Annotated in this window: 45 protein-coding genes (2 of these 45 cut by a window edge); 21 read left to right on the top strand and 24 right to left on the bottom strand. The window is 50.3% G+C overall.

Going from position 1 to position 57,671, the window contains the following annotated elements; all coding sequences use genetic code 11:
- The 5 genes from J7619_RS21975 to J7619_RS21995 all read right to left on the bottom strand — a co-directional run.
- A protein-coding gene (locus tag J7619_RS21975; protein WP_291203729.1) for a glucoamylase family protein crosses the window boundary here: on the bottom strand, positions 1-378 show its 5' portion. Its footprint begins 1,293 nt before the window's first position; the window shows 378 of its 1,671 coding nt (coding positions 1-378); it begins with the start codon at positions 376-378; its stop codon lies beyond the left edge, outside the window.
- Complete coding sequence (locus tag J7619_RS21980) at positions 378-1,220, bottom strand: LamG domain-containing protein (RefSeq protein ID WP_291203732.1); 843 nt, start codon at positions 1,218-1,220, stop codon at positions 378-380. Before J7619_RS21980 ends, J7619_RS21975 begins: the two co-directional genes overlap by 1 nt.
- 20 nt (positions 1,221-1,240) lie before the next feature.
- On the bottom strand, positions 1,241-2,734 hold the full coding sequence (locus J7619_RS21985) for a RagB/SusD family nutrient uptake outer membrane protein (RefSeq protein WP_291203735.1): 1,494 nt from the start codon (positions 2,732-2,734) through the stop codon (positions 1,241-1,243).
- 13 nt (positions 2,735-2,747) lie between these two features.
- Complete coding sequence (locus tag J7619_RS21990; RefSeq protein WP_291203738.1) at positions 2,748-5,780, bottom strand: TonB-dependent receptor; 3,033 nt, start codon at positions 5,778-5,780, stop codon at positions 2,748-2,750.
- 167 nt (positions 5,781-5,947) lie between these two features.
- Positions 5,948-8,854 carry a triple tyrosine motif-containing protein gene (locus J7619_RS21995; protein WP_291203741.1) on the bottom strand — a complete coding sequence of 969 codons (2,907 nt, stop codon included), beginning with the start codon at positions 8,852-8,854 and terminating at the stop codon, positions 5,948-5,950.
- A 78-nt stretch (positions 8,855-8,932) separates the two neighbouring features.
- Between J7619_RS21995 and J7619_RS22000 the strand changes: the two genes are divergently transcribed.
- Positions 8,933-10,309, top strand: a complete 1,377-nt coding sequence (locus J7619_RS22000) for a hypothetical protein (RefSeq protein ID WP_291203744.1) — start codon at positions 8,933-8,935, stop codon at positions 10,307-10,309.
- Between the two features lie 50 nt (positions 10,310-10,359).
- On the opposite strand, the gene J7619_RS22005 is transcribed toward J7619_RS22000, so the two are convergent.
- Entirely contained in the window at positions 10,360-13,152 is a 2,793-nt protein-coding gene (locus tag J7619_RS22005) for a TonB-dependent receptor (protein WP_291203747.1), read from the bottom strand.
- A gap of 173 nt (positions 13,153-13,325) precedes the next feature.
- Complete coding sequence (mdh, locus tag J7619_RS22010) at positions 13,326-14,252, bottom strand: malate dehydrogenase (protein ID WP_291203750.1); 927 nt, start codon at positions 14,250-14,252, stop codon at positions 13,326-13,328.
- 220 nt (positions 14,253-14,472) lie between these two features.
- Between mdh and J7619_RS22015 the strand changes: the two genes are divergently transcribed.
- From J7619_RS22015 to J7619_RS22085, 15 genes are all read left to right on the top strand, one after another.
- On the top strand, positions 14,473-14,889 hold the full coding sequence (locus tag J7619_RS22015; RefSeq protein WP_409012759.1) for a YkvA family protein: 417 nt from the start codon (positions 14,473-14,475) through the stop codon (positions 14,887-14,889).
- 71 nt (positions 14,890-14,960) lie between these two features.
- A complete protein-coding gene (locus tag J7619_RS22020) occupies positions 14,961-15,161 on the top strand; it encodes a twin-arginine translocase TatA/TatE family subunit (RefSeq protein WP_015813903.1) in 201 nt (66 codons plus the stop codon).
- Positions 15,162-15,253: 92 nt separating this feature from the next.
- Entirely contained in the window at positions 15,254-16,696 is a 1,443-nt protein-coding gene (gene gatA, locus J7619_RS22025; protein ID WP_291203757.1) for an Asp-tRNA(Asn)/Glu-tRNA(Gln) amidotransferase subunit GatA, read from the top strand.
- A 252-nt stretch (positions 16,697-16,948) separates the two neighbouring features.
- Positions 16,949-18,517, top strand: a complete 1,569-nt coding sequence (locus tag J7619_RS22030; RefSeq protein ID WP_291203761.1) for a lytic transglycosylase domain-containing protein — start codon at positions 16,949-16,951, stop codon at positions 18,515-18,517.
- A 33-nt stretch (positions 18,518-18,550) separates the two neighbouring features.
- Entirely contained in the window at positions 18,551-19,141 is a 591-nt protein-coding gene (ruvA, locus tag J7619_RS22035; RefSeq protein WP_291203764.1) for a Holliday junction branch migration protein RuvA, read from the top strand.
- Positions 19,142-19,240: 99 nt separating this feature from the next.
- Complete coding sequence (sprA, locus tag J7619_RS22040) at positions 19,241-26,449, top strand: cell surface protein SprA (protein WP_291203767.1); 7,209 nt, start codon at positions 19,241-19,243, stop codon at positions 26,447-26,449.
- A 76-nt stretch (positions 26,450-26,525) separates the two neighbouring features.
- Positions 26,526-26,906, top strand: coding sequence for a glycine cleavage system protein GcvH (gene gcvH / locus J7619_RS22045; RefSeq protein WP_291203770.1), 381 nt, complete (start codon positions 26,526-26,528; stop codon positions 26,904-26,906).
- Between the two features lie 80 nt (positions 26,907-26,986).
- Positions 26,987-28,270, top strand: a complete 1,284-nt coding sequence (locus J7619_RS22050) for a dihydroorotase family protein (RefSeq protein WP_291203773.1) — start codon at positions 26,987-26,989, stop codon at positions 28,268-28,270.
- Positions 28,267-28,830, top strand: coding sequence for a DUF4199 domain-containing protein (locus tag J7619_RS22055; RefSeq protein ID WP_291203776.1), 564 nt, complete (start codon positions 28,267-28,269; stop codon positions 28,828-28,830). Before J7619_RS22050 ends, J7619_RS22055 begins: the two co-directional genes overlap by 4 nt.
- A 6-nt stretch (positions 28,831-28,836) precedes the next feature.
- Complete coding sequence (locus J7619_RS22060; RefSeq protein WP_291203779.1) at positions 28,837-29,352, top strand: DUF4199 domain-containing protein; 516 nt, start codon at positions 28,837-28,839, stop codon at positions 29,350-29,352.
- 37 nt (positions 29,353-29,389) lie between these two features.
- Positions 29,390-30,118: a gliding motility-associated ABC transporter permease subunit GldF gene (gldF, locus tag J7619_RS22065; protein ID WP_291203782.1), complete on the top strand. Its 729-nt coding sequence runs from the start codon at positions 29,390-29,392 to the stop codon at positions 30,116-30,118.
- A 243-nt stretch (positions 30,119-30,361) separates the two neighbouring features.
- Positions 30,362-30,907, top strand: coding sequence for an RNA polymerase sigma factor (locus J7619_RS22070; RefSeq protein ID WP_291203784.1), 546 nt, complete (start codon positions 30,362-30,364; stop codon positions 30,905-30,907).
- Entirely contained in the window at positions 30,904-31,797 is an 894-nt protein-coding gene (locus tag J7619_RS22075) for an anti-sigma factor (protein ID WP_291203787.1), read from the top strand. The genes J7619_RS22070 and J7619_RS22075 overlap by 4 nt, the downstream gene beginning before the upstream one ends.
- A gap of 128 nt (positions 31,798-31,925) precedes the next feature.
- The gene (locus J7619_RS22080) at positions 31,926-33,635 is read left to right on the top strand and encodes an FAD-dependent oxidoreductase (RefSeq protein WP_291203789.1); all 1,710 of its coding nucleotides are present in this window, start codon (positions 31,926-31,928) and stop codon (positions 33,633-33,635) included.
- A gap of 78 nt (positions 33,636-33,713) precedes the next feature.
- A complete protein-coding gene (locus tag J7619_RS22085; RefSeq protein ID WP_291203792.1) occupies positions 33,714-35,144 on the top strand; it encodes a DNA cytosine methyltransferase in 1,431 nt (476 codons plus the stop codon).
- Between the two features lie 33 nt (positions 35,145-35,177).
- Here the strand turns inward: J7619_RS22085 and J7619_RS22090 are convergent, their stop codons facing one another.
- Entirely contained in the window at positions 35,178-35,651 is a 474-nt protein-coding gene (locus tag J7619_RS22090) for a very short patch repair endonuclease (protein ID WP_291203794.1), read from the bottom strand.
- A 97-nt stretch (positions 35,652-35,748) separates the two neighbouring features.
- Here J7619_RS22090 and J7619_RS22095 point away from each other — a divergent pair, with 97 nt between their 5' ends.
- A complete protein-coding gene (locus J7619_RS22095; protein ID WP_291203797.1) occupies positions 35,749-36,486 on the top strand; it encodes a PmeII family type II restriction endonuclease in 738 nt (245 codons plus the stop codon).
- Between the two features lie 41 nt (positions 36,487-36,527).
- Here J7619_RS22095 and J7619_RS22100 read toward each other — a convergent pair whose 3' ends face one another.
- The gene (locus J7619_RS22100) at positions 36,528-36,944 is read right to left on the bottom strand and encodes an XRE family transcriptional regulator (protein ID WP_291203800.1); all 417 of its coding nucleotides are present in this window, start codon (positions 36,942-36,944) and stop codon (positions 36,528-36,530) included.
- Between the two features lie 147 nt (positions 36,945-37,091).
- On the opposite strand from J7619_RS22100, the gene J7619_RS22105 reads away from it, so the two are divergent.
- Positions 37,092-37,328 (top strand): hypothetical protein, encoded by a 237-nt coding sequence (locus J7619_RS22105; RefSeq protein ID WP_291203803.1) that lies wholly within the window; start codon positions 37,092-37,094, stop codon positions 37,326-37,328.
- Between the two features lie 57 nt (positions 37,329-37,385).
- Here J7619_RS22105 and J7619_RS22110 read toward each other — a convergent pair whose 3' ends face one another.
- The 15 genes from J7619_RS22110 to J7619_RS22180 form a co-directional block, all read right to left on the bottom strand.
- On the bottom strand, positions 37,386-37,679 hold the full coding sequence (locus J7619_RS22110) for a DUF2695 domain-containing protein (RefSeq protein ID WP_291203806.1): 294 nt from the start codon (positions 37,677-37,679) through the stop codon (positions 37,386-37,388).
- 261 nt (positions 37,680-37,940) lie between these two features.
- Positions 37,941-38,093 carry a hypothetical protein gene (locus J7619_RS22115; protein WP_291203808.1) on the bottom strand — a complete coding sequence of 51 codons (153 nt, stop codon included), beginning with the start codon at positions 38,091-38,093 and terminating at the stop codon, positions 37,941-37,943.
- A gap of 5 nt (positions 38,094-38,098) precedes the next feature.
- Positions 38,099-38,692 carry a Uma2 family endonuclease gene (locus J7619_RS22120; RefSeq protein WP_291203811.1) on the bottom strand — a complete coding sequence of 198 codons (594 nt, stop codon included), beginning with the start codon at positions 38,690-38,692 and terminating at the stop codon, positions 38,099-38,101.
- Positions 38,693-38,722: 30 nt separating this feature from the next.
- Positions 38,723-39,052 (bottom strand): HigA family addiction module antitoxin, encoded by a 330-nt coding sequence (locus J7619_RS22125; RefSeq protein WP_291203813.1) that lies wholly within the window; start codon positions 39,050-39,052, stop codon positions 38,723-38,725.
- 13 nt (positions 39,053-39,065) lie between these two features.
- Positions 39,066-39,344, bottom strand: a complete 279-nt coding sequence (locus J7619_RS22130; RefSeq protein WP_291203815.1) for a type II toxin-antitoxin system RelE/ParE family toxin — start codon at positions 39,342-39,344, stop codon at positions 39,066-39,068.
- Between the two features lie 138 nt (positions 39,345-39,482).
- Positions 39,483-40,868 carry a putative oxidoreductase C-terminal domain-containing protein gene (locus tag J7619_RS22135; RefSeq protein WP_291203818.1) on the bottom strand — a complete coding sequence of 462 codons (1,386 nt, stop codon included), beginning with the start codon at positions 40,866-40,868 and terminating at the stop codon, positions 39,483-39,485.
- A 45-nt stretch (positions 40,869-40,913) separates the two neighbouring features.
- Positions 40,914-41,690 (bottom strand): glucosamine-6-phosphate deaminase, encoded by a 777-nt coding sequence (locus tag J7619_RS22140; RefSeq protein WP_291203820.1) that lies wholly within the window; start codon positions 41,688-41,690, stop codon positions 40,914-40,916.
- A gap of 14 nt (positions 41,691-41,704) precedes the next feature.
- The gene (nagA, locus tag J7619_RS22145) at positions 41,705-42,895 is read right to left on the bottom strand and encodes an N-acetylglucosamine-6-phosphate deacetylase (protein ID WP_291203823.1); all 1,191 of its coding nucleotides are present in this window, start codon (positions 42,893-42,895) and stop codon (positions 41,705-41,707) included.
- A 206-nt stretch (positions 42,896-43,101) separates the two neighbouring features.
- Positions 43,102-44,424: a sugar MFS transporter gene (locus tag J7619_RS22150; RefSeq protein ID WP_291203824.1), complete on the bottom strand. Its 1,323-nt coding sequence runs from the start codon at positions 44,422-44,424 to the stop codon at positions 43,102-43,104.
- A 295-nt stretch (positions 44,425-44,719) separates the two neighbouring features.
- Positions 44,720-46,075 (bottom strand): Gfo/Idh/MocA family oxidoreductase, encoded by a 1,356-nt coding sequence (locus J7619_RS22155; RefSeq protein WP_291203827.1) that lies wholly within the window; start codon positions 46,073-46,075, stop codon positions 44,720-44,722.
- A 31-nt stretch (positions 46,076-46,106) separates the two neighbouring features.
- Positions 46,107-47,402: a hypothetical protein gene (locus tag J7619_RS22160; RefSeq protein WP_291203830.1), complete on the bottom strand. Its 1,296-nt coding sequence runs from the start codon at positions 47,400-47,402 to the stop codon at positions 46,107-46,109.
- A 47-nt stretch (positions 47,403-47,449) separates the two neighbouring features.
- Entirely contained in the window at positions 47,450-48,817 is a 1,368-nt protein-coding gene (locus tag J7619_RS22165) for a neutral/alkaline non-lysosomal ceramidase N-terminal domain-containing protein (RefSeq protein WP_291203832.1), read from the bottom strand.
- Positions 48,814-50,205, bottom strand: coding sequence for a DegT/DnrJ/EryC1/StrS aminotransferase family protein (locus tag J7619_RS22170; protein ID WP_291203834.1), 1,392 nt, complete (start codon positions 50,203-50,205; stop codon positions 48,814-48,816). Before J7619_RS22170 ends, J7619_RS22165 begins: the two co-directional genes overlap by 4 nt.
- A gap of 32 nt (positions 50,206-50,237) precedes the next feature.
- The gene (locus J7619_RS22175; RefSeq protein ID WP_291203837.1) at positions 50,238-51,242 is read right to left on the bottom strand and encodes a Gfo/Idh/MocA family protein; all 1,005 of its coding nucleotides are present in this window, start codon (positions 51,240-51,242) and stop codon (positions 50,238-50,240) included.
- Between the two features lie 336 nt (positions 51,243-51,578).
- A complete protein-coding gene (locus tag J7619_RS22180) occupies positions 51,579-52,637 on the bottom strand; it encodes a LacI family DNA-binding transcriptional regulator (RefSeq protein WP_291203839.1) in 1,059 nt (352 codons plus the stop codon).
- A 184-nt stretch (positions 52,638-52,821) separates the two neighbouring features.
- Here J7619_RS22180 and J7619_RS22185 point away from each other — a divergent pair, with 184 nt between their 5' ends.
- The 3 genes from J7619_RS22185 to J7619_RS22195 form a co-directional block, all read left to right on the top strand.
- Entirely contained in the window at positions 52,822-54,030 is a 1,209-nt protein-coding gene (locus tag J7619_RS22185) for a sterol desaturase family protein (RefSeq protein WP_291203842.1), read from the top strand.
- 389 nt (positions 54,031-54,419) lie between these two features.
- Entirely contained in the window at positions 54,420-57,518 is a 3,099-nt protein-coding gene (locus J7619_RS22190) for a TonB-dependent receptor (RefSeq protein WP_291203844.1), read from the top strand.
- Positions 57,519-57,531: 13 nt separating this feature from the next.
- Positions 57,532-57,671, top strand: the 5' end (the start) of a protein-coding gene (locus J7619_RS22195; RefSeq protein WP_291203847.1) for a RagB/SusD family nutrient uptake outer membrane protein. Its footprint extends 1,456 nt past the window's final position; only the first 140 of its 1,596 coding nucleotides appear in the window; the start codon lies at positions 57,532-57,534; the stop codon falls past the right edge of the window.

Below are 57,671 nucleotides of genomic sequence, written 5' to 3' on the forward strand. Positions count from 1 at the left end.
GGATTTCAAGGCCTTGGTGGCGGTAACCGAATAGCTCGTGAGGTATTTCAAATCGGCGGAGGGGGTGATCACTACCGAACTGTCGCCGCCTTCCAAAGCGGATGTAAACGGAATGGCTTCACCGGCAGCGGACCGGAAAGTAACCCCGCTCGCGACAGTCGCATCGCTGAGCGGGGCAGAAAATGTAAACCTGACTTTGGGTTTCAGGTTTACATCATTGTATTTGAATCCCGAATAGGCTCCATTTACTTTCAGGCTATTAAACCCGAATGAGGTTGGTATTCCCGGATTGGATGGCCCGGGGTCTTCCTTTTCCGATTTGCAGGAAACCCCGAGCCAGATGATTGCACAAACAAAAAGGAAGTGTTTGAAAGGCATTATTTTCCTCTTGATTCCAGTTTAACCAGTGCATCTACTTCGGCATCTTTCAAAGCAACGTTATAAATCCGCACTTCGTCGAGCAGGCCTGTCAGGTAGCTTGCCCAGTCCTGTGCGGAAGCGCCTGAGGTAAGGCTTGGCTTAGTCTGGAATTGCACCGTACCAAACACCATTTTGCCTGGTTTCGCCCATTTCAGGTCGCCAAAGTTCGCCACGGTGCTTGTAGCCGTTTTGGAACCATTCACATATATACTTAAAGTTGATGAAGTGGCGTCGTAAGACAATGCGATATGCGTCCACGAGTTGTAAAGGTTGACAATGCCTTCCTTTGCAATCCAGGTATCCTTCTTGTCATTCTGGATGTGGGCTTTGAAAATACCGTCGGTATCCGTGCCCCCGTTTTCAAAGAAAGTCTCAATGTTTCCCCAGAACCCGTCTGTTTGGGACAAGCCCACAAGCCCGATGATACCACCGGCGGATTTGGTCGAAGGGCTGTTTACCCAATAGGTCATAGTGAAACTTTTCAGCCCGAGAATGCTTGCGGTCGGGTCAAAAAGAACGTAACCATTCTTGGCACCTTTCATGGCCTGACCTTTCAGTCCATTCGCGAACGTGGTACCGGTATTGGTGCCGGCCGTGTTGGACACGACGTCCGAGTAGTTGCCGTCAAAAGGGAAATGCGCCACCAGATTGGCCTTCGCGATTTCGTCGGAGCTTGTAAAGCCCCCGATCGTCACGCTGGGCGCGTAACTTTCGGGATCGAACTTGTCGTAGCAAGAGGTCACCCCGAGCACCGTCAATGCACACAATGCCACGGTCAGTTTATTCTTTAAAGTTTTCATCGATAGATCGTGGTTTGGGATTAATAACCTGGGTTCTGGGTCAGCACGCCTGCGCTAAGGTCGATTTCGTTCTGAGGGATCGGCCATACTTCGTTTTTGCCGGATTTCCAGCCTTTGGGGCCGAATATCGCGGTGCCACGTCCCTGACGGATCACATCGAAATAGCGGTCGAATTCCATAGCGAGCTCCGAGTGGCGCTCATTCCAGATTGCGGTCCGCAATGCTGCCTTGTCGGTCGTTGTTACCTTGGGAAGGATCGTTTTGCTGGCGCCTCTTGCACGGGCACGCACCAATTCAAGCGAGGCGAGCGCCTGGGTACTGTTGCCGATTTCGTTGGCAGCTTCCGCATTCATCAGCAGAACCTCCGCATACCGGATCACACGTACATTTTGCTGTGAACCTTCATTGAACCCGGTTACGTAAAGCTTGAACGGCACATACGATTTCTGATTGTACATCGGGTTATCACCCGTTGCAGGGATTGCGTCGCCGGAAGGCGTTGTTTCACCGCGGAAGATGATGGTCGCATCCCGGCGCGGGTCGCCCGCTTCAAATGATTTCGAAAGCGCTTCGGTAGGGACATTGAAGCCCCAGCCGCCACCTGTTACGCCGCGTACACCTTGCACCTGCGAGTATTGCGAGTTGGATGCATCCTTATTAGACGGGATCAGCTCATTCTGGATCTCAAAAATCGATTCAGTCGAATTTTCGTTGGCCACGCGGAACAATGCTTCGTAATCGGCGAAAAGCGAATACTGGCCCGAGTTGATAACCTGGGTTGTCAGGTCGAAAACCTGCTGCCATTTGCCCTGATACATCGATACTTTGGCATGAAGCGATTGCGCTGCGCCTTTTGTTACGCGGCCGAGGTCTGCGGCGCCGTAGTTCTGCGGCAATACTGCTGCTGCTTCACTCAGGTCTTTTTCAATGGCTGCGTACACGTCCGCTTTGGGGGTACGCGGGAGGTTGTATTCGGTAGCATCTTTGGGGAGGCTCAAACGCAAAGGCACATCACCAAATGCCCTGACAAGTCTGAAATACGAGTAAGCACGTACGAATTTGGCTTCCGCCAGGTATCTCGCTTTCAGGTTTTCATCCATACTGATCGCCGGGATATTGGTGATCACCTGGTTGGCATAGTTGATGTTCTGGTATTGCCCCTCCCAGAAGCCTCCGAGCTGGCCATCCGTAGAGCCGACGGTGAAGGTATCATAAAGGTTGAAGAAAGTCGCATCCGACGGAGTGCTTCCTTTTTCAGCATCGTCGGAGCCCATGCTTTCCACCGCGATAGCCGCGAAAGCAGTATTGTTCCAGCTGCGCAAATTGGCATACATCGCGTTCACGGCCTTGGTAGCATCGGCTTCATTTACCCAGAACACGGCCCCAGCCTGTTTTCCCTGCGGATCCACATCGAGGAAGCTGTCGCTGCAAGAAGAAGGGACGATCAGGAGCGCTGCAAGCCCGAGATATAGCCCTTTCTGCTTCAAATTGGTTTTTAAATTTATATTTTTCATATCGCTTGTAATCTTAGAAAGTGACATTGATACCAAAGTTGTAGGTCGCTGAAAGCGGGTACACGTTGGCGTCGATACCGGCTTGGGTTGGTTTGTTTTCGTTAGCTCTTACCTCTGGGGACAAACCTTTGTATTTAAAGAAGTTCAGAGGGTTCTGCGCATTGGCGTACAGACGCAGCTTGCGGATTTTCAACCTTTCGTTGAATGCCTGCGGGAATGTGTAACCGATTTGCGCATTTCTAACCCGGAAATAGCTGCCGCTCTGTACGAAGAATGTGTTAGGCAGGTAGTTCTGGCCGCCGCCGATGTTGGCAGAAGGGTAGGTATTCGAAGTACCTTCACCGTGCCATCTGTTATCGTAGAAATCCTTGGTGAAGTTTTCATTACCATAACGCCAGCCCATGTTGGCATTGTAAATATCCACTTTCGCAACACCCTGGAAGTCGAGCATCAAGTCGATGTTTTTGTAATTCCAGCTGGTGTTGATACCATAGGTGAATTTCGGGTTCGGGTTCCCGATTACCTGACGGTCGAGGCCGGAGATGGTTCCGTCCGGTACGCCGTTGGTTCCGCTGATATCGCGGTATCGGAAATCACCCGGTTTTGCGCCTGGCTGTGCCGAATTCTTGATTTCTTCCTCATTCTGGAAAATACCGTCTACCACGTAGCCGTAGAAAGAACCGATCGGGTCGCCCACGCGGGTACGCGTAGCGAGCGCTCCGCTGGTAAGACCCACGCCACCATCATAAATAGGGTTGGCACCGGATGATACCGCCAGCACTTTGTTGTTGTTGACCGCGCCATTGAAACCGATGCTGTAAGAAAGGTCCTTACCGATTTCATCACGCCAGTTCAGCGCGAATTCAAACCCTTTATTCTGGAAATCGGCCTGGTTACCTACGATACGACCCGAGCTTGTGCCGATAGAAGTCAATACGGGAATGTCAAAGATCGCACGCTCGGTTTTCTTAATATAGTAGTCCAATTCCACGGTCAACCTCGATTTGAGGAAGGAAGCCTCGATACCTGCGTCGGTACCCACACCACGTTCCCAGTAAGTAGTAGGAGGGATGATGGAGTTGATACTCGCACCTGTATTCAGCTGGCCTCCGAAGATCGCCGCCAGGCCACCGCCGGTTGCCACTGTGAGCGTCGACAAGTTGGAAGGAACGGACGCATTACCAATTTTGCCCCAGCTACCACGGATTTTCAGGTTATCGAAAATCGTCTGGTCTTTCATGAAGTTTTCATTACTGATCACCCAGCCTGCACCCACCGACGGGAAATACCCCCAGGCATTGCCACCCTGGAAGAATTTGGATGAACCATCCGCACGGAGGGAAGCATTCAACATGTAGCGCTCGTCGAAAGAGTAGTTCACACGACCGAAGTAAGAAGCATATGTTCCGAGATCGCCTTCGTCTTTCACATTACGACCATCTGCACTACCCAAAGCCAGGTAAAGGTCGCCTTCGCTTGAATAAGGGACATTTAATGCGTTGGCAGTAAGCTTGTACGATTGGTCGCGTTGAGCGGACTGGCCGAGGAGGGCTGTAACGCTGTGTTTGCCGAAATCTTTGGTATATGTCAATGTATTTTCAAAGATCCAGTAGCGCGTCTGCGGGCGTACGAATTCGAGGAAGCTGGTCGTGTTACGTTGTTTGAATGTGGCAACATATTGCGGTATGTAAGTGCGGGTTTCATCCTGGCCGTAGCGTCCGCCGAGGCTGGTGCGGAATGTCAAGCCTTTCAATATGTTGAGTTCTGCATACGCGTTACCAGTAAGAAGCGTCTTCTTGGTATTCTGATTATAGAAATCAATCGTAACCTGCGGGTTGAAGTTGTTACCGTCACCGAGGTTGTAATCGGTAGGATCACCATAGGTTCCGTCGGCATAGTAAACCGGTACAACAGGGCCTGCGGCATAGAGCTGACGGAAAATGCCGCCCGCCTCATCTTTCGATTTGCTGAAAGAGCCGGTTGCCGAGTAACCTACTTTCAGGTTTTTAAGGACCTGGAAATCGTTTTGCAGACGGGCTGTGTAGCGTTTGAAATTGTTCTTTTCGACAATACCGTCCTGATCCAGATAACCGAGCGAGAAGTTGTAAGTCGATTTTTCACCCCCACCACTGATTGAAAGCTGGTGGTTAGTTACAAATGCATTGCGCAGGATCTGGTGGTACCAGTCGGTTCCTTCTCCAAACTGTGTAGGATCGAGGATATCTGATTTTCCGTTGATGCGGCTCAATTCGTTGATCATCGTCGCATATTCATTTGCATTCGCCATTTTGATCTGGTTGGTCACTTTCTGGTAACCCACAAAACCATTGTAGTCGATGATCGGCTGTCCTGATTTTCCTTTTTTCGTAGTGATCAAAACTACCCCATTTGCTGCGCGTACCCCATAGATAGACTGGCTGGATGCGTCTTTCAGGATGTTCATGCTTTCGATATCGCCCGAGTTGAGGAAGCTGATATCGTCGAACCAAACACCGTCGACCACGTACAATGGGTTGGCGCTACCATAGGCCGTTCCGACACCGCGGATACGGATCTGCGGCGCCTCACCCGGTTTACCCGAGTTATTGATCTGCACCCCGGCAACCTTACCCTGCAAACCACTTACGGCATTCATGGAAGGCTGCTTGGAGATTTCTGCTCCTTTGATCTGCGCGACAGCGCCGGTAACGTCGAGTTTTTTCTGCGAACCGTAACCCATAATGACCACTTCGTTCAGCGCCTTGGCGTCTTCCTGCATGGCAACATTAAGTGTTGTTTGGTTACCTACCGTGATTTCCTGGGTAGTCATCCCGATCATAGAGAAGACCAGGACGGATTGTGGGGACGGAACTTTTATGGCGTAGTTACCATCGGCATCGGTAGGAACACCGGTAGTAGTGCCTTTGATGAGCACGCTGGCGCCCGGCAGCGCCGAATTGTCGGCACTCGAAGTGACTTTCCCAGTCACATTTATTTCCTGCGCGTAAGAGAAACTTCCTAGCGCCAGGAAAACGAGCATGTACAGTAATCGTACAATAGTTTTCATCAGTTTCAAATTGGTGATTGAATTATTATAAGAATTTATTGACTTCAAAATTAAGTTCCAAGCGGGGGAGGAATCAAATAAAGCACTACATCACCACTACATCAATGAGAATAATGCAAGGTTTACTAGCACAATAAGGGGTAGGGTAGCGGATTAGTGCAATCGCGTCAAATGTCCATCATAAATTGGGCCAGATTGGCATCGTTGTCCAATCCAAGCTTTTTACGAAGCCGGTAGCGCTTGATTTCTACACCGCGGACAGAAATCCCCAGTACCGGGGCCATTTCTTTCGTGGAAAGATTCATGCGAAGGCACGCCGCGAGCCGGAGCTCGGAGGGAGAAATGGTAGGATATATCTGGCGCAGCCTTTTGAAGAACTGTTCGTGCACCTCGTCGAAATTTTGTTCAAATAAAACCCAGTCGTCCTTGCCGGCGACGTTCCGTTCGATGCTGTGCAGGAGTTTTTGATAATGTATATTGGGGAGCTGTTGTCCCATCTCGGCTTTTACCTGTTTCAGTTCATCGCGGATCTCTTCCAGGATCTCGTTTTTCTTCACCACGTTGATCGCCACGTTGCTCAACTGCTGACTTTTGCTCTGGATTTCACTTTGCAGTTTCTCGTTCTGGATCTGCATGATCTTCCGCTCGCTGGAAAGGCGTTGCTGGCGTAGCTTTTCTTCCTGTTCCTCGATCAGCTTCCGGCGGTGGCGCGCAAGCCGTTTTTCCTGGTACAGGATCAGCGCAGCCAAAGCCAATGCGACCAGTACAGCGAAAAGAATCTTGGCAAACAATGTTTCGCGCCAATAGGGCTTTACGCTGAAATGATAGGTGCCGATGGTATCGTTGAGGCTGCTCCTTACTTCAAAAATATAATCTGTCGATTCCAGGTTTGTAAACTCTACAAAGCTCTGGTCCGTCCATTCCGACCATTGATCGGTGAGGCCTTTGAGACGGTATTTGTATTGCACGTTCTGGCCATATACGGGTAATGCAAATGCAATGCGCAGCGAGCGCACTTCGGCCGGCAATGATGGGCTGCCCGAAATCGCGAAGGTTTCATTCAGGTTACGAAGGTTGGCTACTTTACGGACCATCGGCGGGCCGGCGGCCTCATTTTGCTCGTCGGGCGATTTGCGGTTATACAACGCGTAGCCATTGTCGAGGCAGAAGAAGTAGTAATCTTCGGAAAGCGGTACTACCGTTTCGCTATTGCGCACGAGCGTGAGCGGGAGGTTCCGCGTTTCTTTGCCAGGTTGATAGAATGCTACGCGGTTCATGAAAATCTTGAACCAGTCGCCATGCAGGCCCGTCCTGATTTTGTAATCTTCCTCTTCTTTGGTGAAGTCGCTGCTCTGGATGAACCTCCCGGATCGGTCGGGTTGGAAAAACTTGTTGCCCGAGCGCACACGTACCTGCCCGTTCAGCCACTGAACGACTTCGATGGAAAACTCGCTGGGCAGTTCCTGCGGGGCTTTAAACTCCTTCCAAGATAGGGCCGAATCCAGCGCGGGTGTCAGTTTGGCCTGAAACAAACCTTTGTAAGCATGCCCGAGCCAGAATGTGCCTGAATTGTCGTGTGCGATTTGCCGGATCGGTATGGGCGGCAACTTCTTGACGGGATAGGCGTAAGCCCAGGTACCCTTTGCGTCTTTTTTATACACATGCAGGCCCACATAGGCACCTTGAAGCAAAAGTGTGTCCTTCCCATTTCGCATCGGCACAAATACCCAGCCGCCATTGATCGGAGAAATTTTTGTAATGCCGCTTTCCGAAATGCGGTAGGTGGCGTCGTTGTGGCCGCATAGCAATTGATCGTCGATCACTTTGAGTGACCAGGTTTGCCCTTCAAGCCCCCACACAGGCCGGAATGGTTCAGGAGAAAGCCATTTCTTGACAAATACTCCCTTGTTAGACCCTACATAAAGGTTCCCGTGCCAAATCGCCGCGGCATAGGTAGAACCGAGCGGGTTATCATTGGTCTGGTAGGATATGATGGGCGACGACATTTTGACCATATCGATTCCCTGATCGAGCCCGATCCACAGCTGCTGCTGCGCATCCTCTTCCAATGCCAGTACGGTGTTGTTCTGCAAGCCGGTTTCCTTGTTAAACTGGTACTTTAATGTGCCGTTTTTGGAGATGACGTAAACGCCATTCTGTATCGTTCCGAAGACAACGCTGCTATCGCGGGCCATTACGATAGCTCGGTTGATGATGTTCCTTTTCAATTCACCCGAAATGGCGATGTTCCAGGGAGTGAGGATTCCGTTTTGCCAGATATACAGCCCGTGTTTGGTCGTGGTAATGAGGATGCCGCCGTTTGAGAAAGGTAAAATGGAGGAAATGGTAGTGGATAAAAGGCTTTCCGTTCCCGGTAATGGCTCGAATTGTTCTCCTTTTAACTCATAAATGCCCCGGCCGATCGTCGGCACCAGTACCCGGTTTTGCACAAGCCGCATAAACATGATGTTGCCCGATCCTTTGATCTCTTTCAGGTTTTTGCCGTCGTACCGGTATACATTGGAGAACGACTGGAAATAAATGTATTGGGGTGTTTTAAGAATATGCCATATTTCCTCGGTCCGCAGGCTCGCAAAGCCCGCTTTCTTGCTCAGTGAATAGTATTTCAGCTGACCATCCGCTTCTTTTTTCCAATATCCAAATTCCGAAAAGCCGCCCACGTAAATACGCTGTTCGGGTTGCGTTGTGCGTTTCAGGACTTTTCCACCGGTTGGTTCTGGTGATTGCTCGTCGTAAAGCACCGTCCGGACGATCTGGCCGTCGGGTAATGGGTATAGTTTCCAGGAGGCGCCGTCGTGTTCCAGCAAGCCATCGGAATTGGCGGAATAGATCAGCCCGTCGGTGCTCTGGCAAATGTCCCAGTTCTGGTTATGCGCCTTATAAAGAGCGGCCGGATAGTTGATCAACGGCGGCGTTTCCTGGGCCAGAGAAGGGAGGAAGATTGTCGCCCAGAAGAGTATGGCAGTAGCGCAACCCGCCTTATATTTGAAGGCCCGGCTTCGGAAAAGACTTTTTGCGAGTCGCTTTGCTGCCGTGTTTAATTTCTTTTTCAATTAACTATCAATGTCGTTTTTAGCTCTTTCAGAAGGGTTTGTGGCGATATTAGTGCATGTAACTCAATAGTACTCTTAATGAAAAAATTTCTTTCCCTGATGCTCCTCGGCACATCTGCCGTGACGGAGCCCGTTATGTCCCAGGACAACAACAAGCGAAATGATATTCGTTACAATCTTAACGAATCCGGTTCACATTATGTAAAATTCACATTCACGAATCAGGTGTGGCTGAGGCTGAATGATAACAATCCCGGAACCACTGTGCTGAGCGATCCGAAAACCAATACTTTCGATATCGGCTTGCGTCGCACCCGCATGCAGCTGTTCGGCCAGCTTACCGACAGGATATTCTTCTACACTCAGTTCGGAATGAACAATTTCAATAAGGTGAGCGCATTTCCTGCCTATAACACGGCCGGAACACCCAGCCAACGTAAGATCGCAGCATTTTTTCACGACGCTGTCGGTGAATATGAGGTGCAACGCAAAGGCAACAATTTTATCCGCTTCGGTGGTGGCCTCACTATCGTCAGCGGTTTTTCCCGCTTTTCGCAGCCTAGCATCGGCACCATTATGACCATGGACGTGCCGGTTTTTGCGCAGGCTACCGTTGATCAGACCGACCAGTTTTCCAGAAAGCTGACCGTTTACAGCCGCGGGCAGATCGGCAAGCTCAATTACCGCGTCGCTGTGGCCGATCCGTTTCCGGTTGAAACCAGTGGCTCCGTGCCTGCGGCGCTTAATCAGAACGCTGTTTTTGCGCTGCGCAAAAACAGTAAGCAATTCCAGGGGCTATTCATTTACAATGTTTTCGACACTGAAGATAATACCACGCCGGGCTACATGACAGGTACTTATCTCGGTAAACGCAAGGTTTTAAATGTGGAGGCCGGTATTACTTCCCAAAAAAATGCGACCTGGCGTAAGGAAGCGGTGGACACGCTTTACAGCAATATGACGCTCTGGTCGGTGGCCGCTTACCTGGATATGCCCTTGAATGCGGAGAAAGGAACTGCATTATCGGCTTATCTGGGCTATTTCGGGACTGACTATGGCAAGGGATATCTTCGCTATAACGGCATTATGAATCCTGCGACCGGTACCACGCAGCCCATTGCGGGCGTGAGCGGCGCGCACGGGAACGCGTACCCGATGTTTGGGACTGGGAATGTGATTTACGCACAGGCGGGTTATAAATTGAAAGATGGTTTGTTGGGTAGCCAAGGGACTTTGATGCCCTACGCTTCGTTGCAGCGCGGTGATTACGATCGTTTGCAGGATGCTGCAAATATTTACAATCTGGGCGTCAACTGGCTGATCAAAGGGCATAACGGCAAGCTGTCGCTCAATTACGAGAACCGTCCGGTATATAAATCGGCGTCGGTGGCTAATGAGTTGGAGAGAAATGGCCGCAAAGGCAGCTGGACATTGCAATATCAGATATCCATTTAAAAGTGGCTAATCCGGGTCGGAAATGGCCCGGATTAGCTTAATTAAGTATCCTAAAAACTAAAAGTAACCCTCGCGAACAGATACCTGCCGTTAAAGCCCATTTGCTGGACGCGGCGGGAATATACGAACCGGCCCGAGCTCACATTACCCGAATGGGTGTGCTTGTCCTGATACACATCCAGTACATTGTTCGCACCGATCGTCAGGCCGATGCCCTTCACTACATCATAGCTCAATGCAATATCGGTCACCACTTTGGCGCCGAAGGTCTGATCGAGCGTTTCTTTCTGCCCGGTCAATGTGTTAACCGGCCATGCATCAGGTTTGTCGGGATCGATGGTCGGATCCCAGTAAGTTACTTCTCCAAACCGCACACCACGGAGCATTGCCCCAAATTTTCCCGCCTTGTAATTGATCGTCAGGCTCTGCTTGTTACGGGGGCTTGCGATTTCAAACCTGCTTAAATCTTCCCGGTTGAAATAGGTGTTGACCTGCTTGGTCTGTACCAGAATATCCGATGCATGGATAATCGGCTTGCCATCCGCACCTTTTTTGACCTTGTTTTGAATAAATGTCCCGGCCAGTACCGCCCGCAACGATTGGTTACGGCCAAACTTGGTATTGTACGAAAGCACGCCTTCGATCCCGCGCGAACGCGTGTCGACGGCGTTGGAAAAGAAATTGGCTGTTGTAGCATTGGCTGCCGCCAGTTGGGCTTTCAGATTGGCATTACCACCGTCATTGAAATTGTTCGTTAGTACAATGCGGTCGTCGATGTCGATCTGGTAAGCGTCCACGGTCAGTTCAAACGCATTGCTGATCTGGATGGTGGTACCTACGGTAAAGCTTTGAGAGGTCTCCTGTTTCAGTTTGGGTATGCCAAGGATTTCAGCGGGTTTGCTATCGTTGGTAAAAGTACCGCTTTCCTGTGCTACCTGTTGGCCGTTTTGGGTTACGAAAAGTGTATTCGTTTTGGCATAATAACGCTGTTGCAGCGACGGCGCGCGGAACCCGCTGCTGGCCGAGGCCCGCAATGCAAAGCCTTCGGTGATTTTATAGCGGGTCGAAACTTTGTAATTAAGCGTGTTCCCGAAATCGGAATAATTTTCAAAGCGGAGGGCTGCGCTGAGGACCCACGATTTGGTAATATCCTGTTCCAAATCCAGGTAACCGGCTACGCTATGTCTTGAATGCGATCCGGCGTTCTGCGGAAAGAAGCCTGAGAACACCTGCGCACCCGCGGGTACGCCTGCCGGTACATCGTAATTTTTGTAGGAAGCCTCTTCGCCGGCAGTGATCGTATACTTCTCGCTCCGTTGCTCAGCGCCGAGCGCGACATTGAGTCCATGCAGCACGTCGAATTTCCGCCCGAAATCCAGGTTAATGGTATTTTGGGAAAATCCGTTGCCTCCCGCATTGAATTCCCGCTGAAAGTTGGCGACGGACACCGCCTGCGTGTAGTTCACGGAATTGGTAATGCGGTAATCGAAGTCATTTTTGCCGAATGTGTTGCTCAGGTCAAACCGCCATTCGCCCAGTTTGCCCCGGATGCCGGCCGCTGCTGAAACGTCGGTCACGTCGCTGTTGATTTCAGGCAAAAAGCCATTGGGATACACCGCGAACACGTTCGTACGCACGGCGGCCGGGACTCCGTTAGGGTACCTGTAAAACCCGGCTGCATTTCCCTTCTTGTTGTTGTACTGGCCGAATGCATATACATCCAGGTGCTCATTGAGCGGAATGTCCGCATTGACTACCACGCCACCGCCTTTTACTTCCGAGTTGCCGATGCGCATATCGAAATCGTTGCGTGTGAGGCCGCGTTGCGTCAGAATCTCATCGTCGACTACTTTACCGTCAACAGCGGGGAATAGCTGGCCGGTGTAGGTACCGGTACGGTTGGTCGCTCCGCGTTTTACATATTCGCCGGTGATATTCACGAAACCTTTCTGGCCTACTTTCAGCCCGTAGTTAAGGCCGACCTGAGCGGTTCCGCCATCGGAGACATTTACCGATGCATTCTTATTGTTGTTGATAATGTAGTTCTTGTCGTAGCTTGTTACGTTCTCACCATACGACACGTTCCCGCTTAACCCGGTTCGGCTTTTCAATATGATGTTGATCACCCCTGCAATGGCATCGGAACCATATTGTGCGGCGGCACCATCGCGGAGAATTTCAATTTTCTCTACCGAAGTAGCCGGTATTGCATTCAAATCGGTTCCAACCGTACCGCGGTTGACAGTCCCATTAACATTCACGAGCGATGATTGATGCCGGCGTTTTCCGTTCACCAGTACGAGCACCTGGTCGGGTCCCAGGCCGCGGAGCTGTGCGGGATCGATGTGGTCGGTGCCGTCGGAGATGGTTTGCCGCGACGACTGGAACGAAGGCGCGACGTACGTCAGGATCTGATTGATATCCACCTGTCCGACGCTATTTGTAATCTGTGAAACGGGAATGATGTCCACCGGAACGGGGGAGTCGATACGCGAACGCCCGCCGCTGCGCGAGCCTGTAACCACAATTTCCCCGAGGACTTCGGAAGATTCGGCCAAGGCAATATTCAATGGCGACGATTGCCCCGCCGTGACGACCGTGGGGACGATCTTGGGCGTGTAGCCTATAAAGGAAATCACGATGTTGTAATTTCCGTCGGCGATGCCGAGAGAAAAGTTTCCATCCGGGTCCGTCACGGTACCCGTATTGGTGCCTTGTACGAGGATCGACACGCCGGGGAGTGGCGCTCCGCTCTTTTCGTCTGTGATTTTCCCTTTCACCGATTGCGCCAGGGCCTGAAGTGAGGCGGAAATGAGAAGCAGAAGTAATAGCGTTTTTTTCATAGACTGTGTGTTTAAGGGATGAATGTTTGTTGATAAATAGTATTAAATTATCAAATTATTATACTATTTAATCATAAGTTAGAATAAGTGCCCGCGAAAACCAAATCCCGGGGCAAAGAAAAAGCCGGCCCGGAAATCCGGACCGGCCTGTATTTTAGCTATTTAAGTTTCGCTTACAAGTTCAAAGCTGCATTCATTGACCGAACGGCCTCTGCTGACTTTTCAAACGCCGCTTTTTCGGCATCGCTCAGGCGCAGGTTGATGATCTTTTCCCAGCCTCCGCGACCCAGCACAACCGGTACGCCCATGCAAATGTCCTTCTGGCCATATTCACCATTCAGGTAAACGCTGCAAGGCACAATGCGTTTCTGGTTGCGTACAATGCTTTCGACAAGCATCATTGTGGCTGCGCCCGGCGCATACCATGCAGAAGTACCGATCAGTTTAGTGAGCGTCGCTCCGCCTACCATGGTGTCGGCAGCGACTTTTTCGAGCTGGTCGGCCGAAAGGAAGCGGCTTACAGGGATACCGTTGTAGGTGGCCAGACGGGTCAATGGAATCATGGTTGTGTCACCGTGCCCTCCGATGACCATTCCGTGGATGTCGAGCGGCGAAACGTCCATCGCCAATGCGAGATAGGTTTTGAAACGCGCGCTGTCCAATGCGCCACCCATACCGATCAGCCGTTTTTTAGGAATACCTGATTCTTTCAAAGCCAGGTAGGTCATCGTATCCATCGGGTTGGACACTACGATCACGATCGCTTTCGGCGAATATTTCAGCAAATTCTCTGTCACTCCCTTCACGATTCCTGCATTGATGCCGATCAGTTCTTCGCGGGTCATGCCCGGTTTACGAGGCAGTCCCGAAGTAATCACCACTACATCCGAGCCTTTGGTCTTCTCGTAATCATTGGTAGAGCCGATGGGCTTGGTATTGAACCCCAGCAAGGCTGCTGTCTGGTACATATCCAGTGACTTACCTTCGCTGACACCCTCTTTGATATCGAGCAACACCACTTCTTCTGCCAGCTCACGACGAATGATATTATCGGCAGTGGTTGCACCTACCGCACCCGCACCTACAACAGTAATCTTCATAGGGAAATATGGTTAATTGTATAGAAATTGATGCTTTTTATATTTTTTCCTAAAAGTATGATACATAATTTGTTTAAACCAAGCGGAAATTGATTTTTTGCCGCAAACTCCCCGGCTGGAAGCCCGGCCGCCATCCCGAACGCAATTTTTTCCGTAAGTTGATAGTTATAATGGCTTTATAAACCACTTTTCCCTGCTTTGTACCATGAATGACGAGTCAATGATTTCGCGGATTTTACAGTCGATATTTTTTAAGAATGCCAAAGGGAAAGCAGGACGTTACGCCAGAAATTCTACCCGCTTGTTTGAGCTTGCCAAAGAAGTGCTGGGAAAGCTTCAGACAGTTGGCTTCAAGGGAAATTTCGCCGAATTCCAGTCGAGTGTCCAGCTGCTGCTCCGCATGGTGAAAGCCTATGCTTCCGGCGAATATAGGGAGCTTCCTTGGAAAAGTCTGGTGTCGATAGTCGCTGTGCTCATTTATTTCGTATCTCCTATTGACCTTATTCCTGACTTCCTGCCGGTTATCGGCATCACCGACGACGTGGCCCTGGTGGTATGGCTCATCAAGACGCTGGGCGAAGATATCCGGAAGTTCGCAGACTGGGAGAAGGCTGCCAAGACAATTAATATCGGATAAAAGTTGGTCGGAGGGCTGGTTGTTATTAAAAAGAATAGTTATTTTTGTAAACATTAATAAAAGAAACAGATATGGAATCAATAACCGTTTTAGGAATTATGGGGTTGGGCGGACAGGAGATCTTCCTGGTTGCTCTGTTCGTGTTGCTTTTCTTCGGAGCAAAGAAAATCCCAGAACTTATGCGCGGTTTGGGGCAAGGTATCAATGAGTTCAAGAACGCTACTAAAGACGTTAAGGAAAATATTGAAAAAAGCATGGAAGACCCCAAATAACGCTTCCATCTTATCGAAGGTTTGATCCAGAGCCATTAAGCTACCACTTAACGGCTCTGATTCTTTATTTACAACCCCACAAAAAAATTGCCTTGAAAGAGTATCTGACGCTGGCCGAAATTCAGAGAGATCTACGTGAAAAAGGTTTGACGTGCGTCAAGTTGGTTGATCACTATTTAGAAAAAATAGAGGCTAACAAGCATCTCAATGCTTTCGTTGAAGTTTATACCGAGGAAGCAAAAAAGGCCGCCCTGGCCGTGGATGCGAAGATCGCCAATGGTACTGCCGGAAAGCTGGCAGGCATGGTGATCGGTCTTAAAGATGTACTTTCGCTGACTGGCCACGGCTTGCAGGCCGGAAGCCAGATCCTTCAAAATTATACAGCACCCTATACCGCAACCGCCGTGCAGCGGCTCATCGATGAGGACGCGATCATCATCGGACGGCAAAACTGCGACGAGTTTGCGATGGGTTCTTCGAATGAAAATTCGTCGTTCGGACCGGTGCTGAATGCCGTTAACAATTCCAAAGTACCCGGCGGGTCGTCCGGAGGTTCGGCAGTAGCCGTTCAGGCGGGGCTTTGCCATGCCTCGTTGGGAAGCGATACCGGTGGTTCAGTACGCCAGCCGGCTGCATTCTGCGGTGTGATCGGCGTGAAGCCTTCCTACGGTCGCGTTTCGCGCTACGGGCTCATTGCCTATGCGTCGTCTTTCGACTGCATCGGCCCGATTACAAAAAGTGTTGCGGACGCCGCATTGCTCCTAGAAGTAATGTCCGGTGCCGATGATTTCGATAGCACCGTTTCGGAGCGTCCGGTTCCCGCTTACACTGCAAACCTGGAATGGAAAGGCAAAGCCAAAATCGGTTATATCCGAAGCGCGGTGGAGAACGAAGCCATAGCACCGGAAATCCGGCGACAAACATCCGAAGTACTCGACCGCCTGCGCGCGGAAGGGCACGAGGTGACAGGTATCGACATGCCTTTGCTGGATTCGCTTTTACCTACCTATTATATTCTGACCACCGCCGAGGCGAGTTCGAACCTGTCGCGTTTCGACGGCGTGCGGTACGGTTACCGCAGTCCCGAATCCGTGGATTTGGAAAGCATGTACAAAAAGACTCGTACGGAAGGTTTTGGCGATGAGGTAAGGAGAAGAATACTATTGGGTACTTTCGTATTAAGTGCAAATTATTACGATGCATACTATACCAAGGCGCAACGCGTTAGAAGATTGGTGCGGGAGGAAACGAGCCGGTTTTTCGAGCAGTTCGATTTCCTGATTTCACCTGTAACACCTACCACAGCTTTTACGATTGGTGAAAAGACGGAAGATCCGTTACAAATGTATCTGGCCGATATTTTCACCGTGCAGGCGAATGTCGTGGGCAACCCTGCGGTATCTATTCCAAACGGGCTGGACGACCAGGGGATGCCGATCGGGATTCAGATCATGGCCCCTTATTTCGGCGAGGAAAAAATGCTGGCATTTGCCAACTACCTTGCTGAACTGAATAAGGAAGAGGTCGTAGCGTAACAGGCATCTAAATGTGAACGCTGTGCTGATAACCAGTGTTTTAGTGAAAAATATAATGCCAGAATTACCGGCAAAATTGTTGCGTTATTCTGAATGAGGATATTGTGTGAGTATTTAAAAATGTATTAGAGATTATTCTGATTCATCTGGCCAATTCAAACTGAAAAGGACTCTTCTATCTGTAAATGGATCATCAACAGGTACAAGCCATTGAAAACCGTGAATTGATTAACCTTCAAAAAACATTTATTAATGAGGATTTCGAAAAGAGTATTGTGGCTCGGAGCCATGTGTGCAGGGTTTTGGAATGCGCCTGTGATGGCGATGGTTCCACAGGTGAGTTTGACGTCCGGGCAGGATACAGTTGAGACTATTGCTCAGGAAGAAGATGATTTGATGCCGTCACTCCCGGAAGTCGAGGAAATCGGAGCCAATCCGGCCGTACCTCAGGAACTTTTGAAAGAGCGGTTCGCGAAGCTTGAAAAGTCGATTCCGCTTACCTATCACAAATCTTCGCACGAATTTGTAGAGTACTTTATCTACAAAAAAGCAAAATTCACGCAGACGATGATGGAGCGTATGCCGCTCTATTTTCCGCTCTTCGAAAAAGCCCTGGCGAAACACGGGCTGCCTACCGAGCTGAAATACCTTTCGATGATCGAGTCGGGCCTTAACCCGACGGTTATTTCCCACGCACGGGCGGGAGGCCTCTGGCAGTTCATGCCGGCAACGGGTCGGGAATTCGGCCTTTATCAGGACAAGTACATTGATGAACGCTTCGAGCCGGCGAAGGCGACAGAAGCCGCTTGTCTTTATCTCAAACAGCTTTATAATATCTTTGGCGACTGGGAGCTTGCACTGGCTTCGTATAATACAGGTCCGGGCAACGTGAAGCGCGCCATGCGTCGCTCGCGCGGGACTACCTTCTGGACGATCTACAATGTCCTCCCCCGCGAAACCCGATCGTATGTTCCGCAGTATGTAGCGATGAACTACATGATGAACTACGGCTACGATCACGGCATTTTCCCTGAAAACACGGAGTTTCAGATTCCGAACGATACCATTCATATCAACGGCTATATTGATCTCGCTACGTTCTGTAGCAATGCCAGTATTGATTTCGAAGTGCTCAAAAAGCTGAATCCGCAGATCACCAAGACGATACTGCCGGATCAAACGCGTGACTTCGTTTTGAAAGTGCCGAGCGTACGGTTCACTTACCTGATGAGCAACCGGGCCGCGATCATGGATTCCTGCACCCGGAAATACCTTCCTTCGGGTGTGATGGTGGCCAAAGCCGACAGCACGAAAACGGATTCGCTGGGTGGCAACGGCTCATTCCCTTACGTACTCGCATCGAACGTGCAGAATGTATCGGGTGATGAAAATTATGAAGAAGACGGCGAAGAAGAAACGATCCAGCGCAGCCGTACCAAACGCGTATCGTATACCGTCCGCCGCGGCGACAATGTTGCCGGCATTGCACGAAAGTATGGCGTATCGGTAGCGGCAGTCCGCAAATGGAACCACATTCGCCGGAACAATATTCGCAAAGGGCAGCGCCTCGTGATCTACAAAGAGGTGAAGGAGGCTGTACCCGCAACCCGTATCGCCGCCAAAGCGAGGCCACAGCAAGATGAAGAGCAAGTGGCGAAGCAGCAGCGTCATACCCGGAAACGTTATCATACCGTACAAAAAGGAGATACATTATGGATTATTTCGCAGCGATACGGTCTGGAAATCGGTCAGTTGAAAAAACGGAACAAGATCAGGGGCAACTCGATCAAGCCTGGTCAAAAACTGATTATTTCTACCTAGAAATTAACGCTTCAACATACACATACTATTTTTATGATTGCCTACGTTAACGGGATTGTAACTTATAAAGACCCAGCGTACGCTATCATCGATGTCAACGGAGTAGGTTACGAGGTCAGGATCTCATTACAGACCTACACTTCGCTCCCCGACATTGGTGCCCGGTGCAAGCTGGTAACGTTTCTCAATATACGGGAAGATGCCCACGTCCTTTACGGTTTTTGGGGGAATGATGAGAAGAAGCTTTTCCTGGATCTGACAAGCATTTCAGGAATCGGGCCGTCGACAGCGCTCGTGATGCTTTCCTCCCTTTCTTCCTCGGAAATACGTCAGGGAATCATTGATGAAGACCTGCGCCTGATACAGTCTATCAAAGGCATAGGGTCCAAGACTGCTCAACGCGTAATCCTCGAACTAAGAGACAAAATTCGAAAGGAAGAACTCGTTTCAACAGGTACTAAGTCTGCTGAAACGTCGTCGAGCGCTCTTCGGAGCGAAGCGTTGGCTGCGCTCGTTACTTTGGGTATTCCCAAACCGACGGCGGAGAAAAGTCTGGATGCCATCATCAAGCGTGAAGGGCAATCCATTAGCGTTGAAAATCTGATCAAACTAGCGTTACGTTAACCGGAACTGCAATGATATTTGGTGAAAAATTTTACAACCGTAAAATCGTGTTGATGGATTTGTTTGTAAATATAACCTTCTCTAAATAAGTACATTACCTTGTCATCAACGATTTACTCATTTCTTTTTAAGGTATTAAGCATTTCGGCCGGAGCGGTGTTACTCGTGAACGTTTCCGGCGGCAAGGGGGAGCCATATTCGGACCAGGCACAGGAATGGGCCATACTTGCGGACACGCTTAAAGAAGATTCCACCAAAAAAAACATCGACAGATCGGGCTCTCAGCTCATCATGCGATGGAAGGATTACTATTCCAACCGGATTTCAGAGCCGCGGCCGCGTTCGCCATTCTACCTGCGCGAGCCTAATAATATCTCCACAAACATTACGCTCGACAGTGCAGGGAAAGTTGCAGTGACCGAGAAAATTCAGACGCCCGGCGTGGCGACGCCCGGCGCACCGACGCCTGGTTTGGCTATACCTGGCGGTACATTAAACTATCGCTACCCCGAACGCATGGATCTTGAAACGTACGACAAGATCCAGGAAGACCGTGCATTCAAAAGCCTCCTGCGTGAGTACGCGGGCAGGCAGGACGGCAACAGTGCCATGGGCGCGCGCGGGTTGCTGCCCAAGCTGGACCTGCCGCCTGGGTTGACCAAATTACTTGGGGATGATTTCGTGAATTTCAAACCCACAGGCTTCGTGTCGCTGGATCTCGGGCTTATGCATCAGTTCCTGGATAACCCGGCTATCCCGATCCGTCAGCGCAAGAATACCCAATTCATTTTCAACGAGCAGATCAATATCAACTTTGACGCCAAGCTCGGAGACCAGCTCGGGTTTCAGACCAACTTCGATACGAAGGCCAACTTCAACTTCGAGAATGCGATCAAACTGAACTACAAAAACCCGGAAGAAAGCTTCATCCGGAAAATCGAGGCGGGTAATATCAACTGGGCGATTAACAGCCAGTTGATCCCGGGTGTTCAGAATTTGTTTGGTTTGAAGACAGAGTTTCAATTCGGACGTCTGAATGCCACTTTCGTTGCTTCTCAGCAGAAATCCAGCAAGGAGCGGATCACATTGCGCGGTGGTGCGCAAAGCCGGGACTTTGAATTGCGGGCCGATACTTACGACGAAAACCGGAACTTCTTCCTTTCCCAATATTTCCGCAACATTTACGAAAGTTCGTTGCAAAACACGCCCACGATTACTTCCGGCGTGACCGTGACGCGTCTCGAAGTGTATGTGACAAACCGTACAACCACCACCGAGTCGCTGCGTAATATCGTGGGTTTTGCTGATTTGGGCGAGCCTGCGCCGTACCGCGCCGGCAATCCTAATTTGCAGCCTGTACGTTCTACGTCACCCGCGAGCAACGACGCCAACGGCCTTTACAAGAAACTATCGGATAACACCGCTTTCCGCCAGGTCGACAATACCAATACCGCCATCGCCGGCCTCGGTCTTGAAAAAACCATCGATTATGAACTGTTACGCGGGGCGAAACGATTGATCCTCGATCGTGACTACACATTTCATCCGCAGCTTGGCTACATCTCTCTGACCAACGCGCTCCGCAACGATGAAGTCCTCGCGGTTTCCTATGAATATACCCTGAATGGTCGTGCGTTCAAGGTAGGGGAGCTGACCGAGGACTACCAGGCCAGACAGGACAATGAGGTAATCGCGCTGAAATTGCTGAAATCTTCGACCATCCGGAACAACACCAAGTTGCCGATGTGGGATTTGATGATGAAAAACATCTATTCGCTCGGAACAAGTCAAATCGATAAGCAAGGGTTTCAGTTAAGGGTTATTTATAAAGATGACCAAACCGGTATCGATAACCCCAACTTGCAGGAAAGTAGCATTGCCAATATTCCGCTGATCCGCCTCTCCGGTCTCGACCGCCTGAACCCGGTTAATGACCTGCAACCCGATGGAAACTTCGACTTTGTGGATGGTATCACGATGGATAGTAAGACAGGGCGCATTATATTCCCTGTACTCGAACCGTTTGGTAGCAACCTTTCTAGAAAATTCGGTCCCGGTGAGGACGTGTACCGGAACAAATATGTGTTCAACGAACTGTATCGCACGACGATGATCGACGCGCAGCAGGTTTCGGAGCGCAACAAGTTTTTCATCAAGGGCGCTTACCAGTCGAGTGGGGGAGCTGAGGTGCAGCTTCCGTTCGGAGTGCTGGAAACCTCGGTAACCGTGACCTCGGGCGGCGTGCCGCTTTCCCCCGGTTCGGATTATATTGTTGAAGCACAGATTGGCCGCGTACGGATTTTGAATTCCAGCGTGTTGGCTTCCGGCCGCGAGATCGTGATCGAGTACGAGCGCCCGGATATGTTCCAGAACCAGATCAGAACTTTGGTGGGAACACGCCTGGATTATGTAGTCAACCGCAACCTGAGTGTCGGTCTGACAGCCATGAAATACAAGGAGCGTACCGCGGGCTTTCTTTCGAGGGTGTCTATCGGGAACGAACCAGTGAACAACACCATGCTCGGGTTTGATGTAAACTTCCGTAAGGATGCACCGTTCCTGACCAAATGGCTGGATGCATTGCCGTTGATCCAGACCAAGGAAATGTCGTCAATCCAGTTCAAAGGGGAATTTGCCAAATTACTTCCCGGCGTTTCCAAGGATGTGAACAACCGTTCGCTCGTGGACGACTTCGAGGCCGCGCGTACGGTTTATGACCTCGCCCGTCAGCCTCAGAAATGGCGCCTGGCGGCAGTGCCTGCCAAATTCAGGGATGGATTTACGGGTAAGGACCTGAGCTATGGCTACAAACGCGCCAAGATTTCGGCCTATACCGTCGACAACATCTTCGGCGGGGCGCAGGGGCTCGGCGGAGGGTATCAACCGCCTACCAACTTCACTGATGCCGATCGCAAGTTCTATTACGAACGGCTTTACCTGCCCAACCAGATTTTCCCGAACCGTGCTATTGCGGGGTTGGTGACCTACCCGCAGCAAGTATTGGATATTGCCTATTATCCAAGCGAGCGCGGAATGTACAATTACAACACTGATCTCAATTCCGACGGCCGCATGAAAAACCCGAGGAATAATTTCGGGGCACTGAGCCGCGCGATTACCTCGGATAACGACTTTGACAATGCCAACATCGAAAGCATCGAGTTCTGGATGCTCGACCCGTTTATCAATGACTCCAAAGGTGCGATAAGGGACGGTTTTTCTGACAAACCCAATACCACCGGTGGTAAGCTGGTATTCAACCTCGGGGATATTTCAGAAGATGTAATCCCTGATGAGCGCTACAACTTTGAAAACGGTTTGCCTCTTGTACCTAAACAGGTGGGTGTAAACGTCGATTCAACGGCCTGGGGTTATGCTACCAAATCACAATACCTGATCAATGCATTCAGCAACGAAAATGGGGCGCGTCAGAAGCAGGATGTAGGTTTGGATGGTTTGACCAACGAGGAGGAGCGTGCTTTCTTTAAAACCTTCATCGATCGTCTCCCCGCCAACCTGACTGCCGAAGCACGTGCGAAAATCCTTGCTGACCCTTCCGGTGACGATTTCCAGTTCTTCCTGGGCTCCGACCTTGACGCCGAAGATAAGAAAGTGCTGGAACGCTATAAGAACTACATAGGAATGGAGAACAACTCTCCGGAAAGTCAGGGGAGATCTGTGGACGTGACACCGGCGTCGACCAATATTCCCGATGGCGAGGATATGAACGTCGATAACACTATCAACGACAATGAATCCTATTATGAATATGAGATAGACCTGAAACCGGGGCAACTTGCTGTGGGTAACGGTTATATTGTTGACAAAACAGTGAATACCGACGATGGCCAGAGCTGGTATCTCTTCCGTGTTCCTATCAAGGAGTTTTCGGGAATGGTGGGGAGTATGAATGGTTTCAAGTCGATCCGCTTTATGCGCATGTACCTGACCGATTTCCAGCAGCCGGTGGTGCTTCGTTTTGCACAATTGCAAATGGTAGGACAGCAGTATCGTAAATACACCTACAATCTTGACGCACCGGGTTTGCAGGAAGTTCCTGAGCCGTATGACGCGAAATTTACGGTGGGAACGGTGAGTATTGAGGAGAATGGTCAGGCCAATGGCGCTACGAATAAATATGTATACAAAATTCCTCCTACCTGGAAACGGGATCAGGATAATACACAGCGTCCGCCGTTGTTGCTGAATGAGCAATCGATGAGCCTTTGCGTGACCGGCCTTCGCGACGGGGATTCGCGGGCGGTTTTCAAAAATGTAAACCTCGACTTGCTTTTCCGCAAACGCCTGCGCATGTATGTACACATGCAGAACGAGCAGGACGAGGACAACATGGTGGGTGCATTTATGAGGATTGGTACCGACCTTACCCAGAACTACTACGAGATCGACCTTTCTGCCCTGAAAGCTACCAGGCCGGGGGACCGACCCGATACGGAAGTCTGGCCGGAAGGTAATGAGGTCAATATTGCATTGGCCGACCTGGTGGATGCAAAAGCGCAGCGTAACCGGCAAATTGACAAAAATCTGAGTGTGCCTTTCACCGTGATGAGCTCCGACAGAAGGTACAAACTGACCGTGGTCGGAAACCCGGATTTGAGTGCCGTGAAAGTGATGATGATCGGTATGCGTAACCCGAAATCGGTGGATGAGCGTGCGAAGTCGTTTTGTATCTGGGTGGATGAAATGCACGTCGAAGGTTTCGACGATACCGGCGGTATGGCGGCCATCGCGCAGCTGAATGCGAAACTGGCTGACTTTGCGACGTTGACCGCATCGGGCCGGATCGAGACGTTTGGTTTCGGGACCGTGCAGCAGCGCATCGGTGAGCGCACGCGGAACTTTACCTCCGAATATGGTTTCTCTTCCAATATCGCATTGGATAAATTACTGCCTGCCAACTGGGGTTTCCAGATCCCGCTGTTTGTAAGTTATGACCGACGCAATGTAAAACCGCATTTCAATCCGCTCGATCCGGATACACCATTGAATACCTCGCTGGATAACCTTCGAACGGACGAGGAACGTGATGGGTACAGGCGAATGGTAGAGGAAAATGCCGTCAAGCGAGGGTTCAACTTCTCGAACGTCCGGAAGGTCAAGACCAAACCGGGCGCGAAAAATCACTTCTTTGATTTCGAGAACTTCGCGTTCAGTTATGCATTCAGTGACGATAAGCGGAGGAATATCCTGACCCAAGAGTACAATCAGCGTGCGTACCGGGCCGGCATTTCCTACATGTATGCCAGCCAGCCCAAAGCCATTGAACCATTCAAGAAATGGAAGGCGACAGGCCGTTGGGCGGAGTTCATCAAAGAGTTTAATGTGACGCTCCTGCCGAATATGGTTTCGTTGCGTACCGACGTGGACCGCCGCTTCCTGAAAACCCAGTTGCGTAATGCCGACCTGACCACCGACGGTATTCAGCCGTTGTATGAAAAGTACTTCTGGTTTAACCGTTATTACGATTTCGGCTGGAACCTGACGCGTAATATGACCTTGACCTACGCAGCCACCGCCAACTCGATCATCGACGAGCCGGAAGGGGATATCAACACCAGCGCGAAGAAGGATTCGCTTTGGAGCAATTTCAAGAAGCTGGGGCGTATCAAGAATTTTGACCAGAAAATCGATTTGACTTACCGCCTGCCGCTCGACAAAATCCCGGTACTCGACTGGATGTCGGCCGACTACAAGCATTCGGTCGGATACAACTACCAGGCCAATGCATTGAACCTGAAAGACACAACAGGGCTGCCGTTCGGGGACATTATCAGGAACAGCCGCGAGCGGGGCGTTACCGGGAAGGTGGATTTTGTATTACTTTACAACAAACTCCGCTACCTCAAATTCGCAAACACCCCATCGGCCGCGAGAAAGAATTTTGCACGCAGCCCAGGTGATATCGAGGACATCGATATGCGTACGACCGACATTGTGAAGACTCTTACGAGGGCCTTGATGACCGTCCGCGGTATCAATGTCAGCTACTCGGTCCTGGAAACAACGGCATTGCCGGGCTATTTGAGGGCGCCTAAGTACTTCGGGCTCGATAATGCCAATGCACCTGGGCTGGGCTTTGTGCTGGGCCAGCAGGACAGGAACTTCCAGATGAAAGCGGCAGACAAGGGCTGGATTACGAAAAGCAAGCAGCAGAATATGCCGTTCCAGCAAACCATTGCCAAGAATTTCTCGGCCAATACCACACTGGAACCCTTCAAGGATTTCAGGCTGATCATCGAGGCGCGGTTGACACGGCAGGATGCTTACCAGGAATTCTACCGGCCCGATTCTACCGGCAATTTTGCGTCGCAAAGCCCGCTGCGGAATGGCCAGTTCAGCATGTCGTTTATGTCGTTCCGGACTGCATTTGCCAAAATGCGGAGAGACAATTCCTCGCCGGTATTCGACAAGTTCCGTGCGTACCGGGCTATCCTGCGCGACCGCCTGAATGCGGAGAACAAGAGTGGTGGCGAATACAACGAAACGTCGCAGGATGTATTGATTTCGGCATTCTTCGCGGCTTATACCGGTAAGGACCCGAAAACGGTGCGCACCAACCCGTTCCTGAAATTCCCGATGCCGAACTGGGATCTGAGCTATACCGGCCTTTCGTCCATTCCGGCGTTCAAACGGTTGTTCAGTTCGTTTACATTGCGGCATAAGTATATGTCCAATTACAGCGTGGGTAACTTCACCTCGTCGCTCGACTACGAGGCGCTTTATGTGAACCTGGCCGTGACGGGCTACCCGCTGTCATCAAGGCTGAACGACCTTGGGCAGTACATTCCGGTATTCGCGATGAGCACCATTACCCTTTCGGAGAAATTCCAGCCGCTCGTGGGCGTGGAGATGCGCACGCAGAGCCGCGTGACCGCGCGCGTGGAGTACAACCGCGACCGTACCATTGCGCTGAACCTTTCGAATTCACAGGTGGCAGAGCTCTTCAACCAGGACATTACGGTTAACATTGGCTTTACCAAAAACAATGTGCCGCTGCCGTTCAAGATCAATGGTGTGAAGAAGAAACTGAAAAACGATATGACGATGCAGCTTGCAATGACGTTCCGCGATACCCGCTCGATCCAGCGGAAGTTCGACGGGGAGAATATCCCGATCGCCGGAAACATCAACTTCCAGCTGCGCCCGACAGTGAATTACATGGTCAACAACCGTTTGAGCGTTCAATTCTATTTCGATCGGACGTTCAACGATCCGCTGGTTTCCAACTCATTTTACCGCGCAAGTACGGCCGGTGGCGTGCAGCTGAAGTTCAATTTGGCTGAATAATATTTTGATTTGGAAAATACAGCTTACATCATGTAATTTGCGCTCCAAAGATGTTCACTACTTACCTGATTTTATCATGAATTTTCCATCAGAACTCAAATACACAGAAGATCACGAATGGATTCGTATTGAAGGAGATACGGCAATTATCGGAATCACCGACCATGCTCAGAATGAATTGGGTGACATTGTGTATGTGGACATTAACACAGTTGGCGAAGCACTAGGCAAAGGTGATGTTTTCGGTTCAGTGGAAGCTGTGAAAACAGTATCCGACCTTTTTATCCCTGTTGCAGGTACAGTGCTTGAAGTAAACCCCGACCTCGACGGCGAGCCCGAACTTGTGAATTCCGATCCTTACGGCAGCGGATGGATGGTGAAAATCAGTCTGGCCAACCCCGGCGATCAAGACGGACTGCTTTCCGCAGAGCAGTACAAGGAATTGATAGGTGCCTGATATTAGGTTGAAGCTCCATCCGGAGCTTTTTTTTTGAAACCGGTTCTATGTTGCATCCCGGTGTTTAGTTTGAAATAAATATGAAATTGTTAGTTAGCTCGGTTCGGGTAATTGATAAGAAATCACCCATCAATGGTCAGGTGAAAGACATCCTGATCGAGGGCGGGAAGATTAAACAAATCGGCGATAACCTCGACGCAGGCAATGCCCAGGTGATCGACGGTAATGGCCTTTGCGTATCCGCAGGCTGGGTCGATATGCGCGTGCAAGGGCGTGACCCGGGTTTCGAGCATAAAGAGGATTTACATTCGGTGCGCGAAGCTGCGGCGCATGGCGGGTTTACGGAGATCGTGCTGCTGCCCAACACACAGCCGGTGGTCGATACCAAGGACACCCTCAACTACATTCGTCACAGCGGCTTCGGCGGGCTTGTGACATTGCATCCCGCGGCGGCGGTAACTAAGAAAGCCGACGGCGTGGATTTTACCGAAATGATGGACCTGCATCAGGCCGGCGCCATTGCATTTACAGACGGTGAAAACCCGGTGCAGAATGCAGATTTGCTTTTGAAAACCATCCTGTACCTGCGCCCGCTGAATGCGTTGCTGATCAACCGTCCTGAGGACCGTCAACTGACGCTTTACGGGCAGATGCACGAGGGCGTAGCCAGCACGCTCGTGGGTATGAAAGGAATGCCGTCGCTGGCGGAAGAAATGATGCTCATCCGCGACTTGAAACTGCTCGAATACGCATTAGAGAAAAATACTTACGACACTACTGCGCCGGTACTGCACGTTTCGCTGCTGTCGACCGTGCGGGGTGTTGAGCTGATCCGCGAAGCGAAGGCCAAGGGATTGCCCGTTTCAGCGGATATCGCCGCGCACCAACTGGCGTTCGAGGACAACGACCTGATCAGCTTCGATACGAACCTGAAAGTAAACCCGCCGTTCCGTTCTGCGGAGGATAATGCAGCATTGCGCCAGGGTTTGGCAGACGGTACCATCGATACCATTGTGTCAGATCACAATCCACACGACGAGGAAAGCAAAAACCTGGAATTCGACCACGCCGATTTTGGTATTACCGCATTAGAAACGGCATTCGCCCTGTCGGTAATGCACAGTGGACTGGTGGTGGACGATATTGTGGAGAAACTGACCGTGCAGCCACGTCGTATTTTGCGCCTGCCCGAGGTAAGCGTAGCAGAAGGCGCTGCGGCCAATCTCACATTCTTCGATCCGAATAGCGAATGGATATTCGGCAGGAGCTATTCCAAATCCAAGAATACACCGTTCCTGGGACAGACGCTGAGAGGGAAGGTAAGAGGCGTGATCAATCATGGTAAACAGGAGTGGTTCAAATGAATTCGATTTTAGGCTATTTTAATAAACCTATTTTAAAACTGTCGCTGCTTTTCGGGCTGGCGCTGGGCATTTTGGTCTTTGCGTTTTTCCTCGGCTTGTATGCGATGGGCATTGTGCCGCTGGGGAATAACAAGGTGCTTGACATCGGTATTCACATTATCCTCATCGCGGGCGCTTGCTGGTACTACCGCAAGAAAGTCGGGAACGGCCTTTTGCATTTGTGGGAAGCATTAACCATCGGTTACGTTGTAAATACCGTTGGTGCATTGATCGCCGGCTGGCTGATCTATTTTTTTGTAACTTACGTCGATCCGTCTGTTTTTGCGGACTACATTGCCCAGATGAAGGACCTGATGCTGCAAGGCAAAGCCGAGCTCGTCAAGAATATCGGGGAGGCCGAGTTTCAGAAGATGTTTAATGGTGTGGGAGACATGAAGACCTCGGAAATCATCACGGACGAAGTAGGAAAGAAAACAGTCATGTTGATCATTCCGATCCTGGTCATCTCGCTGATTTTGAGAAAACAGGATTACAGCATCATTCAAAACAACAAATCTTAAACCTTCATGGAAGAAAAAACCTCTACCGCTCGTGTTGCCCTGAAATATGGCCTTTTGGCGGCCGTTGTAACGATGGTGTATTCGACGATCCTGTACGTAGCCGGACTAGGGTCAAACAGAATATTAGCCTCGGTGACGTATGTTTTTATGATCGTCGCGATCGTTCTGGCCATGAAGGATTTCCGCGAGAAGAATGGAGGGTTTATCAGCTATGGCGAAGGGCTGGGGCTTGGATCGCTTACGTCGGGCGTGCTGGGTTTGCTGAGCTCGGCATTTACGATTTTCTATATCCAGTTTATCGACTCGAATATGCTCACACAGAGCCTCGACCAGATGCGCGAAGAGCTGGAAGGAAAAGGGATGGATGATGCGCAAATCGAGCAAGCGCTGGAAATGTCCCAGAAATTTATGTCGCCCGGCATCATGTTCGTGACGGTGGTTTTCGGCTACCTGATCATGGGCTTCATTTTCTCGCTGATTATCGCCGCCATTATGCGGAAGGAAAAGCCGGTTTTCGAGTAACCGATTCCTGAAAAGACGTTATTAAAATCCCCGAATAGTGTTAGCAATCTTCCGAAAAGAGGTAGCCAGTTTTTTCAACTCATTGATCGCCTACATCGTGATGGCGGTCTTTCTGACGACCATAGGCCTGATCGTATGGGTTTTCCCGGATTCCAACATCCTGGACTATGGTTATGCCGACCTCGGCTCTTTTTTCGGCCTCGCACCTTATGTTCTGATCTTCCTCATCCCGGCCATTACGATGCGTTCGCTGGCCGAGGAATCGCGCAATGGGACGCTGGAATTGCTCCTTACCAAGCCTATCCGGAACATCGATCTCGTACTCGGCAAGTTTCTGGCCAACTGGGTACTCGTTGTGCTTACATTGCTACCGACGCTCATTTATTATTACAGTGTTTATAAACTCGGCAATCCGGTCGGCGACGTGGATTCTGCGGCCGTGGCCGGCTCGTACCTTGGCCTGCTGCTGCTCAGCGGTGTGCTCGTGGCGATGGGTGTTTGGGCATCTTCCTTGAATGATAACCAGATCGTCGCATTCATCCTCGGCGTGTTCCTCGCATTCATCTGGTATGTGGGTTTCGGTGCCGTTTCGGGCATGTTTGGCGATGGTTTTGCGGCTAATTTGCTCTCCGGTATAGCCCTGGACGTTCAATACCAGGCGTTGGGTAAAGGGCTCGTCGATTCCCGCAATGTGATCTATCTCCTTAGCCTGATCATCTTCTTTATCTTCCTCACACTCTGGCGTGTAGAGAGCCTCCGCAAGTAAGGCGCGCATCTGGTATAAGTATTAGGGTTGCCGATCTATGGAGGGCTGCTGTTCGTATATGACTAAAAGCACACTACGATGGCGAACTCAGACAGACAATCCGGAATGCAGCTCATTCCCCCCTCTTTAGTGATTTCCTTCCTGTATGGCGACGAGGCAATAATTTGGTATGGCCCGTCGAGGCGTGTAGGAAAATTTACTAGATTGCCACTAACTAATTTACAATTAAATGTTAAGCGACTCTTGGCGACCAGCAAGGTAAAATACTCGGAAGAGGAATTGGTGCCAGCTCTGAAAAGAAACGAGCGAAGCGCCTTCGAATTCCTGTACGACCATTACTCAGGAGCTTTGTTTAATATCATTTCAAAAACGTTGAAGGATGAGGAGAAAGCCGCAGATGTATTGCAGGAATGCTTTCTGAAGATTTGGAAGAATATCGCTTCCTATGACCCCGAGAAAGGACGATTGTTTACATGGATTATGAATATCGCGCGGAATGGTGCGATAGACGCAGTCAGGGCGGAGGGCCGGAAACCGGCAATGGATGATATTGAGAACACGGTGGTCCTTAATGAGAAGGATGCGTACGAAGATTCACAAGCAATCAGTTCGGACATGAAGGCGATCGTCGACATGCTCCGGCCCGAACGGAAGATACTCATCGACATGGCCTATTTCCAGGGCTACACGCATGAGGAAATTTCGGAAGAGCTGAGCATTCCGCTCGGTACCGTGAAATCGCGGATCCGGACCGCATTACAAGAGTTAAAACAATACTTTGCAGTATGAATATCCAAGCCTATATAGAGTCCGGTATATTGGAGGAATATGTATTGGGCACTGTTACTCCCCAGGAGAAGCAGGAGGTGGAGTGTATGTCGCATATTTACCCTGAAATCAAGGAAGAGCTGTTGCGTACCGAAAGTGCATTGGAAGAATATGCGCTGAAACACCAGGCAACACCCCCGCCGGCCTTGAAGGAGTCGATTTTTGCACAAATGAATTTCGAAGCCCCGGCCGAAGCACCGGAAGCGGAGGATGTGACAGAACAGCAGACTGTAAGCCAACCTGACGCCGCTGCGCCCATCGAGCCCGCACAGCCCGAAGCGCGCGTGATCGACCATGCATTCGGGCGCGGGGAGGCGCAGGTAGTGACGCCCGCGTGGGCGAAGCTGGCCGTAGCTGCTGCTGTATTTCTGGCGATTTTTGCAGGATGGTCTTTCATGCAAATGACCGATATGAAGAATGCGAACAATGAAGCGGTGGCCAAAGTGGAAAGTATGGAAGCCGATATGGCGGCTATGAAAAGCCAGGCCGACTATAACCAGGCGCTTGCCGCATTGTTCCGGAGCCCGTCGTACAAGCACGTGCACATGGCCGGATTGCCGAAATCGCCTGAAAGCGCCGTTTCCGCGTTCTGGAACACGCAAACGAACGAGGTGCTGATCGACGTGCAGAACCTCCCCGCCGCGCCCCAGGGCAAGCAATACCAGCTTTGGAGCATCGTGGATGGCAAGCCTGTCGATATCGGGATGATCGACAATGCATTCACAGGCAAAGTCCTGAAAATGAAAAATACCAAAGCCGGTTCCGTCGCATTTGCTATTACACTGGAAAAAGAAGGCGGCAACCCGACCCCTACGATGGAGGAAATGTATGTGATGGGGAAAGTGGTGTAGAAAGAATAGTTGAGAAATGTCAGCTGTAAAATGTCAGCCTGAGCGAAGTCGAAGGCAGTCCGAACGGGCACATTGTGCATGCGCTTCGACTGCGCTCAGCGTGACATCGCACAAGAAACCCAGTATATATGAAGCGTAGTAGTTTTTTAAAAAGTATCGCACTCAGTGGTGCACTAGTTACTAATATCGATAAAGGTTCGGGCACGGAGTCCGGACCTTTGTCGCAAGAAAGTAAGTCCAAAGCCACGCTCAATGCCGACCTAGTCATCGCCGGCGGCGGCCTCGGCGGATGCGCCGCCGCATTGGCCGCATTGCGCAATGGCCTTTCGGTAATCCTTACCGAAGAAACCGATTGGATCGGCGGGCAGGTATCGCAGCAGGGCGTCCCGCCCGACGAGCATCCATGGATCGAAACGCACGGCGCCACGAAGGCCTACCGGCAGTTCCGCACCGCCGTGCGCGAGTATTACCAGAAAAACTACCCGCTCACCGATGATGCCAGGAGCCGCAAGAACCTCAACCCGGGTGACGGATCGGTATCGAAGCTGTGCCACGAGCCGCGCGTGGCCGTAGCCGTGCTCACGGACATGCTCAACCCGTACCTGAGCACCGGCAAGCTCACCTTGTTGCTGGAACACAAAATCGTGTCTGCCGACGTGAAAGGAGCCAAGGTGCAATCGCTCACCGCCCAGAACCGCCGCAACAAGGCATTGCTCACCCTTACAGCGCCCTATTTCGCGGACGCTACCGAGCTCGGCGACCTGCTGCCCATGACCGGCACCGAGTTCGTCACCGGCGCCGAATCCAAAGCCGAAACCGGCGAATTCCACGCCCCCGAAAAAGCCGATCCCAACAACGTGCAGGCATTCACCGTCTGCTACGCGATCGACTACCGCCCGGGCGAAAACCACGTGATCGAAAAGCCGCGGGAATATGATTTCTGGAAGAATTACGTCCCCAAAATGACCAAACCCTGGTCGGGCAGGCTGCTGGACCTTTCCTACTCCAACCCCAAAACCCTCGAACCGAAACAGCTGGGCTTCCACCCGGAAGGCATTCCGACCGGCAATAACCTCAATCTCTGGCTCTACCGCCGCATTATCAACAAAGCCAACTTCGCCCCTGGCACCTACGCCGGCGACATTACCATCGTCAACTGGCCGCAAAACGACTACACCCTCGGCAACCTCATCAGCCCCAGCGAAAAGGACTTCGACAAGCATTTCGAACGCGGCAAGCAGCTCAGCCTCTCGCTCCTGTACTGGCTCCAAACCGAGGCCCCACGCCCAGACGGCGGCAAAGGCTGGCCCGGCATCCGCCTCCGCAAAGACGTCATGGGCACCGAAGACGGCCTCGCCAAATACCCCTACGTCCGCGAATCGCGGCGCATCAAGGCGCTATTTACTATCAAGGAAGAGCACGTTGGTGCTGAGCAGCGGGCTTCCATCACCGGGCAATCTACCGGCGTGAAAGCCGCTGCATTTGAAGACAGCGTTGGGATTGGCTATTACCACATTGATTTGCACCCGAGCACCAGCGGGGATAATTACATTGATTTCGGGTCATTGCCGTTTCAGATTCCTTTGGGCGCGCTGCTGCCTGTGCGGATGGAGAATATTTTGCCTGCTAATAAGAATATTGGCACCACGCATATTACGAATGGGTGTTACCGGTTGCATCCGGTGGAGTGGAGCATTGGGGAGGCTGTGGGGTTGTTGGTGGGGTTTGCTTTGTCTCGGAAGGTGCTTCCGCGGGGTGTGAGGGAGGATAAGGGGTTGTTGGAGGGATTTCAGGGGATTGTGAAAGGGGAGGGGGGTGAGTTGGAGTGGAAGGGGTGAAATTAAATGTTTTTAAATTATACATCTCGAAATACATTCCTATATTTGGAGGGTACATATTTTAGTTTCGCATACGAAATGCAATTTGATTCCTTTCTCAGCGTCTACGAAGCGGCGGAGCAAATCCACTGCTCTCCTCAGCATATCAGGAAGTTACTTAGAGCTGGCGAGCTCGCCGGTTCGAAAATGGGGGACACTTGGTTAGTCTCAACGGAATCGGTGGATAACTATTCCTTAACCGGTAAAAAAGCGAATGGCCACATTAACGATCAAAAGTCTTTCATTAAGCCGAAAAAGGGCAAGATGAAAGCGCTAAGTTTTTTCTCAGGGGCAATGGGTTTGGATATTGGCTTGGAAAAGGCCGGCATCGAAACCTTACTAGCTTGCGAATTCGATAAAGCCAGTCGGGTTACGATACATACAAATAGGCCTAACTTGGCCTTAATAGGAGATATATTAGACTACTCGGCCGAAGACGTTTTGCATTTTGCTGGATTGAAAAATAAGCATGACGTCGACCTTATTGTGGGAGGGCCTCCATGCCAGGCTTTCAGTACGGCAGGAAAAAGGCTTGGTTTTCAAGACCATCGCGGAAACGTTTTTCTAAAATATCTTGAATTTATTGAGACAATTCGACCACGTTATGCAGTCATTGAGAATGTTAGAGGCCTACTCTCTTCTGCTATTAATATTGACGATCCATTTTTGGAAAGTATCGGTCTGCCAATCCAAGGGAAGCCAGGCTCATCCCTATTCTACGTGAAAAAGAGGCTAGAAAACGCAGGTTACTCAATTACATTCAACCTATATAATTCTGCAAACTTTGGAACACCGCAGATAAGGGAGCGCGTGGTGCTCATAGCTACATTAGACGACAGCCCAGTACCGTTTCTGACCCCGACACATGACGAATTTGGACGCTATGGCCTTGAACCTTGGAGAACGTTTGGCGAAGCAGTTAAAGGATTGCCTGAAAATGAGAAAGACTTTATTAAGTACTCAGAAAAGCGGCTTCGATTTTTAAGAATGCTCGGGCCTGGCCAAAATTGGAGAGATCTGCCAAAAGAGATTCAGCCCGAAGCAATGGGGAAATCCTATCTCCTTGGCGGCGGGAAAACTGGTTTCTATCGGCGACTGGATTGGGATCGGCCTTCCCCAACAGTTGTAACACATCCTACAATGCCAGCGACTGAATTAGCGCATCCGGAGGAAGATCGTCCTTTGAGTGTACAGGAATATAAGCGCATTCAGCAATTTCCAGACGAATGGAAGATTTGTGGGAAAATTACAGATCAATACCGGCAAATAGGGAATGCTGTACCTGTGGGTTTAGGTGAAGCAATTGGAAAAACTATATTAGCGCATAGCCAAGGGAAGAACAGTAAGAATTTGGATAAATTCTCCTATTCACGTTACAAGAATACTGGTGACAGTGAATTTATTAAGAGCTTTGTTGATCAGTTCAAACAATCTTCATCTGAACCATATCAGTTAGCATTTGAGTTTTGAAATGATTGACTTAATTGATTGTCTCTATCTTCTTTACGGAAACTTGTCGAATTCCTCAATATAATTTAGTATGGCCCTAAGGCAACTGGGTAATTCTTTTTTTACTTCATGGTCCCAAAATCTCATAACATGCCACCCACTCGCCGCTAGTAAACGATTATTCAACATGTCCCGCTGCATATTCTTTTCGATTTTCGGAATCCAAAAGTTAGCGTTAGATTTAATTTTTTTTCTTTTCGCTTCCCAATTGTGCCCATGCCAGAATTCACCATCGATAAATATTACTAGTTGGTACTTAGGAAGTACTATATCGGGCGCTCCTGGCAGCCGAGTGTCATTTTTCCTAAATCGTAGTCCGAGCCCCCATAAAATCTTCCTCAAACGAACTTCGGAAACAGTATTTTTTCCCCTGATGCGACTCATGAGTTTAGAGCTAGCATTAGTGGCATGGAAGCCGTTTTTCGCCTCGAACCTCAATATAGGTTTTTCATTCAGATGATTTTCCATGACTGTTAGGTTCGCGAAGTGTGACAACAGCAGATCCTTTCATAAATTGCATCAAAAACCTTACCATACCTCACCTCTTTTAATACTATATTGAAATATGGATCTCCAACAGTTTACTTTAATCGAAAATTTCATACATGAGGAAGTAGTGAAACTACATGAAAATAGGTACAAGAAGCTAAAAGCCTTGACGTTGGGAGATATTGTATATCGGAAGAACCTATACATGTTTAAAGCTAAGTATTTATTAACCGCTGATGAAGTGGTTAAGAGTATCATCAGCGCATACATATCATCTAGTGAAGAAAGTACATTCGGTAATTTGCTCGAACAGGTTGCAATAAAAGTGAGCGAAATTCTGGAAGGAGGAAAAAAGTCTTCATCTAAGGCGGCCGATTTGGAGTTAGATCGCAATGGCATCAGGTATTTAGTTAATATTAAAAGTGGCCCAAATTGGGGCAATAGTAGTCAGATTGCTAAGATGATTGACAATTTTAAGAATGCACAGCGCACACTGCGAACCAGCAACGCAAACATAAATGTTAGATTTATTAATGGCTGTTGCTACGGTGTTGATGACACACCAAACAAGCTAGAATACGAGAAATTGTGTGGACAGAGATTTTGGGAATTTTTAACAGAGGAGGCTGATTTTTATCTTCGACTAATTGAGCCACTTGGATTCCAAGCGAAGGAAAAATCGGAACTTTTCAATGAATTGTATACTCAAAAAGTTAATATTTTTACTGGCGAGTTTATTAAATCTTTTGTTGACGACGGATTAATAAATTGGGAGAAGCTGATTTCAGCTGGATCGGCTATCCGAAGAAGATAACCGTTTTAGTCGAATTTGAAGACGGTAATAATTGCTCATCATTACCGTCTTTCTATCAGCCTCTCCAACCGCTCCATCATCTCATCCTTCTCCTTCAACATCCGCTCGTACAAAGCAATCTTCTCCTCATGAAGCTGCATGAGTTTATCAATAGGATGGAAGGTTGGGTTATTATTAAAAACGGCTGCATTGTCGTTGAAGGTGCTTGAAATCACATTCACCGCCTTCTCCTCATCAAAATTCCGAATCGCTTCCACAGGGATTTTCAGTATCGCTGCTACTTGTTCCAAAATGTCGGAATCGATCTTTTCGCGTTGTTCGAGGGTGGAGATTCTTTGCTGGTTCCAATCGCTGCCGAGCTCGAAGGCGAGTACGTCCTGTTTGATGCCGAGCATTTCGCGGAAACGTTTTACGTTGCGGCCTTCGTGGATCTTCGGGTTGGAGGTAGTATGTGTCATACCGGCGCTATTTCGTTGAAAAGGCAATTTATATAAATCCATCGGGAAGTGTTCCGGTAATTTACAGGTATTTCGGCGTAAGTTACGGCGCTTGCGGGTTGGGTACGGGTTGCAGCAATGCGTGCTTTACGGAAAACGTAAATGGAGATGCACACAAAAACACACTCTATCGAATCCACGGATTCGACCTTGCTGGCATATGGCCGCGAGGTAGGCAAGCTCCTGAGCAGCAGCAGCGCCGAAAGCTGGCGCGACGAACTTTGGACGATGTTCACCGGCTACATCATCTCCCTCAAAGAACAAGGCCACGCGCCGGAGCTTTGCGATACTTACTTTTCGTTTAAGGAGTTGGTGGAGTTTTTTGCGAATGTGGGGCGGATTTAGGCGAGGGGAGGAGGTGGAAATTGATGGTGCATAATGTGCAATACCTGTCTGGCAGAATTACTCAAAGTGCTCTTCGACATTTGCAAGTACCTCGCAGTCGCAATATCCGCCGTGGCCTGCCAACCATCTTAATACCTGTTCCACATTTGAAATATTATGATTGTGGAGGAAGGTGGTGGTAATAGTTAATTTGTCGTCGCATTCTTTCGTCTGCAATTCATCGTCTAAGAAGTCAAGTAGCTGACGAAAATTTTCTCTGCTCATAGGAAGACTCTTTTCAAATTCGGCGGCGGCTTTTTGCCGTAAATCTGCTAAAAGTTGTTTGCGGCGCTCTTTCTCACTCTTAGACATGGATATATTGTCGTTTTATGAGTAGTAACTAATCGAGCGGGAGTATCGACTCGCAAACTGATCTTTCGGTTGAGGACAACATGTTAGCGGCATGGTCTGAATAATTTTCGCCAGCAAAAGGAGACGGGCAGCAAAAGCCGGAGTTGTCAATCAATACTTGGCAATCGCATTCGGTAAATGGGCATCTTGCATGCGCTTCGACTGCGCTCAGCGTGACAAAAACGTGATATTGCTGCCACTGCAACGCATTGCGATGACCTATTATTCCGGCTCGATATGCGTGATTTTGCCGTCTCTCATGACGACCAGCACGCTGTTCTTCTGCTTCTTGAACTCGATAAGCTTCTCATAGGCCTTGTCGAGGCCGGCAAGAAGTTTGTCTCTGAATTCCAATTGTTCTTTAACTGTTTTCATAGCAATTAAACATCAAAAATATCCCTAACCAAAAGTTGAAACGACCCCAGCGATTGGGAAGTCAGCGTCTCCGATTCTGTGAAGGGTTTCAAGCCAATGTATTTGCCCATTTCGTCAAGGAGATAAACCAGAACAATTCGGTCATTCGGTTCTACCAACCAGTATTCTTTGACGCCGTTTTCCTGATAGATTTCAAACTTCTCATTCATTTCCTTATCGGTATTTCCGGGCGAGAGTACTTCCACGATCAAGTCCGGCGCACCGATGCAGCCTTTGGCATCTATTTTGGCAGGATCGCATACTACACATATGTCGGGTTGGACGACGGTATAAATCTTATCGGAATCAGCTTTATGAATAGGGGTAAGCCGCACGTCGAAAGGGGCCACGAATACTTTGCGGGAGCTGCGATGCACGTGGTTGCTGATCTGACGGAATATCTCGCCCACGTATTGCTGGTGCTTAGTCGCAGGCGCGGGCGACATTCTGAAAATCTTGCCTTTGATCAACTCAATGCGTTCGTCGAACTGCCATTTCAGGTAGTCGGCGTAGGAGTAACTTGCATTCAAGTCTAGCTGATTCAGGTTTGTGATCGTCATCGCTGCGATTTGTAGTTTGAGGTAGTATTGTCAGGCCGGCTGCAATGCATTAGTCTGCAAAGGGCGGAAGTGTTGAATCGTTTTACGCTCAACGGCTCTTTCTGCATGCCATAGATCGTAATTCCGTTGAATGTCCAGCCAGAACTCAGCACTAGTACCGAACGCTTCTGACAGCCTTACACACATTTCTGAACTGATTCCTTGATGTTCATTCAAAATATTTGAGAGCGTTTTGCGAGTGATTCCGAGCCCCTTCGCAATTTCAGCCTGGGTGTAGTCATGTCCGGTTTCCTCTTTTAGCCCTTCGATGGTTTCTTTTATCAATGCGCCAGGGTGAGCTGGTCTCATACCTCTTTTCATAATTTCCCTATTGTTAATGATAATCCAGATAGTCGACGTCATAAACGTCCCCATCCTTAAATCTGAATAAAATCCGCCAGTTGCCCGACACATTTACAGCGTAAAAACCTTTCAGTTTCCCCGACAGCGGATGTAACCTCGATCCCGGAATGCCAATATCATCCAGTGATTTCGCAAATTCCAGGCGTGTGAGGATATTGCGGATTCTTATAATGTGTGTTGCGGGTAATTTTGGGTTGTCTTCATCTTCAAAAAACAACCGTAACCCTTTGTGTCGGAAGCTTTTTATCATTAACACAAATGTAACAGGGTGTGTTACATTTCACAACAGATTCGGATGAAACAAAAAAGACGAGCAGCAAAGCGCCACTCGTCCAGAAAAATCTATTCCAAAATCTATTTCCGTCGTCTTAAGACGACGGCTAAAGGGTTATTTCTTCTCCTTCGCCTGCTTCAAAGCCGAAGTCGTCAACCAATACTTGGCAATCATATTCGGCACCTCCCATTCGGGCAGCTTGCCTGCTTTGAGATACTCCATATACTTGTTTGCCACTTGCGCAAAATGTGATTCGTGGCCAGTGTCGTATTTTGCATCGATTACCACCTCCCAGCCCGCAGCGGTTTTTTTCAGCTCTACGCCGGGGAATTTGTCCTGTACGGATTTGAATGCGGCCGTTACAGCATCTTCGTAAGCTTTCGATTTGTCGGTGGTTTCAATGTAAAGAACCGGCTTGTATTTCTGGTCTTTGCCCTGGCGGACGATCAGGTTGGCTTTCGAGCCTTTCATGATCGAGTAATGCGTGTCGCCGGTGCCTTCCGGGGCCTGGAAGTTCCAGATCACGGACACTTTTGCGTGCACGCCTTTCAGGGTGTAGTTCATCTCGCCATTAGAATACACGTTCAGCAAAGTGTCCTTCACGTCCTTTTTGAGGAATTCTGGATAGGTTTCGCTTTTGGTCACAAGCTTGAACTGCGACGGCGTGAGCTGGGTAGCGCTACGCTTGGTCGAGAGGAGTTGAATGTCCTTCTGATAATCGAGGGATACATTGGGGAAGCAGCTCCATTGCACGAGGTCGACGAGGTGGGTCGTTACGTCCACCATGCCTTCGCCTTGCTGGTTCACATCAAAAAACCAAGTAGGGCGCACGAGCGGTTCGCCGGAAATGTATTTGAAGAAGTGGTGAACGCTTTCTTTGGATACCGCCGGGTTTTCGGGCGTTCCTTTTTGGAGTTCGCCGAAGATCTCGGGCAGCAATGCAAGCTCACGTTGCAAGGTGTTGGTGATCTCGTAACGTTCGGTCATGATGTCGTACAGGAGCACCTTGTTCTTGTCGGCGCTGGCGAATGCCTCTTTCAGCTTGTCGAAACCCGCCGCGTCGATCGCCATCGGTTTGTCGGCGAGGACGTTGAGGCCTGCGTCGACGGATTTTTTGATGAAATCGGTCTTTTTCTGGTTGTTACCCGCGAGCACGACCACGTTACCCTTTTTCTCAGAAATCATTTTCTCGAAGAAATCGGGGCCTGTGTACACCTCTTCTTTCCAATGCGTCGGGTCTTCGGGGCGGGTGTTGTATTTCTCCACCTTGTCGAGGTAAGCTTTCACGTCCGGGCCTTCGGATGCGTACACGTGCACGACCGAGTCGACATCGGCATACATCGATTTCTGGACTAGTGCCGCATGGAAGTGGCCGGGTTCGACCACGATCAGGCTCAGTGGTTTCTTCTCCTCATTCTTGGCCTCCTCTTTCTTCGAATTACATCCCTGATTGAATACCATTGCGCTCAATAAAGCGATTGTCAAGAGTTCTTTTCTCATTTGAATGGGTTGAGGTAATACATGCAAGATAGCTCCGGCGCGGAACTATGCCTGCGAGTATGACGAAATTTCTTTGAGCTTCCCTGAACTGGCCTGGTCGATGAACAGGACCGCGTGCGGGTGCTTGCGGAGGATGGTCGACGGGAATGCTTCCTGGATGTCCTCGGCCACAGTGTGGTAAATGGCCTGCGCCTTTTTCTCGCCCGGCACGATGCAGAAGGCATATTTGGCCTTCATGAGCGTGGGAATGGTGAGAGTCAATGCGGTTTGCGGCACCTCGTCGAAGGTATCGAAGCATTCGTCGTTCACCTGCTGCTGACGGCAGGCGTCGTCGAGTTCCACCACTTTCACTTCCAATGGATCATCGAAAAACGCCACATGCGGGTCGTTGAATGCCAGATGCCCATTCTCGCCGATACCGAGGCACACAATATCGATCGGGTTTTCACGAAGCAGTTTTGCATAGCGCTCACATTCGACAGCGGCGTCGGGTGCGTTACCGTCGAGATAGGAAACCGAATGCACAGGCACGTGGTCGAACAGCCGTACTTTCAGGAAATACCCGAAATTTTGTGGCGCGTCGGCGGCGATGCCGATGTACTCGTCCATGTGAAATGCATTGATTTTCTCCCAATGAATGCCCGGCTCGTCCTTTAATGTCGCCAGAAACTCGTTCTGCGAAGGTGCGGAGGCGAAGATGATATTCACAAATTCTTTGGTATCCTGAATCTCCCGGATCTTGTTCGCCACCGCTTTCGCCGCGGCTTCACCCATTTGCTGGCGGGTTTCGGAGATATTGATTTCCAGTTGGTCGACTTTCATTTTGTTGTGGTAGGTTAAGATTGGGGTATCGCGTTTAGGTATATCGTTTTTCCTTTGATAATGGTCCTTTGAATGCGGATATCGGCGTCGAAAATGACGATATCGGCGTCCTTACCCGCTACCAGCGTGCCCTTGCGCTCGTGTACGCCCATAATGCGTGCGGGCGTGGCTGTGGCCATGCGCACGGCGTCGAGCAGCGACACGTCGGCCATATTCACCATCGTGCGCACCAGGCGGTCGGCCGTGGACACGCTTCCGGCGAATGAGGTACGGTCGGGCAGCTTCGCTACGCCATCCTCGACGATCACTTTCAACCCGTTTTTCAGCGAGCCGAGCATACTTTCGCCCTCCGGCATTCCGGCCGCGCGCATCGCGTCGGTAATCAATGCAATGCGGTCGGGACCTTTGATTTTAACAATGAGTTTTAAAAGCGGCGCGGGCAAATGCACACCGTCGGCGATGATCTCCACATCCATATCGAGCAAAAAAGCGCTCTCGATCGTGCCCGCGTACCGGAACGCATTCCTGCGCGTTACGCCCGACATGGCCGAGTACAGGTGCGTCGCGAGCGTGTAGCCGTTTTCGTACGCTTCCAGCACATCCTCGTAAATCGCATCTGTATGCGCCACCGCCGCCAGAATGCCTTTTTGTTTTAATCTTTTTCCAAAATCAATCGCCCCCGGCAGCTCCGGCGCCGCGCTCCAACGGGCAATGGAATTGGAATATGCCAACACTTCTTCATACTCGGCCGGGTCGGGATTGCGGATATACCTCGGGTCTTGTGCGCCCCGCTGGCTCAATGCGAAATAGGGGCCTTCCAAATGCATTCCCAGAAATTGCGCGCCGTTTGTGTTGGCTGCATTCGCTTTTTCATAGAAATCCAGCGTTTCGAGTAAATCCGCTTTTTCGGCTGTCAATGTGGTAGGAACCATCGCCGTGGTACCATATTGCGCATGCGTTTCAGCAATCTTTAAAAATGCCTCCGCGCTGCCATCCATGAAATCATACCCGCCGCCGCCGTGGATATGCAGGTCGATGAAGCCGGGTGCTACATAATGGCCTTCGGCATCGATCATCTCCGCATCGGGAAAGTCTACGCCTCGCGTTTCAATTCCCACAATCACGCCATTCTCAATCAAAATCGTCCCGTTCCGGATGTACCGGTAGGGGGTGATGATGGTTCCGTTTATAATCTTTAATCGCATTCGTTTGATGATTGATATATTGGCAACATGCCATCCACAAATATTGCTGTTGACAAATATTACGGTCTACAAATATTACGGTGCTCTGCACCTTCACATCAAGGTGCAGAGCACCGTAATATTTGTAGATGGTTGATGATCGATAATTGGTAATTAGGTGCAGCGCACCGTAATAGATTAATGTTAAGGGATTTTTTGCCGTGTTTTTAAAACCCCCATTTGCGTAGTTTGTGCCCTTTTATGGCATAAAAAACCAGATACAGATAACAAGGCAACAACACCCAATACGCCTCCCGCACATTCACCACATCCGCGAAATGCCCATAAAAGAGCGGCATAATCGCATTTCCGCAAAGCCCCATGATCATCACGGAGGCGCCAAGTTTGGTAAACCGGCCCAAATCATCGAGCGCAAGCGGCCATATGCCTGCCCAAACGAGCGAGTTGGCGAGACCGAGCAATACGACAAACCAGATGGAAATGTCGGTATCGTGCCCCAGGAATGTGACTTGTCCATGCGTGAAAATGATGAGTAATGTGAAAACGGTTCCCAGCAAGGTGCAGATCCGCAGCGCGTTCACCTGACTGATGAATTTTGGAATCACCGTAATCCCGATCAGATACCCGCAAATGGTGCAGAAAAGTGTGTAGGAAGGGAAAACCTTTGCTTCCAGCAGGTCAATACCCATCGAATTGGCATAACCAATAATGGTATCGATCGCGATCACCTGCGTGCCTACGTGCAGGAAGATCGCCAATGCGCCCAAAATCAGGTGCGGAAAGTCGAAAATGCTTTTCTTCCCCGCATTCGCCGAGGCGATTTCCTGGCTTTCATGCTCGGTATCGATTTCCGGCAATGGGGATTTGAATACCAGATAACCTAATGTAAAAAGGAATATGCCGAGACCAATATAAGGATTGATTACTCTTCTAATGAGCTCGTCGAGTGCAGCACTCCGTTCGGCATCGCCCATCGTGCCGAGCTGTGCGAAAAGATCGGTGTCGGTGGGTTTCAAGATCACGGCTGCAAAGACAATCGGTGACAGGATACCGGCGGCTTTGTTGCAAATGCCCATGATACTGATCCGCTGGGCCGCGCGTTCCTTCGCGCCAAGGATGGTAATGTAAGGGTTCGCCGCGGTTTGGAGAATGGCGAGGCCGATTCCAATGGTGAAAAGGCCCATCAGGAAAATCTCGTATGTCCGCGACATGGCGGCCGGTACGAAAATGAATGCGCCCAAAGCCATCGCCCAGAAGCCGATCATCATGCCCTTTTTGAAACCCACGGCCTTTAATAAATAGGAAGACGGCACTGACATTACGAAGTAGGCAATGTAAAATGCAAATGCGACGAGGTAAGCCTGAAAGCTCGTCAGTTCGCAGGCGATTTTGAAGTAGGGGATCAATATGGAATTGACCCACGACACAAAACCGAAAATAAAGAACATCAGGCCGATCAGGAAAATCGAGATCGTCGTTTCCCGCTTCGTCAGGTTTTCTACTTTGATGGCAATGGCTTCGCTTTTCATTAAAAATTGTTTTTCAAATGAAATTTCTTGAAACTGGAATTTTCAATTTTTGAACTGGCTTGAAACAAATCTTTTTCTATCTCTGTCCGTCAGATGAATCTGACGGCAATTGGATTTTTGATTTTGGAACTGGGGATGGCTTTTTCTCTTTTGGAAAATCTATTTCCGTCGACTTTAGTCAGATGAATCTGACGGCAATTGGATTTTTGATTTTGGAACTGGGGATTGGCTTTTTCTCTTTTAGAAAATCTATTTCCGTCGACTTGAGTCGACGGAAGGTCGATAATTGCTCCATTTAAATCGTTGGTTCCCACCCCTTCTGATACTCTCGCTTCCAGAATTTTTCCGCGGCTTTGCTGCCTTTGATATGCCCGTTGCTCGGATCGATGTTCAGCGTTTCGCCGGAACGGATGGCGATATTGCCCAATTGCGCAAGCAATGTGCTTTGGTGACCTCCAACGATCTCGGCTGCGAGTGGTGTGCCCTTCTTGATACCATCGAAGAAATTCTGGATATGAAATGCATCGAGGCTCTGCGACGGGTTCATTTTGTTGCGCGGGTCGATGACGAGGTCGTTCTTTACCTCCTTGACCAGCTTATTGTCCAGGTCGTAAACCTTGTAGTTGTTCCCTTCGCCGATCTGAATCGAGCCTTTTTCGCCATAAAATACCACACCCACCGAGCTGCCTTCGATCGTGCGTCCATTGCAGCTGCGGCCTTCCCAGGTCATGGCGGTATTGTTTGCGAATTCCAGGTTAATTACCTGTGTATCGGGCGTTTCCCAGTCGTCCTTGTAACGGAAACGGCCGCCTGAGGATTGTACGCGTGTCGGGTAATCTACCTGCAAGCCCCAGCGCATGAGGTCGAGCATGTGAGTGCCGTTGTTGAGTGCCTCGCCGGTGCCCCAGTTCCAGAACCAGTGCCAGTTATAATGCACCAGGTTGTCTTTGAACGCCCGGCGTGGTGCGGGCCCTTGCCATAGTTCGTAATCGAGCCAGGAAGGAATGGCGGTTTCTTTGCCGATACCGATGGAAGCGCGGTTGTTGGTATACCAGCCTTTGGCAAAGTACGCCCGGCCGATCGTCCCGTCATGCACCTCTTTGATCCCCGCCGCGACATTTGGCCACGAGCGGCGCTGGTTGCCCATTTGGATTATATTCTTGTATTTTTTTGCAACTGCTACCAGCAGTTCGCCTTCGTGCGGGTTGTGGCTGCAAGGTTTTTCCAGGTACACGTGCTTGCCGGCTTTGGATGCCAGAATAGCCGCCGGTGCATGCCAGTGATCGGGTGCGGCTACCACCAATGCGTCCATATCCTTGTTTTCGAGTGCCCTGCGGAAGTCGGGGATGTTGGCGGGTTTGGACTTTTGGGTATCGTTTACCACGCCGATGCATTTCTCTGCGGCACGTGTATCAACGTCGGAAATGGATACGACTTCGCAGTTAGGTTGCAATGCATAGTTGGTCGCCAATGCGAGGCCGCGGCTGTTCACGCCCATCATGCCCACGCGCACCTTCTCATTTGCGCCGATGATTTTGGCATAGCTTTTCGGGCTGATACCGGGCAATACGCCACCGAATGTAAGCAATGCGCTTCCGGCCAGTGATTTTTTTAGAAAGTCTCGACGGTTGTTGTTATTTAAATTTTCCATTGAGAAAAAAGTTAATAGCTGGTTTAGTATTTCAAAACGGATTCGGTATCCTGACGAGGTCCTGGATAATACTGCCCTCATGTTCAAAGCGGGCCAATGTGTAAACGGTACCGTCGGCACCGACGGCAATCGAGTTTACATAGGTTGGCCGCTCGCCGTCTTCGTAAAAGATCCCCCCGTGGTCTTTATAAGTATTGGTCGGTAAATGATAGGTAATTAAATGCAAATTTTCCAATCCACGTGCGGCTCCTTTGGCAATCTGGTCTTCGCCTTTCAAGCGTTTGCCGTTTTCATAAATAGGCCCGCCGGTGAGGTAATAAATGGTTTCGCGATCGGGTCCAAGCTGAAAGCCAAGATAACCATAACTGAACTGGTCGAACATCCCGCTCTTGCGTGAGGGCTCGGAAGTAATGCGCTCCACGATTTCGATTTTCTCTTCGCGAGGGTCAAAACGGAACAAATAGCCAGAGTTTCCATGCACGCCGTAAGCAACTTGCTCTTGTGGGTGCCAGAAGATTTTCCGCCAGTTGTAGCACATGCTGCCGGGGCGCGTCGGGTCGTATTTGCCGAAATAGTCGAGACGCAGGTCTACGTTTTTGAGCTGACGTAAAAATTGGGTTTCGGGGTTGTAAGTAAAAATATCGCCGTCGGCTACGGAAAAATACACATCGCCTAGCTCCGCATCGACGAATAGCGAGCGGCAAAGGGAACGAAAGTCTGTACCGGGCGTGCCAGCTTCGCCTTTGTGAGAAATGGGGCCGAGGTTTTTTAACTCCCTTTTCTCGGTATCGTAATGGATAAAATGGCCGTAGGGCCAGGTAATGCCGTACAAATGTCCGCGGTCGCGATCCATGGTCATGGACACCATGCCTTCGCCGTTCGGTACCAGTGCCAGGTCTTCGAATGCGCCGGTTTGGAGGTCGTAAGAGAGAAAATGCCCGCCCGGGTACAATGCATAACCCTCGGGCGCCTGTTCGGGAAGGCGGTCCATGCCATCGATGAGCTGGTAGTAGCCGACATGCGTGGAGAAATAGAGCTTGCCGTTTCTTTCGTAAAACCGCACATGACTTTTGCCCTGCGGAATAGCTTTCAAATGCGTTTCGCCGCAAATGTCGGTCAGATCGCCGAGGTGGGTAATGCTGTCGCTGGCGGGGTCGTAGACAAACATCTGCCCGCCGATCTCATGGTTATCCGACGACAAGAGGTAGTAAATCCTCCCGTCGCTCGCGGTCGAGAGTGCGTTATACGTATCGTGTGCGCGTGAAAAGCCCGAATAGTAATGCTTTGCGATCAAAGTTTTCGGTTCGGCCAGCGGTTCAAAGTTCATGGAATAATCGATACTGTTCACGGAAAGAGGCAGACTTTGGATTAACACTAATTTTTAATCACGCGGGATTCGGGCTTCACCACGCCGGCCTGTTTGGCGAGCTGTACCATCCCGTTCAGTATTTCAATTTCCACATCCGAAGCCCAGGTCGCGGGCAGGCCGTACACAATGGCAGCGACTTCGCCCTCGTAGCCGCCCTCGCGCAGGATGGTCGTGCTCGGGATGTAGGTCATCACATCATTGGAATACCCCATAACAAATGTGTCCTGACCGAATATCTTCTTCAAATTGATCGCATAATCTACCACGAGCTCCCCGCCGAGCGTCATAATAGCCTGGTCGCCGAGCTTCCACACCTGCAATGGAAAGGGGTAGGAGGTTTGAAATGGCTTTTTTTCATCGATCTGCGCGATCATGCGTTTGGCCCATTTCTGCTGAAAACCGGTCGCCTTTTCGGCCATTGCGGAAAGTTGCTGGCGGGTAGGGGCGGTGGTTAATGAAAGGGTTACTTCATTGTAAGCCGTCGAAAGTTGCGGCGCTAACGGCTTCATTTCCTCACTCAAAACACGCTCCACGGCGGCAGCAAGCGTTTTTCCGTATTGAATGGCGAGCGGAACGGTGTGTCGGGGCAGCGGGTTCTGGTCCGCGCCGGCTCCCTGGAAAAACAATGCGGTGGCGCCCGGGTACAGCTTTTCGAGTTCAATCTGCGCCCAGCCAGGGTAGTCGCCCGACCAGTTGTAGCCGTCCAGAACCGTGGGATGGCAGGCGTAGCCGAACGCAATGGCGATGATTTTACCTTTCGCGTCCGAAACCTTTAATACAGGCACGGCCGGGTCGCCTGGGCCGGTAATTTCGGTGAGGCGTTCCAGTGTCGCGGCGTCGTTATTCCGACGATTCACCTGGAAGCGCGTCACGCCATTCTTCGCTTCGATCGTGGCAGGTTGCATTGCTTTCAATGCATCGCCGGTGAGCGTTACAATCTGCTCGATGAGTTTGGCTGAATATTGATCTATTTTTTGCTGGTCTCCTTCATTCAAAGGATAAATATCCGACAACGCAGCTCCGAGCACGGGGCCGGAGTGCGTGTGTGAACTGTTGAGTATAATCTGTGCTTTCGAAAGTTTGTAGCGATCATTGATTTTCGCGCGGATCTCGTCCGACAGCGCTTTGGGAAAACCCAGTAAATCCGTCGTAATGAGCACGCCCTGCTTGCCGCCTGCATCCTGAATGGCCAGTGCTTTGGCCCAAATATCATGCAACTTCCCGTCGGACGCGTGCGTACGCGCCGCGAAGCCTGCCATCCACATGGGCTCGGCAGGGGTAATCGCCACTTTGGCTACACCTGCTTTCCATCCTTGCGCATGCGCGGGGAAGAGGGTCAAAAGCAGCAATGTCAGTGCGAGCGCTATCCTCATTTTTGTCCTAATGTTTTGATCTTGTCGACGTTGTGATGGATCTTTTCAATGGCCGAGGCAATGGCTTTCATGTCGTCCTTCGTGCCGAGGAGCATATTTTGTGTAAACCAAACTGCTTCTTCGTTGCAGACTTTGTCGTTTACCGGACATTTGTTCTGCTCGTTGTAGCGGTTAATGTCCAGCATTTCTTTGGAATACATCCTTTTATAATTCTCCGAATCGAAGGTGTCTTTCAAATACGGCTGGGTATTCAGGGGCGCATACCCGCTGGAACAGGGGACGCCTTCCGCTTTCAGTGCTTTGAGAAATGCCTCGCGCGGCAGGCCTTTGAATCCTTCCTTCTGATAACGGAAAGGGAACAAATGAAAAGCGCCGCGGGTGACTTTGTCGTATAATTTATAAGGTACGATGCCCGGAATGTCCTTGATCTGCGATTTGAGGTATTCGGCATTTTCATTGCGGGTGGTAGTCTGCGCGTCGAGGCGTTTCATTTGGGCGAGGCCAACAGCCGCCTGATATTCGGAAAAGCGAAGTTTAGTGCCCTGCATGACGCTGCCGGTACTCACCGCGCCCACAGCGGTACCATACGGGTTGCCGAAATTGGTATAGGAAAAGCAAAGATCGATGAAATGGTCGTTGTTGCTCACAATCGCGCCGCCTTCGCCAATGGGCAGGTTTTTGGAGTTCTGAAAACTGAAACAGCCAGCATCTCCGATACTGCCGACTTTCTTTTTGTCATACTCGGCCAAATGCGCCTGGCAGGCATCTTCGATCACAAGCAGCTTGTGTTTTTTGGCGATGGCCATCACGCGGTCCATATCCACGGGCAGTCCAAGAATGTGCACGGCCATGATCGCCTTCGTGCGCGGCGTGATTTTGGCTTCGATTTTCGCCGGATCGATCTGAAAAGTTTCGGCGTCGATGTCCACGAAAACCGGCATGGCGCCATTGGAAAGGATCGAGGAAACCGATGCGATGAATGTATAAGGCGGCACCAGTACCTCGTCACCGGCTCCTATGCCGAGTTGGTGGATGGCCGTCACGAGTGCATTTGTGCCATTCACTACGGCAAGACATCTTTTTACACCCAAAGCCGCCGCCCATTCTTTTTCGAATTGCGTCACCACATTCGCCCGAGACCAGATGCCGCTCCGCACTACTTCCAGCAGCAGTTTTTCGTCCGTTTCGGGGTTCCATTGCGGCCAGATCGGCCATTTAACCTCCGCCCAGGCCGACGGCCCGCCCAATATCGCCGGCATCTGCGCCGACTTCGAGCCAATTACCGGCAGGGCGGTCACGGAGGAAGAAGCGAGGGCCACACCCAGCCCCGCCAGTGAATTCTGTTTGAGAAACGTTCTTCGCGACAATCGGGAGCTGAATGCTTTCATATGACAATGGATTAAGGGTTGATTTTGGGAGCTTATTTCTTAATGGCTTTGGTCAACACGCTTTCCAGCGTCACGCTCTTGCCGCCCTGGCGTTTGCTTTCGTCGGCCGCTTCCATGAAAGCGAAAATTTCAATGGTTTCCTCGGGCGTTACCGGTACTTCGCCGGTTTTGAAATATTTGATAATATCGACTAAAAGTGGTTCATAACCGCCATATGGGCCCAAAACTTTGTTGCCGTCCTCAGTGAAAACCGTGCCACCGTAGTCGTGCTTGCCCGTGCGTGTGCCGCGGAACGTACCCGTGCGGCCGTCGCCCCAAATACCCACCACGATGTCGGTATTGGGCGTGTTCACGCGCGTTACGCTTTTGCAGCCCGTACCCATAACGGTGTAAAGGGTTTCGACGCCGTGGATACCGTACCAGAAGAAATCAGGGTGTGTTTTTTCGAGAACGGCTGGACTATACGTATCTGCTCCCAGCACCTTTTTCTTGTCGATGCTCTCAATGCCTTTGATATACCGGAGTGAGGAAGCCGAGAAAACCGGGATTTTGTATTTTTTGGAAGCTTCGTAGATTTTCAGGGTATCCGAAAGTGAAGCGGCGACCGGCTTGTCGATAAACATCCTTTTGCCGGCTTTGAAAACCTCCAGTGCCTGTTCCAAATGCAGGCGGCCGTCATTGGTTTCAAGCAGTATTACATCCGTTTTACCCAGTAACTCCTTGATTGAACCGACGACCTCTACACCCATTTTCTTCACTTCATCAATATAACCGGGAATGCGTTTCACGCTCGATTCGATGTCTTTGCTGCCATAAGGATAGGCCGCTACTACCTTATATCCGTCGTAAACGGGGTTCGGTTGTTCGGCATTAAGCGCTTTGGCGAATGCGATGGCATGCGAAGTATCCAGTCCGATGATCCCCACTCTCTTGCCCTCTGCCGGCGTGGCCCATGCCGGTAAGTGATCGATCAAACCCAGGCCAACACCGGCTGTTGCCGATTGAAAAATAAACTTTCGTCTGCTAAGCGAGTGCATAAAAACAAATGGAAAAGAGTTCAGGAATAGTCAGCCCGATTTTGATTTCGGGTACGTACCCGTAAATATACGCACATATTTTAATTTACAAGTATACAGGGTTATTGTTTACAAGAAATTTTGTGCGGCTATGAATTTTGACGAATTCATGTTGTGGATTTGTGTCAATACAATATTTGATGTGCCGAGGTGGATGGTGCAAATCTCTTGATTTGAACCCACTATTTGCAGGCCTCCGGCCGGTCGGTAATGCGGTAGCGTATTTATGCATTTCGGATCGGCCGGAGGCCTGCGAATAGTGGGCACGAAGGTCACCTTCGCGCCATAGCGCCATTGCTAATTCTGGTAAAACGCCTGGTTCTCCTTCGTCACAATGTCGATCGGCATGAAATGCGTTTTTTCGACGGGAGCACCCAGGACGAGCGTCTGGTAAAGCGCCATGAGGCCGCGGTACCCTTGCTCCTCCGGTTTATGGCAGATCAGGAAGTCGATGAACTCCTTGTTCAGATAGTCGATGTTTTCTTTTAAATAGTCGTAGCCAATCAGCGAAATATCCGGGCGCTTGTTCTTTTCGAGGAATGCGGCGACGGAGAAAACCCGGGAATTGGTGACGAAAATAGCTTCAATGTCGTCGTGCTCGTGCAATGCACGCGTGAGGTCACGCGTCACGGAGAGACTATCCGTATCCTTGATGTCGATCCGGACGATCTCGATCGGCAGGTTCCGGTCCTTGAAATACCTGCGGAAACCTTCCTCGATTTGCAGGTAATTATAGCTGTCGGTCTCTTTGGAAATGTTCACGACGGCCACTTTGTGCTTCTCTTTCAGCCGGTAAGTCGAAAGCTTGGCGCCTACATAACCGCTCTGAAACAAATGCGGACCAATGTAGCAAAGGTTATCCTCGTCAGGGACGTCGGAGTCGATGAATACAAACGGTACTTTTTTCTCCCGGCAGGCCCGGACAAACTTCCGGGACTCTTCAATGAATGACGGGGCCAACAATACTCCTTTAAAATGACCGTCGAGGATCGCTGCGGCCTGCGCGTTGAACGACGCCGGGTCGTTGAGGTCGAAATAGAAGGTCGATACCTGAACGCCGTACTTTTTGATCTCCGCGTCGGCGCGGGTAATGCCTTTCATGGGCGCCTCCCAGAAATCGGTTTCCTCCGAAACGCGCGGGATGAGTACGGCCAGCGAAATGATTTTCTTCGAGGCGAGGCGACTGGCAAGGATATTCGGCTGGTAATCGAGCTCCTTGATGATGTCGTTGATCTTCTTCTTGGTCTTTTCCGAAACGCCCGATCGGTTATGCAATACGCGGTCGACCGTCGCGATGGAGACGTTGGCACGGCGGGCGATTTCTTTGACGCCGTAGTAGGTATTTTCTTTTTCCATCCGGAAAAGGGAGGTTTGGTATCAGTGGTTAGTCGCGCAAGCTCACGTACCTGCGTTGTAAAACCACGAATAAAAGGGTTTTAGATTTTATTTAATGGTTTTCCCTCAAATTTTTGGCAAATACAATCCCGTAGTCAATATTTGTATATATAATCTATTAATTAAATATAGTAAAAAATCGGTTATGGCACTGAACTACATGGCATTGGCCGTTCCATTGTTCCTCTTGCTGATCGGTATAGAATACTGGGTTTCAAAGCGCCTGGGGCGGCAATTGTTCAATTTTAACAGCTCCATTGCGAACATGAATGTGGGGGTGGCCGAGCGGCTCATCGACATGTTCACCGCCGGGTCGTTCTTCTTTTTTTACGATTACCTGCAAAAGCATTACGGGCTGTTCGAGATCCGGCCGACGCTCCTGGTGTGGGTCGCATTGCTGCTCGCTACCGACTTCGTATGGTACTGGTATCACCGTGCGGGCCATAAAATCAACCTGTTCTGGGGGTTCCATGTGGTGCACCATACCAGCGAAGAATTCAATTATACGGCGGGAACGCGCATTACCATTTTCCAGGCAGTCGTCAGGACGGCCTTCTGGTCGGTGCTGCCGCTGATCGGCTTTCCTGCGCCCATGATCACGACCATGCTCATCGTGCACGGCCTTTACCCGTTCTTCACGCACACGCAGGTGATCGGCAAACTCGGTATTCTCGAATATATATTGGTTACGCCTTCGCACCACCGCGTACATCACGCGAGCAACGATGCCTATCTCGACAAGAATTTCGGGGATATGTTCATCATCTGGGACAAGCTTTTCGGCACATTCGCCGAGGAGAAGGAGCAACCGGTTTTCGGGCTTACCAAGCAGCTCGACAGTTACAGTTTCCTCTGGCAGCATTTCCATTTCCTGGTCGAGATCTGGTACTCGGCTCAGCAGCAAAAAGGGGTTATCGCCAAGCTGAAAGTCATTTTCGGCCGTCCCGAGGATTTTGATCCGAACGTCCGCCGAATCGTGGAAAAGCGGTTCTTATCCAAAAACAAAGTGCGCGTGCGCTCGCAGAAGTTCAGGCGCTATGTGCTGGTTCAGTTCACGGTGACGGTCATCACACTATTTTTCCTGCTCCTTTTCGAACACCAGGAAGAAACATTCCTGCAAATAATGGTCGCGCTGGTGATATTTGTCACGCTTATCAACTGCGGCGCCATCCTCGAACAGCGTCGTTGGGTATTTTACCTCGAATTTGCGCGGGGCGCATTGATTTTTATCACAGCTTACCATTACTTCCCACATCCGACACTGCTATTCCTGATCTGGGCCGTGCTCATCGGTGGGGTACTCTACTTTTCGACCCTGCAAAAGCAATATTTGCAAACGATCTACGGTCGATGAGTATACCGGGTAGTTTTGTATTTTTTACATGAATAATTGTAGTTAATCTTAAAATTGGTCCTGTTTGTAAAGAATAAGTTAACACAGGTTGCTTGTTGAAGATTCTCTATTTTACTTTGCCTATATATTTAATAGGATTTGTCGCTTATTAATTGACCCATTAACAACCACCAACCCGAACAGCCGCATGAACCTTTTCAACGCATCTCCATTCCCTTGTTGTAGCCGCTAGCCGGCTTTCAATTTTCTCAGAAGTGCTCTTCTTTAACGATTCCATCGTCCGGCATTCAAGTAATCGGCCGTCAATGGCCGGCTGTCTGCGGTCACGAATCGCCACGTAGCTGAATATCCTGATTACCAGAACCCAGCCCCATTTTTTATTTATTACTATGTTCCAAAGTCTATCCAGAAGCTCAATTCTGAGCGGAAATCGCCTGCTTATCACGGTATTTCTGCTCTTCGGCCTTAACGCCTTCGCCCAGAACATCTCCGTGAAGGGCACCGTCACGTCCGCCACCGACAACGGTTCGCTGCCGGGCGTCAATATTGTGGTAAAAAACACGCTGACCGGCACCTCGACCGATGCCGACGGGAAGTTCGAGATCAATGCACCGTCGAATGGCACCCTTGTTTTCTCCGGCATCGGGTACGTTACCCAGGAGGTGGCGGTGAATGGCCGTGCCACGATCGATATCAAACTGGCGGCGGATACGAAGCAGCTGGAAGAGGTCGTGGTCGTCGGTTATGGCACGCAGAAACGCAACAGCATGACCAACTCCGTGTCCCAAATCAGCGGGGAAGCCATTACCAAACGGCCGGTATCGAATATCCAGCAGTCGCTGCAAGGCCTTATGCCGGGTGTGACCGTGCTCGACCAGGGCGGCTCGCCGGGTAAGTCGAATACCAACATCCGCGTGCGGGGTATTACCACATTCAATATCAACGGCAGCAGCACCAGCGGCTACGATTTGGGCAAAAACGACGCGCTGGTGATCGTGGATGGTATCGAGCAGCGCCTGAGCGACATTAACCCGGACGATATCGAGTCGGTTTCGGTACTGAAAGATGCTTCGTCGACGGCCATTTATGGTTCACGCGCGACGAACGGGGTGGTTCTCGTCACCACGAAGCGTGCCAAAGGCGGCAAGGTGCAGGTTGACTACCACGGCTATTATGCCATTCAGAAGTCGAACAACGTGCCCAAAATGATGGGCATTGAAGCCTACATGCGCGAGCAGGTGGCTGCCTATACGAACGCAGGCCTGGCGGTGCCGGCGCGTTTCACAGAGGAATCCATTCAGGCATATGTGCATGCAACCGACCGCGAGAAGTACCCGATGCCCAACACCTGGTTTGAAACGATGCTTCGTTCGGCTCCCCAGCAGAATCATACCATTTCGGTTGCCGGAGGAACGGATGTTATCCGCACGCGTTTGAGCGCCCGTTTCCAGGATCAGCAGGGTGTTATTGCAGGTTATTCCAATAAAATCGGCGAATTCCGGCTCAATACTGACTACACGGTTTCGAAACGTTTACGCGTGAGCGGTGACATCAACTACCGCTACGCCCGCGCATTGAACCCGACGGTGAACAACACGGGCGCAAATCCTCAGCCGCTGAACAATTTCTTTCACGGAACATTGTGGGCAGTTCCCAAATATGCCGATGGTACCTATGGATTGAGCACGCAGGGTAACAACCCGTTGATGTTCAATGAAATAGGCGGTCAGTCGCGGCAGGTGACGGATTATCTGGCCGGTTACCTGAAAGCGGAATTCGATATTGCCGAAGGTCTTACCTTCTCGACCCAGATCGCCGGACGTGGTACATTCACCAATCAGAAGAACTATACCAATGCCTATACCAACACCGACAAGAATACCAACATTACCAAAACGGTGGCTATCAACTCGCTCACGGAGGTGCGTAACACGCTGCGCGAGTACACGATTAACAACTTGCTGACTTATGAAAAGAGCTTTGGGGATCACGGTTTGAAGGCATTGGTGGGTTATTCGCAGATCGGGAACACGCAGACCTTCCTTTCGGCTTACCGCGAACGGTTTTATAACAACGACATCGGGTCAATCGGTCAGGGAGCGAACGACGGGACGAAAAGCAACAACGGAAACGATGCGCAGTACGGTTTGCGGTCTTATTTCGGTCGGGTAAATTATGATTACAAAGAGAAATACCTGTTCGAAGCGAATGGCCGCTATGACGGTTCTTCCAAATTCACGGGTAACAAACAATACAGTTTCTTCCCGTCATTCTCGGCGGGATGGCGTATTTCGAAGGAAAGTTTCTGGCAGGGCCTCGAAAAAGCTGTGAATGACCTGAAACTCCGCGGATCGTGGGGGATTACCGGAAACCAGTCGGTGGATTTGTATAGCTACTATTCCGCATTGACATCCCTGGGTTACAGCTTCGGGGGCACGCCGGTGCAGGGTTACCGCCCTACGACATTGGCCAATACCAAGCTTGGCTGGGAGTCGACCACCCAACTTGACCTGGGTTTGGACGCGACATTCCTGAACAAACGGTTGACATTCACGGCCGATTACTACCGCAAGCTCACCGACGACATTCTCCTGAACCTCGACATTCCGGCCACGATCGGTTTGAAAGCGCCGCCTCAGAATGCGGGATCGGTTGAGAACAAAGGCTGGGAGTTCAGCCTCAATTATCGTGGTGCCGCGAGTACTTCCGGCTTCCGCTATACACTTGGGGCGAATTTGAGTATCAATGAAAACAAAGTCGTGGACCTGAAAGGCACCGGCCCGTACATTACCGGCTCGGATATCGATCCGCGTTACATCATCGCGAAAGGCCTGCCCATTAACACGCTATGGGGTTATCAGACTGATGGATTGTTCCAGACACAGCAGGAAATCACCGACTATAAGGCTACTTACGCAGCCAATACCAAGCCGGGCGACGTAAAATATGTGGACCGCAACGGCGATAAGAAGATCAATGCCGATGATATGACGGCGATCGGTAACTCGTTCCCGAAATACACATTTGGGGTGAACGGTGACTTTTCTTACAAGGGATTCGACCTGAGCATTCTGTTCCAGGGAACGGCGAAAGTGGATGCGCGCCTGGCGGGCGCATTGGCGGAAATGGGTAATCAGGAAGGTTTCACCCATGAGATTTATACCAATAATTACTGGACGCCCGAGAACACCGGCGCCCGCTTCCCGCGTCCGACGAAATTCGACCTGCGCAATGTGGCGACCTCCGACCGCCTGGTGATCGACGGTTCGTACCTACGCCTGAAAAACGTGCAGCTGGCCTACAACATTCCGGTTGAAATCGCGAACAAGCTCCGCGTGAGCCGTATTCGTGTTTATACGTCCGCTACCAATCTGCTGACATTCTCGAAACTGAATGAATGGAACCTCGACCCGGAAGTTCCCTCGGGCCGTGCCGTGTATTTCCCGCAGACAGCCTTGTACACATTTGGGTTGAACCTCTCATTCTGACCGCATTGATTTTATGAAAACTAATACATTCAAACGTACCATTTACGCGGGGATCGCCACTTTCATGTTGGGCCTTGCATCTTGCGACTCGGGTTTGCTCGAAACCGTTCCTAACGATCGCCTTTCCGAAGATTTGTTTTGGAAAACCGAAAA

Origin of the sequence: Dyadobacter sp., assembly GCF_017744695.1 — a bacterium.
In the GTDB taxonomy this organism is placed as follows: Bacteria; Bacteroidota; Bacteroidia; order Cytophagales; family Spirosomataceae; genus Dyadobacter.

Excerpts from the sequence above, each read along its gene's own strand:
- J7619_RS22005 (WP_291203747.1), bottom strand. The coding sequence starts at position 13,152 with ATGAAAAAAACGCTATTACTTCTGCTTCTCATTTCCGCCTCACTTCAG.
- J7619_RS22000 (WP_291203744.1), top strand. The coding sequence starts at position 8,933 with ATGAAAAAATTTCTTTCCCTGATGCTCCTCGGCACATCTGCCGTGACG.
- J7619_RS22150 (WP_291203824.1), bottom strand. The coding sequence starts at position 44,424 with ATGAAAAGCGAAGCCATTGCCATCAAAGTAGAAAACCTGACGAAGCGG.
- J7619_RS22080 (WP_291203789.1), top strand. The coding sequence starts at position 31,926 with ATGAAGCGTAGTAGTTTTTTAAAAAGTATCGCACTCAGTGGTGCACTA.
- ruvA (WP_291203764.1), top strand. The coding sequence starts at position 18,551 with ATGATTGCCTACGTTAACGGGATTGTAACTTATAAAGACCCAGCGTAC.
- J7619_RS22075 (WP_291203787.1), top strand. The coding sequence starts at position 30,904 with ATGAATATCCAAGCCTATATAGAGTCCGGTATATTGGAGGAATATGTA.
- J7619_RS21990 (WP_291203738.1), bottom strand. The coding sequence starts at position 5,780 with ATGAAAACTATTGTACGATTACTGTACATGCTCGTTTTCCTGGCGCTA.
- J7619_RS22120 (WP_291203811.1), bottom strand. The coding sequence starts at position 38,692 with ATGACGATCACAAACCTGAATCAGCTAGACTTGAATGCAAGTTACTCC.
- J7619_RS22140 (WP_291203820.1), bottom strand. The coding sequence starts at position 41,690 with ATGAAAGTCGACCAACTGGAAATCAATATCTCCGAAACCCGCCAGCAA.
- J7619_RS22105 (WP_291203803.1), top strand. The coding sequence starts at position 37,092 with ATGCACACAAAAACACACTCTATCGAATCCACGGATTCGACCTTGCTG.
- mdh (WP_291203750.1), bottom strand. The coding sequence starts at position 14,252 with ATGAAGATTACTGTTGTAGGTGCGGGTGCGGTAGGTGCAACCACTGCC.
- J7619_RS22155 (WP_291203827.1), bottom strand. The coding sequence starts at position 46,075 with ATGGAAAATTTAAATAACAACAACCGTCGAGACTTTCTAAAAAAATCA.
- J7619_RS22165 (WP_291203832.1), bottom strand. The coding sequence starts at position 48,817 with ATGAGGATAGCGCTCGCACTGACATTGCTGCTTTTGACCCTCTTCCCC.
- J7619_RS21980 (WP_291203732.1), bottom strand. The coding sequence starts at position 1,220 with ATGAAAACTTTAAAGAATAAACTGACCGTGGCATTGTGTGCATTGACG.
- J7619_RS22160 (WP_291203830.1), bottom strand. The coding sequence starts at position 47,402 with ATGAACTTTGAACCGCTGGCCGAACCGAAAACTTTGATCGCAAAGCAT.
- J7619_RS21985 (WP_291203735.1), bottom strand. The coding sequence starts at position 2,734 with ATGAAAAATATAAATTTAAAAACCAATTTGAAGCAGAAAGGGCTATAT.
- J7619_RS22055 (WP_291203776.1), top strand. The coding sequence starts at position 28,267 with ATGAATTCGATTTTAGGCTATTTTAATAAACCTATTTTAAAACTGTCG.
- J7619_RS22185 (WP_291203842.1), top strand. The coding sequence starts at position 52,822 with ATGGCACTGAACTACATGGCATTGGCCGTTCCATTGTTCCTCTTGCTG.
- J7619_RS22115 (WP_291203808.1), bottom strand. The coding sequence starts at position 38,093 with ATGAAAACAGTTAAAGAACAATTGGAATTCAGAGACAAACTTCTTGCC.
- J7619_RS22090 (WP_291203794.1), bottom strand. The coding sequence starts at position 35,651 with ATGGAAAATCATCTGAATGAAAAACCTATATTGAGGTTCGAGGCGAAA.
- J7619_RS22060 (WP_291203779.1), top strand. The coding sequence starts at position 28,837 with ATGGAAGAAAAAACCTCTACCGCTCGTGTTGCCCTGAAATATGGCCTT.
- J7619_RS22095 (WP_291203797.1), top strand. The coding sequence starts at position 35,749 with ATGGATCTCCAACAGTTTACTTTAATCGAAAATTTCATACATGAGGAA.
- J7619_RS22050 (WP_291203773.1), top strand. The coding sequence starts at position 26,987 with ATGAAATTGTTAGTTAGCTCGGTTCGGGTAATTGATAAGAAATCACCC.
- gcvH (WP_291203770.1), top strand. The coding sequence starts at position 26,526 with ATGAATTTTCCATCAGAACTCAAATACACAGAAGATCACGAATGGATT.
- J7619_RS22020 (WP_015813903.1), top strand. The coding sequence starts at position 14,961 with ATGGAATCAATAACCGTTTTAGGAATTATGGGGTTGGGCGGACAGGAG.
- J7619_RS22180 (WP_291203839.1), bottom strand. The coding sequence starts at position 52,637 with ATGGAAAAAGAAAATACCTACTACGGCGTCAAAGAAATCGCCCGCCGT.
- J7619_RS22130 (WP_291203815.1), bottom strand. The coding sequence starts at position 39,344 with ATGATAAAAAGCTTCCGACACAAAGGGTTACGGTTGTTTTTTGAAGAT.
- J7619_RS22110 (WP_291203806.1), bottom strand. The coding sequence starts at position 37,679 with ATGTCTAAGAGTGAGAAAGAGCGCCGCAAACAACTTTTAGCAGATTTA.
- J7619_RS22170 (WP_291203834.1), bottom strand. The coding sequence starts at position 50,205 with ATGAAAGCATTCAGCTCCCGATTGTCGCGAAGAACGTTTCTCAAACAG.
- nagA (WP_291203823.1), bottom strand. The coding sequence starts at position 42,895 with ATGCGATTAAAGATTATAAACGGAACCATCATCACCCCCTACCGGTAC.
- J7619_RS22030 (WP_291203761.1), top strand. The coding sequence starts at position 16,949 with ATGAGGATTTCGAAAAGAGTATTGTGGCTCGGAGCCATGTGTGCAGGG.
- J7619_RS22085 (WP_291203792.1), top strand. The coding sequence starts at position 33,714 with ATGCAATTTGATTCCTTTCTCAGCGTCTACGAAGCGGCGGAGCAAATC.
- J7619_RS22190 (WP_291203844.1), top strand. The coding sequence starts at position 54,420 with ATGTTCCAAAGTCTATCCAGAAGCTCAATTCTGAGCGGAAATCGCCTG.
- J7619_RS22135 (WP_291203818.1), bottom strand. The coding sequence starts at position 40,868 with ATGAGAAAAGAACTCTTGACAATCGCTTTATTGAGCGCAATGGTATTC.
- J7619_RS22100 (WP_291203800.1), bottom strand. The coding sequence starts at position 36,944 with ATGACACATACTACCTCCAACCCGAAGATCCACGAAGGCCGCAACGTA.
- J7619_RS22175 (WP_291203837.1), bottom strand. The coding sequence starts at position 51,242 with ATGCACTCGCTTAGCAGACGAAAGTTTATTTTTCAATCGGCAACAGCC.
- J7619_RS22125 (WP_291203813.1), bottom strand. The coding sequence starts at position 39,052 with ATGAAAAGAGGTATGAGACCAGCTCACCCTGGCGCATTGATAAAAGAA.
- J7619_RS22015 (WP_409012759.1), top strand. The coding sequence starts at position 14,473 with ATGATTTCGCGGATTTTACAGTCGATATTTTTTAAGAATGCCAAAGGG.